The sequence below is a fragment of the Shinella sedimenti genome (assembly GCF_022601905.1).
Lineage (GTDB): Bacteria > Pseudomonadota > Alphaproteobacteria > Rhizobiales > Rhizobiaceae > Shinella > Shinella sedimenti.
In genome coordinates, this window is record NZ_JAKVIN010000006.1 from 337553 (window position 1) to 393959 (window position 56407).

The window sequence follows — 56407 nt, forward strand, 5'->3', positions numbered from 1 at the left end:
GCGAGCCGGGCGGTTCGCTTCTGGAATACGCGACCGACGGTCCGGGCATGACGGTGGATGAACCGCTTGAGACACTGGGCACGCAGCTGTTCGTGCCAAGGCATTTCCGCGCCGACCCGGAGGATGTCCGGGCACGGCTTCCGCAATTTTCACTGCCGGGAAAAGAAAGAATGCGTGAAAGAGACCTTCCCTTTGTCCACCGGGTTCATAATCCTGAAAACCCCGATGGCACCGCCGTCGTGCTGCTGCACGGCACCGGTGGGAACGAAACGAGCCTGTTGCCCTTCGGCGCGCGGCTTGCGCCGGGTGCCGTGCTGCTCAGCCCGCGCGGCCGCAGCGCCGATGAGGGCTATCCGCGGTTCTTCCGCCGCCTGACCGCTGTTACCTTCGACCAGAAGGACATCGTCCACGAGGCGGAAGCCTTCGCGGCCTTAATGGAGGGGGCGAATGCCGCCTATGGGCTCAACCCGGACAAGACGCTATTCGTAGGCTATTCGAATGGCGCCAACATGATCGGGGCCGTGATGCTCCTGCATCCGGGCCTCATCCGCAACGCGGTGCTGCTGCGTGGCATGAATGTCCTGGAAATCGTGCCGAAGGCCGATCTATCCGGTGCCAACGTCCTGATGATCACCGGCCAGTCGGATCCCTATGGCCGCTATGCGGGCGATCTCGAGGCGCATTTGAAGGCCGCCGGCGCTACGGTGGAAAACACGCTGCTTGGCGCCGGCCATGACATCGGCGCAGCCGATCTCGAACTGGCGAAGGCCTACAAGGAACGCGTCATCGGCTGATATCGAACGTCGGAACAGAAAGGGGCGTGTCGCAGGACACGCCCCTTTTCGATTCGGTGGAATGGAAACTTCAGCTTTTGTAATCGCGCACGAAGGCGGCGAAGCCCGCCACGAAATCACGCAGCTTCGTCTCGGTTGCTTCGTCGGCGATGGCGCCGTCCTGGATGACGGTGCCGGCGCGCGACACCATGAGCTTTGCGCCGAACCACGGCACCGTGCCGAGCGTGCGCATCACGGGCAGCCACGCTTCCTGCGACAGGAGCGTGCCGAAATTGCCGGGTGAGGCGCCGGTGATGGCAAAGGGCTTGCCGCCGAACACGCGCGGGATGTCGGAGGAGGGGCGGCTCAGCCAGTCGATGGCGTTCTTGAAGACGCCGGGAATGCCGTTGTTGTATTCGGGGGTGAACAGCAGGACGCCGTCGGCCTCGGCGATCTGGTCTTTGAGGCGAACGACGGCTTCGGGAATGCCGTCGGCGGCTTCCGCATCGCCGTCGTAGAGCGGGATGCCATGGATGGAGCCCGCCGTGATGGTGACACCCTCCGGCGCCATGCCGAGGGCGGCGCGCAGCAGCGCGGTGTTGAAGGATCCCTTGCGCAGGCTGCCGGAAATAGCGACCAGTTTTGTCATCTCGTGTCTCCGTTCATGGATAGAAAAACCCCGGCGGATTGTTCGTCGCGCCGGGGTCTGGGTCAAGTCAGGCGAGCGGCTTCAGCCGGGCCTCGATTTGCGCGCGGCGCGGTTCGAGGAAGGGCGGAAGCGAGAGGCTTTCGCCCAGGGTTTCCAGCGGTTCGTCCACGGCGAATCCGGGGCCGTCCGTCGCGATTTCGAACAGGATGCCGTTCGGCTCGCGGAAATAGAGCGAGCGGAAGTAGAAGCGCTCGACCTCGCCGCTGGAAGGCAGGCGGAAGCCGCGCAGGCGTTCCGTCCAGGCGTGCAGGGCCTCGACGTCAGGCGCACGGAATGCGACGTGATGTACAGCGCCTGCACCCTGATGGGCCGCCGGCAGGTTCGGTTCGACAGCGACATGCAGTTCGGCCGCCGGGCCGCCGTCACCCATCGAGAAGACATGAACATCGCCCTCGCCATCCGGGTTGGGATAGGTCGAGATTTCCGTCATGTTCATCACCTGCACGAGCACGGCCTGCGTATTGCGGATATCCGGTACGCTGAGCGTGATGGGGCCAAGACCCTTGATCTGGTGCTCGGCCGGGACCGTGCTCCTGTCCCAGGGATTGGACGGTGCGCCGGCATCATCGACGGTCAGGCGGAAGCGCTGGCCTTCGCCATCCTCGAAGTCGAGCGATGCACGACCCGCGACGTCACGTATGCCGCCGGCCTTGACCTTGTGTTCGGCAAGGCGGGCCTTCCACCATTCGAGCGACGTCAGGCTGGCGACGCGCAGGCCGGTGCGGGAGACGCTGTGCGTGCCACGCCGTTCATGGCCGACCGGCCAGTCGAAGAAGGTGAGGTCGGAGCCGGGCGAGGCGAGGCCGTCGGCGTAGAAAAGGTGATAGGCGCTTGTATCGTCCTGGTTGACCGTCTTCTTGACGAGGCGCAAGCCCAGAACCTGGGTATAGAATTGCAGGTTCTCGCGCGCATTCGCGGTGATGGCGGTCAGGTGATGGATGCCTGTAAGCTGCAAGGTCATGATGAACTCCTCTCCGGAACTTCGGCACATCTGGCGGCCTCGGGGCGAGACCTGTCGTTGACCCGAATATCGTGTCTGAAGGCCCCGCCCGGAAGCCCAGGCAGGGCGAACGGATTGTTCACTTTTATTGAACGGCGTTTCAGCCGTGTCACGGTGCCATGACAGCCCGGACTGCCGCATTTGTTTGAAAACGACGGGTTTTTCGGGCCGGCGCAAGATTGGTCCATCAAATTTTATCGTTTCGTAAACCAGCACATGCTTACGTTCATTTTTGCGAAATGAATTTCGTCTCTCCGGGCCGCTGGCGGCGGCATGTCCTGTTCCTTCCCTATGACGACCGATACGCTCATTTCAGGAGACGACTGATGCTGCCTAAAACCGCGACTGCCAGAAACATGCTCGCCATCGTGGCGGCCGGTGTTGCCACGACGGTGGCGACAGCTGGTGTCCTAGTCTGGCTTTCCCATCGGGCGGTGGAGGAGCGGTCGATTTCCGAAATGGTCAATGCCGCTGATGCCAGCGCCGGCAAGGTCGAGACCTATTTCGCGCAGGTCAAGGCGTTAAGCTGGAACATGCGCTCCGCACTCTACGCGATGAAGGCGACCGGCGAGCCCAGCCGCGAGACGATGAACCAGATATTTGAGCGGCTGATGGCGGACAATGCTTTCGCTCTCGGTGTCAGCACAGGCTGGGAACCGAATGCCTTCGACGGCAAGGACGATGCCTACAAAGGCAAGCCCGGCCATGACGCCACGGGCCGCTACGTTCCCTATTTTGTGCGCAACGAAGGCAAGGTCGGCGTGGAGGCGCTCGTTGACTATGACACGCCCGGAGCCGGCGACTACTACCAGGTGCCGAAGGCCACAGGTAAGGACTTCCTGACCGAGCCTTACAGCTACGCTGTCGGCGGCAAGAACGTGCTGATGACATCCTTCATGGTACCGCTGCTGTTCGACGGCAAGTTCATGGGAGAGACCGGCGTGGATATCGCACTGGATTCGCTGGCCGGCGACGTGATGCAACTAAAGCCTCTCGGCGCGGGTTACGTTGCCCTGCTCAGCCAGAACGGCGGCATCATCAGCCATCCGGATACGGCCCTGCTCGGCAAGTCGCTTGCCGATTCCGGGCTCGACGCCGCCGCTTGGCAGGATCTGATCGCCAATCCCAGGGCGGTGAAGGACATCGCCGATCCTGCCGGCGAGGCGCTGGCGGCCGTGGCCGTGCCGATCTCGCTGACGCCGGATACGACGTGGTTTGCCGTCGTCGCCGTTCCGAAATCGGTGCTCTTTGCCAGCGTGTCGGCGCTCGCCACCACGTCTATTGTCGTGATCGCCATTGCGGCAGGCTTCATGGCGGCGATCGGCTGGATTCTCGCCACGCGCTTCCGCAAGCGCCTCGCCAAGGTCATCGACGCGACGAGCGCGATCGCGGCGGGTCGGATGGACGCGGACCTTTCCGAATCGACGCGTCAGGATGAAATCGGCGAAATGGCCCGCTCGCTCGCCGTGTTGCGCGACGCCGCACTCGCCAAGGTGCGTCTGGAAGGGGAGGCGGAACAGAGCCGCGCCCTTTCCGAAGAAGAGCGCCGCCAGAGCGCGCAAGAGGCGGTCGAGCGCGAGCGCCAGACCCGCGTCGCGGTCGAGGCCCTTGCCGATGGCCTGCAGAAGCTGGCGAACGGTGACATGACCTACCGGATCGAAAAGAGCTTTGCCGGTTCGCTCGATCAGGTGCGCCATGATTTCAACGCGTCAGTCGAAAAGCTCCAGGCCGTCCTGCGTTCTGTCGGCAGCAATGCCAATGCCATCCAGGCCGGTTCCGCGGAAATCCGCACGGCTTCCAATGATCTTGCCCAGCGCACCGAACAGCAGGCTGCCTCCGTCGAGGAGACGGCGGCTGCGCTCGAGCAGATTACGACTTCGCTCAAGGATGCGACCAAGCGCGCGGAGGATGCCGGCCAGCTGGTCGAGCGCACGCGCTTCGGCGCGGAAAAGTCCGGTGACGTCGTTCGTCGGGCGGTGGGCGCGATGAGCGGTATCGAGACCTCGTCGCGGGAGATTTCCAATATCATCGGCGTGATTGACGAGATCGCCTTCCAGACGAACCTGCTGGCGCTCAATGCCGGTGTGGAGGCCGCGCGCGCCGGAGAGGCCGGCAAGGGCTTTGCCGTCGTGGCGCAGGAAGTTCGTGAGCTTGCCCAGCGCTCGGCCAATGCGGCCAAGGAGATCAAGGCGCTGATCACCAAGTCCGGAGAGCAGGTCAACCTCGGTGTGGCGCTCGTCGGCGAGACAGGCTCGGCGCTCGAGCAGATCGTCAACCAGGTGCAGGAGATCGACGAGAACGTTGCGGCCATCGTGCGTTCGGCCCGCGAGCAGTCGACCGGCCTTCACGAGATCAACGCCGCCGTCAACTCTATCGACCAGGGGACGCAGAAGAACGCGGCCATGGTAGAGGAGCAGACCGCCGCAAGCCACGCGTTGGCAAGCGAGGCCGCCGCACTCAACGAACTCGTCGCACAGTTCCGCCTCGGCGCCGGCGCCGTTGCCACGCGTCCGGCTATAGCATCCGCGAGCGAACACCGCCCCGTCGCATCCGGCGCCCGTGCGCTCGGCAACAAGCTCGTCGCGGCGTTGGGTGGCGGCCAGGCCGTCGCGCAGGACTGGGAAGAATTCTGAGATTGCATAAGGGGTGATGAGGGCGGCTCGACAGGCCGCCCTTTTTGTGGGTGCCAAAAGCGTGCACAAGTTTTGTGCGCTGCATGAAATTTGATCTGTTTTACTGCGGATACCAGGAGGGCCTACATTTTGGACTCTCCATTATGGTATTGAATATAAAAGATTTTTTCGCTTTCTCCGAAGCTGGCACGCTTCCTGCTTCTTAAATTGCAGGTCCAGAGGGGACCGAGATAGAAGCGTCCGAAAAACGGTGCTCCGATCAAGCCGCCGCGCAGCCTGAAGGGACCAGCAAGGTTCCAGGATTGCCGGCGGCTTTATTGTTTCAAGCGTCGGTGCGAAACGCCTCTTCCATTAATTTCCGGCGAACACGTTTCGCCGTTGGATTTTTCCGGACACTGCGTCAAAATTCGTGAGCGTGGAACGCGACGTCCAGTTGTGTCGTCGCTTGCCAGATTGTTCTTCTCGATATAATGAGGACCCACATTAAGTGGGTGTTCCGCAGTTGGAGATGATGATGACCCGATCCGGCAGGATGCTGTTGACGACGCTGGCGCTGTCTTTGGTCTGCCTGCCTGTCCGCGCAGATGGCCTGGCGCGTCCGGTTCATGTCGCACCCGTTCATTTCGAGGAGCGGGAGCAGACCGTCTCCATCACCGGAGAGGTCATCGCGCGGGTGGAAACCGATCTCTCCTTCCGCGTCGGCGGCCGTATCACAGGCTGGTTCGTGGATGTCGGCGATGCCGTTCGCGCCGGTCAGGTTCTAGCGCGGCTCGATCCCGAGGAGCAGAAGGCCGATGTCGAGGCGGCCGAGGCCGGCGTGCAGGCGGCGGAAGCACAGCTGAAGCTCGCCCGCGCCAATTTCGACCGTCAGAAGTCGCTGCTTGATGATGGCATCAGCACGCAGCGCGATTTCGACGATGCCGAGGCTGCGCTACGCAACGCCGAAAGCGCGCGCGAAACGGCCATTGCCCAGCGCGATACCGCCAAGGACGTGCTCTCTTATACCGAGCTTCGCGCGCCGGCCGACGGCATCGTGACAGCGCGTCTCGCCGAAGCGGGCCAGGTCGTTCAGGCGGCGCAGACCATGTTCTCCTTCGCCGACAACGGTCCGCGTGACGCGGTATTCAACGTCTACGAATCCCTGTTCTTCGAGCAACCCTCGAAGCATGCCGTGCAGGTTACGCTGCTCAGCGACGACAGGGTGCAGACGACCGGCAATGTCCGGGAAATCTCGCCGACCATCGATACGCAGACCGGTACGGTACGCGTGAAGGTCGCGATGGACCGCACACCGCCGGAAATGACACTCGGTGCGTCGGTCCTCGGTGTAGGCACGCTTGCGCCGCGCCGCGTCGTGGTGGTGCCGTGGCAGGCGCTCGCGGAATCGGGCGGCAAGCCGGCCCTCTGGATCGTCGACAAGGCGGAGAACACCGTAAACCTCCGCCCCGTTGAAATCTTCTCCTTCGAAACGGGTGTAGCGCTGGTTTCCGGCGGGGTCGAGGAAGGGGAGACCTACGTCACCGATGGAACAAAGCTGCTGAGGCCCGGCCAGACGATCACCGCGACCGAGGAGAAAGCCCAATGAGACGGTTCTTTGTCATGAGCGCGGTTCTCATCGCTGCGACGGCGCTTGCCGGTTGCAAGCAGGAAGAAGAAGCGGCCGCGCCGCCGCGGCCCGTGCTCTACACCGTGGCCACGCCGGTCGCGCTGCCGGGCACCCGCTTCGCAGGCACGGTGCAGGCGAAGGTTCAGGCCGCGCTCGGTTCGCGGGTCGCCGGCCGCCTTGTTTCGCGCAGCGTTCATGTCGGCGATCTCGTGGCGAAGGGCGACGAACTTGCCGTGCTCGACGCGACCGCCTATGAGCTGGCGGTTCGTTCGGCCCGGGCGGAGCTATCCAGCGCCGAAGCGACGCTGGCGAGCGCGGTGGCGGCCGATGAACGGCAGCGGACACTGCTTCAGTCCAACGCGGCCGCGAGGGCTGCCGTCGAAAGCGCCGAACAATCGCGCGCCGCAGCCGAGGCCGGCCTGACCAGGGCGCGCACGGCGCTCAAGAAGGCCGAGGAGCAACTTTCCTATACCCGCATCCAGGCCGAATTCGACGGCGTCGTCGTCGCCACGGGGGCGGAAGTCGGCCAGACCGTTTCGCCGGGCGAGGCCATCGTGACCATTGCCCGCCCTGATGAGCGCGATGCGGTGGTGGATATTCCCGAGACCGCCGTGGCGATTGCGGTGGGCAGCCGGTTCCGCGTTTCCCTCCAGATCAACCCTGCCATAACCGTCAACGGTGCCGTCCGCGAGGTCGCGCCGTCCGCCGATGCGGTCACCCGCACGCGGCGCGTCAAGATCGCTCTGGAAAACCCGCCGGACACGGTGCGGCTCGGTACGACCATCACGGCAGAGCTGGAGGGGCCCGACCTGACGGCGATCATGGTGCCGGAGACGGCCATCCTCCTGAAGGACGGCAAGCCGCATGTCTGGATCGTCGATATGCAAAAGGGCGAGGTGCGCCTTGCCCCCGTGGAGACAGGGGCCGGTGCCGGCCGGTATCTCTCCGTCTCAAGCGGGCTCAAAGAGGGCGACCGCGTGGTGACAGCCGGGGTGAACAGCCTTGAGGACGGCCAGAAAGTAAAGATCGAAGACGAGGCAAACCTATGAAGAAGTTCAACCTTTCGGACTGGGCGCTCGATCATGCGTCGCTCGTCTGGTATTTCATGATCGTCTTCGCGCTGCTCGGCTTCTTCACCTATCAGAATCTCGGCCGTGAGGAGGATCCGTCCTTCGTCATCAAGACCATGACGGTCAGCGCTGCCTGGCCCGGCGCCTCCGTGGAGGAGACGACACGACAGGTGACGGAGCGCATCGAGCGCAAGCTGGAGGAGCTGGAATCGCTCGATTTCACCCGCAGCGTGACGACGCCCGGCCAGACGCTCGTCTTCGTCAACCTGAAGCCGACGACGCGCGCCCGCGACGTGGCGCCGACCTGGCAGACCGTCCGCAATATGATCAACGATATCAGAGGAGAATTTCCCGCCGGTGTCGTCGGTCCCGCCTTCAACGACCGCTTCGGCGATGTCTTCGGCAATATCTATGCCTTCACCGCCGATGGCCTGACTCAGCGCCAGCTGCGCGATTACGTCGAGGATGCCCGCAGGCGCGTGCTGACGGTGCCGAATATCGGCAAGGTCGATCTCATCGGTGCGCAGGACGAAGTCATCTATCTCGAATTCTCCACGCGCCAGCTCGCCGCGCTCGGCATTTCCACCCAGCAGGTCGTCTCGACGCTACAGGCGCAGAACGCGATTGCCCCATCGGGCGTCGTGCAGGCAGGCGGGGAGCGCGTCAGCGTGCGCGTCGGCGGGCAGTTCAGTTCGGAGGAAAGCCTGCGCGAGGTCAATCTGCGCGTCAACAACCGCTTCTTCCGCCTGAGCGACATCGCCACCATCACCCGCGGCTACGAAGACCCGCCGTCGGCGCTGTTCCGGTTCAACGGCGAGCCGGCAATCGGCCTTGCCATCGGCATGAAGCAGGGCTCGAACCTGCTGGAATTTGGCGCAGCGGTTGAGAAGAAGATCGAGACGCTCTCGCAGGAGCTGCCCATTGGCGTCGATGTGCATCTGGTCTCCGACCAGCCGAAGGTGGTCGAGGAGGCGGTGTCGGGGTTCACGCGCGCGCTGTTCGAGGCAGTCGCTATCGTGCTCATCGTCAGTTTCGTGAGCCTTGGCCTGCGCGCTGGTCTCGTCGTGGCGCTCTCCATTCCGCTTACGCTCGGCATCACTTTCGTCTTCATGTATTACGACGGGATATCCCTGCAGCGCGTCTCGCTGGGCGCGCTGATCATCGCGCTCGGGCTTCTCGTCGACGATGCCATGATTGCGGTCGAGATGATGGTGGCACGGCTGGAGGCGGGGGACACGCTGCGCAAGGCGGCGACCTACGTCTACACATCCACCGCCTTCCCGATGCTGACCGGCACGCTGGTCACGGTGGCGGGTTTCATCCCGATCGGCCTCAACAACAGTGCCGCCGGCGAGTTCACCTTCTCGCTGTTCGTCGTCATCGCGATCTCGCTTGTCGTTTCATGGGTGGTGGCTGTGGTGTTCACGCCGTTGCTCGGTGTGACGATCCTGCCCAAGAGCATGAAGCAGCACCATGAGCAGAAGGGCTGGTTCGGACGCATCTTCGCCCGCATCCTCGATGTGTGCATGCGCTGGAAGTGGACGACGATCGTTGCGACCGTCGCGGTCTTCGCTGTCTCGGTCTTCGGCATGCGCTTCGTGCAGGAGCAGTTTTTCCCGTCGTCCGACCGTCCCGAGCTCGTCATCGACTGGGCGCTGCCGCAGAACGCCTCCATTGCCGAAACCAACGCGCAGATCGCCAGGCTGGAAGAGGAAAAGCTCAAGGGCAATCCCGATATCGAGCGCTGGTCGTCTTATGTGGGCGAGGGTGCGGTGCGCTTCCTCCTGTCCTTCGACGTGCAGCCGCCGTCGCCGGCCTTCGGCCAGACGGTCATCGTCAGCAAGGATCTTGAAGCGCGGGACAGGCTCAAGGCGGATCTCGATGCCTATCTGCGCACGACGCTTGTGGGCACGGACGCGCTCGTGAAGCTGCTCGACATCGGCCCGCCGGTCGGGCGTCCGATCCAGTACCGTGTCAGCGGTCCCGATATCCAGGAAGTGCGCAAGCAGGCGCTTGCTTTCGGCGAGCTTCTTGGCCGCAACGACCGGCTGGGCGATATCGTCTATGACTGGAATGAACCCGCGCGCGTCGTGAAGGTCGATGTCCTCCAGGACAAGGCCCGCCAGCTCGGCGTGACATCGCAGGATATCGCCTCGGCGCTCAACGGTGTCGTCGGCGGCACGACGGTCACGCAGATCCGTGATGATACCTACCTGATCGACGTCATCGGCCGGGCGCGGGCCGGCGAGCGGCAGTCCATCGAGACGCTGCGCCAGTTGCAGCTGCCGACGGCCAACGGAACCTCGGTGCCGCTCGCCGCCGTCGCCAACTTCCGCTACGAGATGGAGCAGCCGGTTGTGTGGCGCCGCTCACGCCAGCCCACCATCACGGTCAAGGCGAGCGTGACCGGCGGTGTGCAGCCGGCGACCATCGTCTCGCAGATGGAAAAGCAGGTCGATGCCTTCCGCGCCGAGCTGCCCTCCGGCTATGATATTGCTGTCGGCGGTGCGGTCGAGGAAAGCGCCAACAGCCAGGCGCCCATCGTGGCCGTCGTGCCGCTGATGCTCTTTGCCATGGCGACGATCCTGATGCTGCAGTTGCAGAGCTTCTCGCGGCTGTTCCTGGTCTTCGCGGTGGCGCCGCTGGCACTCATCGGCGTGGTCATCGCGCTGCTCGGCAGCGGGGCGCCTCTCGGCTTCGTCGCCATCCTGGGCGTGCTGGCGCTGATCGGCATCCTCATCCGCAACTCCGTCATCCTCGTGGTGCAGATTGAGCATCTGCGGGAGGAGGGCAAACATGCCTGGGATGCGGTTCGGGAGGCGACGGAGCATCGCATGCGGCCGATCATGCTGACGGCGGCGGCAGCGAGCCTTGCCCTCATCCCCATCTCGCGGGAAGTGTTCTGGGGCCCGATGGCCTATGCCATGATGGGCGGCATCATCGTCGGTACGGTGCTGACGCTGCTCTTCCTGCCAGCGCTCTATATCGCCTGGTTCCGCATCAAGCCGGAAGAGAAGGACGAGGCGACGCCCGGACCGGAGCCCGAACCCGTCACTGCCGCCTGATATCACCTGCAAATGACCTCGCCGGAAGCGAGGTCATTTCGTTTCGGGTGACAGGATGGCGTTCCAGCCGGCGCGAGCGGCGATGAAGTTCGGGTTGGCGAAGTCGCTGTCATCAGGCTGGTTGCGCTTGCCGTAGGTAAGCGGTTCGCCATCCAGCGTGCGCGTGCCGCCGCCGGCCGCGCGCAGCACCGCATCGCCCGCCGCCGTATCCCATTCCATGGTGCGGCTGAAACGCGGATAGACGTCTGCGATACCTTCTGCCACCAGACAGAACTTCAGCGAAGAGCCGATGGCCGTGCAGGCATCGATGCCGTGATCGTCGAGAAAACGGGCGGTCTGCGGCGTATCGTGCGAGCGGCTCGCGACTGCGGTAATAGCCGCGCCGTGCTTGCGACAGCCGATGGCCTGTCGTTCGGCGATGGTCCGGCCGTCCGCTACCGTGAACCGTTCCGCCCGGTTGTCCACCGCCACGAAACCGGACGACAGTGCCGGTGCGAAGACGATGCCGGCAATCGGCGCGCCATTGTCGATGAGGGCGATGTTGACCGTGAACTCGCTGCGGCCTGCCACGAACTCCTTGGTTCCGTCGAGCGGATCGACGAGGAAGAAACGGCCGCCTGAAATATCCGGCACGATACCGGCCGCGACGGCCTCCTCGGCGACGACGGGTATGGCAGGAAAATGCCGGCGCAGGGCCGCAAGGATCACCCGCTCGGCCTCTTCGTCCGCTTCCGTCACGGGGGAATTGTCCGACTTGTGCCGGATATGGGCGCCCGCATTGTGGATGAGCATGATGACGTGGCCGGCGGCGAGCGCCGCGGTCTCCAGCACCTGTTTCAGCTCTGCGAGGTCCGTTTGCATGATGGAATGGCTTAATCCCGGCGCGGTCCGAAAGCAAATGCCAAGACGTGGCCGGCCGTGGATGTGGAAAGATCATTGCTGAGGGCAGGGTGCGGCGATCTCCCGTCTTGCCGTTTGCGCGCCATGTGCGAAGGTGGCGCATCTCATCCGGGACATCGCATGCGTTACTCCGCCTTTTCGATCTTCAAGCAAGCCTTCGCCGGCAATCTCGGCTGGAAACCTGCATGGCGGGAGCCGGATCCGAAGCCGCATTATGACGTGATCATCGTGGGCGGCGGCGGCCACGGTCTTGCGACGGCCTATTACCTCGCCAAGGAATTCGGCCTGCGCAACGTCGCCGTCATCGAGAAGGGCTATCTCGGCTCGGGCAATGTCGGGCGCAACACGACGATCGTCCGCTCCAACTACATGCTTCCCGGCAACGAGCCGTTCTATGAATTCTCGCTGAAACTGTGGGAAGGGCTTGAGCAGGACCTCAACTACAATGTCATGTTCTCCCAGCGTGGCATTATCAACCTCTATCACAATGACGGCCAGCGCGAACAGTATATCCGCCGCGGCAATGCCATGATGATGGAAGGTGTGGCAGCCGAACTGATCGAGCGCGATACGCTGAAGAAGATGATGCCCTTCCTCAATTTCGATCATGCGCGCTTCCCCATCATGGGTGGTCTCCTTCAGCGGCGGGCCGGCACCGCGCGGCATGACGCGGTCGCCTGGGGCTTTGCCCGCGGGGCCGACCGGCATGGCGTCGACCTCATCCAGAACTGCGAGGTCACGGGTATCCGTCGAGAGAACGGCGTGGTCACGGGAGTCGAGACGACGAAGGGCTTCATCGGCTGCAACAAGCTGGCGCTTGCCGCAGCCGGCAACTCGTCGCGCGTCGCCGAGATGGCGGGGTTGAAACTGCCGCTGGAAAGCCATGTGCTTCAGGCCTTCGTGACCGAGGGGCTAAAGCCCTGCATCGATCATGTCATCACCTACGGCGCGGGGCATTTCTACATTTCGCAGTCCGACAAGGGCGGGCTGGTCTTCGGCGCGGAGATCGACGGCTACTCCTCCTATGCGCAACGCGGCAATCTCGCGACGGCGGAACATGTCATGGAGGAAGGCGTGACGATGATCCCCGGCCTTTCGCGCGTGCGGGTGTTGCGCTCCTGGGGCGGCGTCATGGATATGTCGATGGACGGCTCGCCGATCATCGACCGCACGCCCATCGACAATCTCTACCTCAACTGCGGCTGGTGCTATGGCGGCTTCAAGGCGACGCCGGCCTCCGGCTTCTGCTTCGCGCATCTGATCGCCAAGGGCGAGAGCCATTATGTGGCGCGTGCGTTGCGGCTCGATCGCTTCGAGCGCGGTTTCCCCATCGACGAGGCGGGTGCCGGCACCCAGCCCAACCTGCATTGAGCGCGTCATGGCCAGCCTGATTTCCTGTCCGCACTGCGGCACGCGCCCCAAGGAAGAGTTTATGATCAGAGGCGACGCCGCGCCGGTTCGCCCGTCGGCCATGGCTTCCGACGAGGCATGGCACGACTATGTGCATCTCAGGAGCAATCCGCGCGGTCGGGTGCGGGAACACTGGCAGCACGTCGCCGGATGCCGGCGCTGGCTGCTCGTGGAGCGCGACAATCTCACCCATGCCGTCTTTTCCGTGGCCGATGCCGCGGCGGAGGGCGGCCAATGACCGCTTATCGCCTTCCGGCCGGCGGCCTGATCGACCGCAGCCACACGCTCGCTTTTTCTTTCGACGGCAAAAACCTGGCTGGCCATGCGGGCGATACGCTCGCCTCGGCGCTTCTGGCCAACGACAGGCTGCTCGTCGGTCGCAGCTTCAAGTATCATCGTCCGCGCGGCATCGTGACGGCCGGCCCCTCCGAGCCGAATGCGCTGGTCACCGTGGGCAGCGGAGTGCGGCGTGACCCCAACACGAAGGCGACCGTTGCCGAGTTGTATGACGGCCTCGTCGCCACCAGTCAGAACCGATGGCCGAGCCTCGCCTTCGATATCGGCGCGGTCAACGGCTGGATGTCGCGCTTCCTGTCGGCGGGTTTCTACTACAAGACCTTCATGTGGCCGGCGGCCTTCTGGGAGAAGGTCTACGAGCCGCTCATCCGGCGCGCCGCCGGGCTTGGCCGTACCGATCTTTCGGCCGATCCCGATTCCTACGAAAAGAGCTGGGCGCATTGCGATCTGCTGGTGATCGGGTCCGGGCCGGCCGGTCTTGCGGCTGCGCTGGTCGCGGCGCGATCGGGCTTGCGTGTGATCCTTGCCGAGCAAGATTTCGCTCTCGGCGGCACGCTGCTTTCCGAGACGACGCGGATCGATGGGGAGGCGCCCTATATCTTCGCCCGGCGCGCGCTGGACGAATTGCAGAACAGCCCGAATGTGACCTTGCTGCCGCGCACGACGGTTTTCGGCTGGTACGACGACAATGTGTTCGGCGCGCTCGAGCGCGTGCAGAAACACGGCGTTACGACGGATGCGGCAAAACCCGTCGAACGCCTGTGGCGCATCGTGGCGAAGCGCGCCATCCTCGCGACGGGAGCGGAGGAGCGACCACTGGTCTTCGGCGGCAATGACCGGCCCGGCGTGATGACGGCAAGTGCGGCCGCCACTTATGCCAACCGCTTCGGCGTGGCCGCCGGCAAGGCCGTCACGATCTTCACCAACGGCTCCTCGGGGTACCGCACGGCGCAGGACCTGGCTGCGCAGGGCGTCGGGATCGCCGCCCTCATCGACAGCCGGACGGATGCCGCCGATGCGGCGCCGGCCGGCGTCCGGCTCATCCGCGGCGGCTCGATTGTCGATACGAGAGGCGCTGCGCGCCTTCGCGGCATTGTCGCGGATCGCGGCGGTTTTGAGGAGCTGATCGCCTGCGATGCCGTCGCGATGTCGGGCGGCTGGAGCCCAGTCATTCATCTTGCCTGCCAGCGCGGCGGCAAGCCTGTCTGGTCGGACGCTTTGCAGGCCTTTCTGGCGCCCGATGTCGGGACCGGCCTCGCGCCTGCCGGTGCGGCTGCCGGGCAATACGGCCTGTCTGCCTGTTTCGAGGATGGTGCACGCAAGGCTGCCGCCGTCGTCGAGGCGCTCGGGCGGCAAGCGTCCGGTTTCAAGGCGCCGGTGGTCGGAAAAGAAATCGATCCGTCCTTCACGGCGCTCTGGCATGTGCCTGGGGCGAAGTCGAAAGCCTTCGTTGATTTCCAGAACGACGTGCATCTCGGCGATCTCGGCCTTGCCGTGCGTGAGGGCTTCGGCCATGTCGAGCACGCCAAGCGCTACACGACGGGCGGCATGGCGACGGACCAGGGCAAGCTCGGCAACATCAACGCGATCGGCATTCTCGCTGCCATGCGCGGCGTAAGCCCCGCCGCGGTGGGCACCACGACATTCCGCCCGTTCTATACGCCGGTCTCCTTCGGCGCGCTTGCCGGTACGTCGGTCGGCGCGCATGCCATGCCCGCCCGCCGATCGCCGCTGCATGGCTGGGCGGCGCGCAACGGCGCCGCCTTCATCGAGGCCGGCCTCTGGTATCGCCCGTCGTGGTTTGCCAAGGGCGAGGAGAAGACGTGGCGGGAGAGCGTCGACCGGGAGGTGCGCGCCGTTCGCGAGAATGCGGGCCTCTGCGATGTCTCGACGCTCGGCAAGATCGAGGTGTTCGGGCCGGATGCGGCCGAATTCCTCAACCGGCTCTACTGCAATCCGCTCCTGAAACTGCCGGTCGGCAAGGCCCGCTATGGGCTGATGCTGCGCGAGGACGGCATAGTCTTCGACGACGGCACGGTCAGCCGGTTAGGTGAGGTGCATTTCCTGATCACGACCACCACCGCCATGGCGGCGGGCGTACTCTCGCATATGGAGTTTGCGGCACAGGTGCTGTGGCCGCAGTTGCGCGTACGTTTACTCTCCGTCTCCGACCAATGGGCGCAGATGTCGATTGCCGGGCCAAAGGCACGCGTCATCCTTCAGTCCATCGTGGAGGACGACCTGTCCCATGCGGCCTTCCCGTTCCTGGCCGCCCGTGAGGTCCGCCTCAAGGGCAATCTCAAGGGACGGCTCTTCCGCATCTCCTTTTCCGGCGAACTTGCCTACGAGCTTGCGGTGCCGGCCGGCTATGGCGAGGTGGTGGCCGATGCGCTGATGCGCGCAGGCGCCCCGCACGGCATATGTGCCTATGGCGTCGAAGCGCTCAATGTGTTGCGGATCGAGAAGGGCCACGTCACCCACGCTGAACTCGACGGCCGCGTGACACCCGACGACGCCGGGCTGGGCCACATGATGGCCGCGGGCAAGGCGGATTTTATCGGCAAGCGGCTCTCCAGCCGTTTCGGCCTGACGGCGGCAGACCGGGCACAGCTTGTCGGCCTCAGGGCGCTGGAGGCGGATCAAGAAATGCGGGCCGGCGCGCATCTGCTGAAGGACGGCGCCAAGCCCTCGACGATAAATGACCAGGGCTGGGTGAGCTCCGCCTGCTTCTCGCCGACGCTCGGCATGCCCATAGCGCTTGCCTTCCTCAAATCCGGCCGCGAGCGCTATGGCGAGAAGGTCGTGGTGTGGGACCGGCTGCGCGGGGTCGAGACCATTGCGGAAGTCTGCCATCCGGTTTTCGTCGATCCTGATAACAGCAAGCTCACGGCATAGGGGGGCAGGGATGGCTTACGACTATCAGGCGGTTCATGCTCTGGAAGGGACGATCGGCGCGATCGCCGAGCGGCGGGCCAACCATCTCGCCGTACACCGTGCGACGGCAATGGCCATGGTTCTGGCGTCGCCGGGCCGAGTGCCCGAGGCGGTCGGCATTCTCGTCGCGAACCGCGACTTCGAGGTGCGGTTTTCCGGTCCCGGCGAGTGGCTGGTGCTGTCGGAGGTCCATGCGCCCGAAACGCTTTCCGCCGAACTCGGTGTGCGGCTCGGCGATGCCGCTATCGTCATCGACCAGAGCCATGGCCGTGTCGCTCTGACCCTGTCAGGGCCGGATGCCGCGCGCATTCTCGCCAACGGCGTCGCGGTCGATCTTCACGTCGACAGCTTCCCCGTCGGCCGGGCGGCGAACGTTCTGTGCCATCAAATTTCGGTCAATCTGGCCCGCACCGGTGCGCAAAGCTTCGATCTTGTCGTCATGCGCAGCTTTGCCGAGGCGCTGGTGGACGACATCAAGATCATGGCGCGCAGCCACGATCTATCGGTCGATTTCGCGACGCGCTGACGGGGCCGCGCGCCGCCGCCCGACATTGGAAATCGATAAAGCGACATTAGGTTTCGCAACCCGGTCTTGCCGCGCCGGCGAGGGACAAAATAGGCTGCCTTCACGCACTGCCTCTCGTTCCTTCAACCGCCGTAAGCCGGAGTTTTTCATGAAGAGCCATGCCAGGGTCGTGGTCATCGGGGGCGGCGTCGTCGGCTGCTCCGTTCTCTATCATCTCACCAAGTTCGGCTGGACCGATGTCGTGCTCGTCGAGCGCTCCGAGCTGACCTCCGGCTCGACCTGGCACGCCGCCGGCGGCATGCACACGATCAACGGCGATCCGAACGTCGCCAAGCTCCAGAAGTACACGGTGGAACTCTACAAGGAGATCGAGGACTATTCCGGCCAGGATATCGGCCTGCACATGACGTCGGGCATGATGCTTGCGGCGACGAAGGACCGTTTCGACTGGATGAAGTCGATCCTCGCCAAGGGGCGCTATATGGGGCTGGAGGCGGAACTGCTGACGCCCAAAGAAGCGCATGACCTCATGCCGCTCATCGATCCCGACCAGTTCGTCGGTGCGGTGTTCGATCCGGTGGAAGGCCATCTCGATCCCTACGGCACCACCCACGCCTATGCGAAATCGGCTAAGAAGAACGGTGCGGAAATCTACCTGCACACCAAGGTCGAAGACCTCGCGCAGCGCGAGGACGGCAGCTGGCGCGTCCTCACCAACAAGGGCGAGATCATCGCTGAGCATGTCGTCAACTGCGGCGGCCTCTGGGCGCGTGAGGTGGGCCGCATGGTCGGGCTCGAACTGCCGGTTCTGGCCATGGAGCACATGTATCTCATCACCGAGGACATGCCCGAGGTCATCGAATTCAACCAGACGCGCGGCAAGGAGCTGATGCATTGCGTGGATTTCGACGGAGAAATCTATCTCCGCCAAGAACGCAACGGCATGCTGATGGGCACCTATGAGAAGGCGTGCCGTCCGTGGTCGCCGCTGACCACGCCGTGGGATTTCGGGCACGAGCTGCTGGAAGAGGATATCGAGCGCATCACGCCAGAATTGGAAGTGGGCTTTCGCCATTTTCCGGCTTTCAACAAGGCGGGCATCAAGAAGATCATCAACGGCCCCTTCACCTTTTCGCCCGACGGCAACCCCCTTGTGGGCCCCGTGCGCGGCATGACGAATTTCTGGTCGGCCTGCGCCGTCATGGCCGGTTTCAGCCAGGGCGGCGGCGTCGGGTTGGCGCTCGCCAACTGGATGATCCATGGCGATCCCGGTTTCGATGTCTTTGCCATGGATGTCGCGCGCTACGGCGACTTCGCGACCCTCGGCTATACCAACGCCAAGGTGCGTGAAAACTATTCACGCCGTTTCTCCATCCGCTATCCGAACGAGGAGCTGCCGGCCGGGCGCCCGCTTCTGACGACGCCGATTTATGACAGGCTGAAGGCAGCCGGTGCCGTCTTCGGCGCGTCCTACGGCCTGGAGCAGCCGCTGTGGTTCGCCCCCGCCGGTGTCGAGGATCACTTTTCCTGGCGGCGATCGACGGATTTCGAGACGGTCGGTGCGGAGGCCAAAGCCGTGCGCGAGAGCGTCGGCCTTATGGAGACCTCGGGCTTCGCCAAATATGCCGTGAAGGGGAGGGGTGCGGAAGCCTTTCTCGACCGGCTGCTTGCCTGCCGCATGCCTGCGACCGGCCGCATGACGCTCGCGCCCATGCTGAAGGCGGACGGCAAGCTGATCGGCGATTTCACGCTCGCCAAGCTGGGCGAGGGCGATTTCCTGCTCATAGGCTCCGGTATTGCCGAGGATTACCACATGCGCTGGTTCGAAGCGCATGTTCCGAAGGACGGGTCGGTCACGCTTGAGGCCCTCAATCTCGGTCTGGTCGGCCTCGCGATTGCCGGCCCGAACGCCCGTGAGGTCTTGGGCAAGCTCACGCATAAGGACCTGTCGACGCCCGCCTTTCCCTTTATGGCGGTGCGCCGCATGGACCTCGGCATGGCGCCGGCAATCGTGGGGCGCGTCAGCTATACCGGCGACCTCGGCTACGAAATCTGGATGAAACCGCAGTATCAGCGCTACCTCTATGACCTGATCCTCGACGCCGGCAAGGAATTCGGCATCCGCCTGTTCGGCCTTCGGGCGCTGAACGCGCTTCGCCTGGAAAAATCCTATGGCAGCTGGTCGCGGGAATATCGCCCGCTCTACGGCCCGATGGAAGCGCGGCTTGATCGCTTCGTCGCGCTGGACAAGGCGACGGACTTCATCGGCAAGGCCGCTGCCAGATCGGAGCGGGAGAGCGGCGGCACGTTGCGGCTTTGCACCTTCATCCTCAAGGCGACGGATGCCGACGTCATCGGCGACGAGCCGATCTCTCTCGACGGCGTCTTGCGCGGTTGGGTGACATCTGGGGGATACGCGCATGCGGCCGGCGTATCGGTCGCTATCGGGTATGTGCCGAAGGACCTCGCAGACGTGACGGAGGGGTGGTCGGTGGAGCTTCTGGGTGAGATGCTGCCCGCCCGCCTGCAGCGCGTGCCGCTTTTCGATCCCTCGGGAGCCAAGATGCGCAAGTAAGGCCTGCCGCGGCGTTGCGACGATGTTTCGTTATGAACCAATGTTTGCGTCGTCGCGGTGCATCGTTTTGCACCCAGGTCCCGCTTTTCTTGCCGCTTTTTTGGATATCGTGGCGTTAATTACGTCATTTGGCGCTTTCGCCCAAAGAAATTGTCGATCCGGGTTTTTTTGGCTTCCCTTTTGTATCGAAAGCGGTATGGAATTCATTTGTCTACACAAGCTCAAAAAATGAGCGCAAGAACAAGAGATGTGGCCAAAGCGGACTGCATCCGGGGGATTATATATGGAGTATTTCGTCCAGCAGCTCGTTAACGGGCTGACTCTTGGCTCGATTTATGGTCTGATAGCCATTGGCTACACCATGGTTTACGGCATCATCGGCATGATCAACTTCGCCCATGGCGATATCTTCATGCTCGGCGGATTTGCCGCTCTTATCACCTTTCTCGTCCTGACCAGCGTGTTTGTCGGCCTGCCGGTTGTCATTCTGCTTCTGGTCATGATGGTTGCAGCGATGCTGACGGCGTCGCTGTGGAACTGGACGATCGAGAAGATGGCGTATCGCCCGCTGCGCGGCTCTTTCCGCCTCGCGCCGCTGATCACGGCCATCGGCATGTCGATTGCGCTGTCGAACTTCATCCAGGTCACGCAGGGTCCGCGCAACAAGCCGATCCCGCCGCTGGTTTCGTCGGTCTACAATGTCTTCGGCATAGCGATCTCGCTCAAGCAGATCATCATCATGCTGCTGACGGCGATCCTGCTGACGACCTTCTGGTACATCGTTAACAAGACCTCGCTCGGCCGTGCCCAGCGCGCTACCGAACAGGACCGCAAGATGGCGGCACTGCTTGGCATCGACGTCGACCGCACGATCTCCGTGACCTTCATCATGGGCGCATCGCTGGCGGCTGTCGCCGGCACCATGTACCTGATGTATTACGGCGTGACCGTCTTTACCGACGGCTTCATTCCGGGCGTCAAGGCCTTCACGGCCGCGGTTCTCGGCGGCATCGGTTCGCTTCCGGGCGCGGTTCTCGGCGGCATGCTCATCGGTCTCATCGAGAGCCTGTGGTCCGCTTATTTCACCATCGACTACAAGGACGTCGCGACGTTCTCCATCCTCGCCATCGTCCTGATCTTCAAGCCGTCCGGTATTCTCGGACGACCGGAAGTCGAGAAGGTTTGATCCATGTCCAACATTTCCTACTCTCCTGAGAGCGCCGGCGGTAACCTGACGGCGCGGGCTCTGCGCGAGGGCATTTTTGCCGGTATCGTGGCACTCGGCCTGTTCGTCCTCTTCGTCGGTCTGGAGACCACGCAGAACATCCGCAACGAGCTGGTGCTGAACCAGCGCTGGGGCCTGCTTGCCATCTTCGTCGCCGTGGCCGCTGTCGGTCGCTTCCTAACGGTCGCCTATATCCGTCCGTGGATGGACGCCCGCAAGGCCGCCGCCAAGGCGCCGGTTGAGGCGGATGAAAGCTTCTTCAAGCGCAATTTCAGCAAGATCGCCATCGTCGCGCTCCTGATCTATCCGCCGCTGATGGTCATGCTGTTCGGCGTGCAGGGCTCGCTGAAATGGGTCGACAATTTCGGCATCCAGATTCTCATCTACGTGATGCTCGCCTGGGGCCTCAACATCGTGGTCGGCCTCGCCGGCCTGCTCGACCTCGGCTACGTCGCCTTCTATGCGGTGGGCGCGTACTCCTATGCGCTGCTGTCGCAGTACTTTGGTCTCTCCTTCTGGGTCCTGCTGCCACTCGCCGGCATTCTGGCCGCCTTCTGGGGCATGATCCTCGGCTTTCCGGTGCTGCGTCTGAAGGGCGACTATCTTGCCATCGTGACGCTCGCCTTCGGTGAGATCATCCGCCTCGTGCTGATCAACTGGACGGAAGTGACGCGCGGCACGTTCGGCGTCTCGGGCATTCCCAAGGCTTCCGTCTTCGGCATCTGGTCGTTTGACGTTGGTGCGCCGAACAACTTCGCCAAGGTTTTCGAACTGCCGATGTCCTCGGCCTACTACAAGATCTTCCTGTTCTATCTCATCCTGGCGCTGGCCCTGCTTACCGCCTACGTGACGATCCGCCTGCGCCGCATGCCGATCGGCCGCGCGTGGGAAGCGCTGCGTGAGGACGAGATCGCCTGCCGCTCGCTGGGTATCAACACGGTCACGACCAAGCTGACAGCTTTTTCCATCGGCGCGATGTTCGGTGGCTTTGCGGGTTCCTTCTTCGCCGTGCGTCAGGGCTTCGTCTCGCCGGAAAGCTTCGTCTTCCTGGAATCGGCGATCATTCTCGCCATCGTGGTTCTCGGCGGCATGGGCTCGCTCGTCGGCATTGCCGTTGCCGCGGTCGTCATGGTCGGCGGCACGGAGCTGCTGCGCGAGATGACGTTCCTTAAGGCCATTTTCGGTCCCGACTTCACGCCGGAACTGTACCGCATGCTGATCTTCGGCCTCGCCATGGTCATCGTGATGGTCTGGAAACCGCGTGGCTTCGTCGGCAGCCGTGAACCGACTGCCTTCCTGAAGGAACGCAAGGCGGTCTCCGGCAGCTTCACCAAGGAAGGACACGGCTGATGGTGTCCGAAACAATGACAACGAACACGATGACGGCTGATCCCATTCTCAAGGTCGAGCATCTCTCGATGCGCTTTGGCGGCCTCATGGCCATCAACGACTTCTCCTTCGAGGCGCAGCGCGGCGAGATCACCGCTCTGATCGGCCCCAACGGCGCCGGCAAGACCACGGTCTTCAACTGCGTGACCGGCTTCTACAAGCCGACCATGGGCATGATCACCATGCGCCAGAAGGGCGGCCGGGAGTTCCTGCTTGAGCGGCTGAACGACTTCGAGATCACGCGCGATGCCAAGGTGGCCCGCACCTTCCAGAACATCCGGCTCTTCTCGGGCCTCACCGTTCTGGAAAACCTGCTCGTCGCCCAGCACAACACGCTGATGAAGGCCTCCGGCTACACGGTCCTCGGGCTTTTGGGCCTGCCGGGATACAAGAAGGCCGCGGCCGAATCCATCGAGGTGGCCCGGCACTGGCTGGAAAAGGCCGATCTCATCGAGCGTGCCGACGACCCGGCAGGCGATCTACCCTACGGCGCCCAGCGGCGTCTCGAAATCGCCCGCGCCATGTGCACGGGACCGGAGGTCCTGTGCCTCGACGAGCCGGCGGCGGGCCTCAACCCGCGTGAATCGCTTGCCCTCAACGAACTCCTCCGCTCCATCCGCAAGGAAAGCGGCACGTCGATCCTGCTCATCGAGCACGACATGTCTGTCGTCATGGAGATTTCAGACCATGTGGTCGTGCTCGAATATGGGCAGAAGATTTCCGACGGCACGCCGGACCATGTGAAGAACGATCCGAAGGTTATCGCGGCCTATCTCGGTGTCGAAGATGATGAGGTCGAAGAGGTGATCGAAGAAATCGAGGAGATCGAGGGCACTGTGGGAGGTACGCACTGATGAGCGATACGCTTCTCAGCGTCCAGGGCGTTGAAACCTATTACGGCAACATCCGCGCCCTTGCCGGCGTCGATGTTCAAGTGCAGAAGGGCGAGATCGTCAGCCTCATCGGCGCCAACGGCGCCGGCAAGTCGACCCTGATGATGACGATCTGCGGCAGCCCCCAGGCGCGCAATGGCACCATCACGTTCGACGGCGAGGACATCACCCGCCTGCCGACGCATCTCATCGCGCGCCGTCGCATCGCACAGTCGCCGGAGGGACGTCGCATCTTCCCGCGCATGACCGTCTACGAAAACCTTCAGATGGGTGCGAGCCTCGACAACCTGAAGTATTTCGACGAGGACGTGGAGAAGATCTTCACGCTCTTCCCGCGCCTCAAGGAGCGCCAGTCGCAGCGCGGCGGCACGCTTTCGGGCGGCGAACAGCAGATGCTGTCCATCGGTCGCGCGCTGATGGCGCGTCCCAAGCTCCTGCTTCTCGACGAGCCGTCGCTGGGTCTGGCGCCGCTGATCGTGAAGGGCATCTTCGACGCCATCAAGGTGCTGAACAAGGAAGAGGGGCTGACCGTGTTCCTCGTGGAGCAGAACGCCTTTGCCGCACTCAAGCTGTCGGACCGCGCTTATGTGATGGTCAACGGCAAGGTGACGATGAGCGGCTCGGGCAAGGAGCTTCTGGCCAATCCGGAAGTGCGCGCGGCCTATCTCGAAGGCGGCAGGCACTAGGACAAGGAGACGGACAATGCAGGGAATTCTCTACGAGGAACCGTCTTTCTGGCAGTTCCTGTTCATCACCGTCATCATGGGCGGCTGGACCGCATGGCGCACCGGCAAGAGCGTCGCCGAGGGCTGGCAGCCCTACCGGACGCTCGTCATCTACATCCTTCTCCTGGGTGTGGCGATCCGCTTCATCCACCACGCGCTGTTCAACGGCACGATGCTCACCGCCCAGTACTATGTCGTGGACACTGCCGTTCTTTTGTTGTTTGCTACGCTCGGCTACCGCTACTACCGGACGCGGCAGATGACCAATAATTACTACTGGCTTTATGAGAAGGTCTCGCCCTTTTCCTGGAAGTCGAAATAATCAAGGGAACACCCGTCCGCCTGGACGGGGCAAAACGATACCGGCGCAATGAATGCGGGTGTTGCGCCCGGTTGAAACCAGCCCGCTATAAATCTGGGAGTAACCAAATGAAGAAGTCTCTCATGTCGGCTGTTGCTTTGGCTGCAATGGTCGCTTTCAGCGGCAGCGCTTGGGCCGACATCCTGGTCGGCGTCGGCGGCCCGCTGACCGGTCCGAACGCCGCTTTCGGCGCGCAGATCCAGAAGGGCGTCGAGCAGGCCGCTGCCGACATCAATGCGGCCGGTGGCATCAACGGCGAGCAGATCAAGATCGTTCTGGGCGACGACGTTTCCGACCCGAAGCAGGGCGTTTCCGTCGCCAACAAGTTCGTCGCCGATGGCGTGAAGTTCGTTGTCGGTCACTTCAACTCGGGCGTTTCCATCCCGACGTCGGAAATCTACGCCGAAAACGGCATCCTGCAGGTTTCGCCGGCGTCCACGAACCCGACCTACACCGAGCGCGGCCTGTGGAACACGTTCCGTACCTGCGGCCGTGACGACCAGCAGGGCGCTGTAGCCGGTGCCTTCATCGCGGCCAACTTCAAGGATGCGAAGGTCGCCGTTCTCCACGACAAGAGCCCGTATGGCCAGGGCCTCGCCGACGAAACCAGGAAGGCGGCAAACGAAGCCGGCGTCAAGGAAGTCATCTACGAAGGCGTCAACGTCGGCGACAAGGACTTCTCGGCCCTCATCGCGAAGATGAAGGAAGCCGGCGTCTCCGTCGTCTACTGGGGCGGCCTGCACACCGAGTTCGGCCTGATGGAACGTCAGGCTGCCGACCAGGGCCTGAAGGCAACCTTCATTTCGGGCGACGGCATCGTTTCCAACGAACTGGCTTCGATCGCCGGCGACGCCGTTGACGGCACGCTGATGACCTTCGCGCCCGATCCGCGCAAGAACCCTGCTGCCAAGGAACTCGTCGAGAAGTTCCGCGCTGCCGGTTTCGAGCCGGAAGCCTACACGCTCTACTCCTACGCCGCTCTTCAGGTCATCGCTGAAGCTGCCAAGGCTGCCGGCGGTAACGACGCGCAGGCCGTTGCAGAAGCTATAAAGGCCAAGGGCCCGTTCAACACGGCTATCGGCGAACTGTCCTTCGACGAGAAGGGCGACATCACCCGTCCGGACTACGTCATGTACACCTGGAAGAAGGGTGAAGACGGCAAGTACACCTACTTCCAAAACGAGTAATCGTTTCATGGAACGGGCGGCGCATGCACGCCGCCCGGCCGTGTCCACTTCGAGCCCGGCCTTTGCGCCGGGCTTTTTCTTGAAGGCCTGTTCAGACCCACTGGCGAGGTCACGATGAGAGGAATGGCAGCATGGACGTAGCGCTTGTGCGGGATGAGGCAGTCGGCCGCCAGCAGCGGGCGCGAGGCGTCGGACGCCTGGTTGCGAAGCGGTCGGCGCAGAGCACACGGCTCGACGTGTTTTACCAGGAAGGCTGCGCCAAGATACGGCTGCCCGAAACGTTTGATGGTACGATGGAGGCCGTCCTTATCAACACCGCGGGTGGTCTGACGGGCGGCGATCATGTGGAATGGGCGCTTGCAGCCGGCGCCGAAACGCGCCTGACCGTGACCACGCAAGCCTGCGAGCGGATCTATAAGGCGAGCGCCTCGACCGCTAGGCTGGAAACACGCATCACCGTTGCGGACGGTGCGCGTGTCGACTGGCTGCCACAGGAGACGATCCTGTTCGACCGGTCGTCGCTGAACCGCCGGCTGGAGGTGGATCTGGCCGCCGATGCCGTCTTCCTCGCTGTGGAGGCGGTGATTCTCGGCCGCAAGGCGATGGGCGAGACGGTGAAGACGGGTTTCTTTCATGACCGCTGGCGTGTGCGCCGGGCGGGCAAGCTCATCCATGCCGAGGAAACGCGTCTCGATGGCGATGTTGCCGGCCTCACGGGCGAACTGGCGACGCTCGGCGGTGCGCGCGCCTTTGCAACCGTGCTGTTGTGTGGCCCCGATGCAGAAGGGCATGTCGAACCGTTGCGCCGGCTGATCGGTGCGGGCGCGGCTGGCGCCAGCCAGTGGCAGGACAAGCTCGTTGCGCGCGTCGTGGCGGATGATGGCTTCTCCTTGCGAAAAATGCTGATCCCGATCATTTCGCACTTGCGCAAGGGCGCGAGCGTGCCGAAACTCTGGTCACTCTGAAACCGGCTGGCCCGGCCCGATCCGTGGTCGCCTGCCGCTTCCTGTTTTGCGTATATCGCGCGCGCAAACAGCCGCCTATTGTCGCGCGACGGAACCAGCGACGGACCACTCATGAACCTGACCCCCCGCGAAAAAGACAAACTGCTGATCGCCATGGCCGCGATCGTGGCGCGCAAGCGTCTGGAGCGCGGAGTGAAGCTCAACCATCCCGAGGCGATCGCGCTCATCACCGATTTCGTGGTGGAGGGGGCGCGCGACGGTCGTGCCGTCGCCGATCTGATGGAGGCTGGCGCGCATGTTCTCACCCGAGCGCAGGTGATGGATGGCATCCCCGAGATGATCCACGACATCCAGGTGGAGGCAACCTTTCCTGACGGCACAAAGCTCGTGACCGTGCACGAACCCATCCGGTAGACTCATGCTGGAACTCAGGCCCAATTGCGAATGCTGCGACCGCGACCTGCCGCCGGAAAGCGGCGAGGCGATGATTTGCACGTTCGAATGCACCTTCTGTGCGCAGTGCGTGCGCACGGTTCTGCACGGCGCGTGCCCGAATTGCGGCGGCGGGTTCATGCATCGTCCGGTGCGGCCGGCTGCCATGCTCGAAAAATATCCGGCATCGACAAAACGTATCCTGAAAGCCGAGGGCTGCGGCCCGGCGCAAGCTGCGAGAGGAACTCCATGATCCCGGGCGAAATCATCGCTGCCGATGGCGATATCGAACTCAATGTCGGACTGCCGGTTACCGTGCTGGATGTCTCCAATACCGGCGACCGCCCAATCCAGGTCGGCAGCCACTATCATTTCTACGAAACCAATCCCAGCCTGTCGTTCGAGCGCGAGCAGACAAGGGGGCTCAGGCTCGATATCCCCGCCGGCACCGCCGTGCGTTTCGAGCCGGGCCAGACGCGCACCGTCCGCCTCGTGCCGTTTGCCGGCAAGCGGGAGATTTACGGGTTCCGCCAGGCCGTGATGGGAAAGCTCTGACATGACATTGCGACATTCTCTTCTTCTCGCCACCGCCTCGCTGATCGTTTCAGCCACGGTCGCCATGGCGCAGGAGCCCGAGGTCGACTGCGATAATGCGCAGACGCAAATGGACATGAACATCTGCGCCGGTCGCGACTACAAGACGGCCGACAACGAGTTGAATGCCGTCTACAAGAAGGCCTTGGAGGCCGCCAAGGAGACCGATGAAGGCTTCAAGGACATGGGCGAGCAGTATGTCGGTGCGGTCGATGCGCTGAAACGTGCCCAACGCTCCTGGATCGGCTATCGCGACGGGCAGTGCGAGCTTGCCGGCTTCGAGGCACGCGGCGGCTCCATGGAGCCCTTGCTGGTTTCCAGCTGCCTTGCGGATCTCACACGCAAGCGGACGGCGGAGCTCAAGGCTTTCTACGAGCAGGAAAACTGAGGAGCGGCGGTGTCACGCAGGATCGTCATCGTCGGCAATGGCGCCATCCCGCAGGGGCTGGCTGCGACGATCGACGCGGCTGACATCGTGATCCGTTTCAACGGCTGCCGGTCGGCGGGCGCCGGCGGTATGAAGACCGATATCATCGCTGTGTGCAACACCGGCCGGCCGGCGCTCGACATGCTGGGTGGCGGTCGCTGGAAGGACAGCGCGACCGTGCGGCAGGCCGGCGAAATCTGGTGTGTGCGATCCCCCGAGGTTTTTGCGGCCATGCGCGCGCCGCTGGCCCTCAGCCACCCCGATCTCGACGATTTTTGCGACGACTACACGGCTGGCTTCGAGGCTTTCGCGGCGGCAACCGGGCGTCGGCTGCGCGTCATCCCCGCCGCCTTGCATAACGCCGTCGACGCCGGGCTGGCCGCCTTCGATGCCGCGCCTTACGTCGTGCCGAGCTCGGGTCTTGTCGCGATTGCGCACGCCCTTGAAAATCTCGCCGAAGACGGCGACCGCGTGTCGATTGCCGGTTTCAGCCACGAAGGCTGGCAATGGCATCCTTTCGCCGCCGAGCGGCGCTGGGTCGATGCGCTTGTCACCGCCGGCCGCCTCGACCGTCTCGATCATCCTCCCGCCTCCCGGAGAAGCTGACCCATGTCCTACACCATGTCCCGCGCCGCCTATGCCCGCATGTTCGGCCCCACCACCGGCGACAAGGTTCGCCTTGCCGATACCGAACTCTTCGCCGAGGTGGAGCGGGACTTCACGAGCTACGGCGACGAGGTGAAATTCGGCGGCGGCAAGGTCATTCGCGACGGCATGGGCCAGAGCCAGGCGACACGCGGCGAGGGCGCCGTCGATACCGTCATCACCAATGCGCTGGTCATCGACCACAGCGGCATCTTCAAGGCGGATATCGGCCTCAGCAACGGCCGCATCGCCGGCATCGGCAAGGCGGGCAATCCCGATACGCAGCCTGGCGTGACCATCATTGTCGGTCCCTCGACGGAGGTGATCGCGGGTGAGGGCAAGATCCTCACCGCCGGGACGATGGATGCGCATATCCACTACATCTGCCCGCAGCAGATCGAGCACGCGCTGGCGAGCGGTGTCACGACGATGTTGGGCGGCGGCACGGGGCCTGCCCACGGCACGCTTGCCACCACCTGCACGGGCGCCTGGCACATCGAGCGCATGATCGAGAGCTTCGATGCCTTTCCGATGAACCTCGCGCTGGCAGGCAAGGGCAATGCCTCGGTGGCCGCGCCCATCGAGGAGATGATCCGCGCGGGCGCTTCGGCGCTCAAGCTGCACGAGGACTGGGGTACGACGCCGGCGGCCATCGACTGCTGCCTTTCCGTGGCCGACGAGTACGATGTGCAGGTGATGATCCACACCGACACGCTTAATGAAAGCGGTTTCGTGGAGGATACGGTCGCAGCGATCGGCGGGCGAACCATTCACGCGTTCCACACGGAAGGGGCCGGCGGCGGCCATGCCCCCGACATCATCAAGGTCTGCGGCCACGCCAACGTCATTCCGTCCTCGACCAATCCCACCCGGCCCTACACCGTCAACACCATTTCCGAGCATCTCGACATGCTGATGGTCTGCCATCATCTGTCGCCGTCGATCCCCGAGGACATTGCGTTTGCCGAAAGCCGTATCCGCAAGGAGACCATCGCGGCGGAGGACATCCTTCACGATATCGGCGCCTTCTCCGTCATCTCTTCCGACAGTCAGGCAATGGGCCGTGTCGGCGAGGTCGCCATCCGCACCTGGCAGACGGCGGACAAGATGAAGCGCCAGCGCGGCCGCCTCGCCGGCGAGACCGGTGACAACGACAACCTGCGCATCCGCCGCTACATCGCCAAATACACGATCAATCCGGCCATCGCGCAGGGCTTGAGCCATGAAATCGGCTCGATCGAAGTGGGCAAGCGTGCCGACCTCGTGCTGTGGAACCCGGCCTTCTTCGGCGTGAAGCCCGATATGGTCCTTCTCGGCGGCGTCATCGCCATGGCGCCGATGGGAGATCCGAACGCGTCGATCCCGACGCCCCAGCCGGTGCATTACCGTCCGATGTTCGGCGCCTATGGCAAGATGCGCACGAATTCCTCCGTCACCTTCGTCTCGCAGGCGTCCATCGATCTCGGCCTTCGCGAGCGCCTCGGCGTTGCCAAGCAACTTCTGCCGGTTCGCAACACCCGCAACATCTCCAAGGCGTCGATGATCCTCAACGACCTGACGCCGCATATCGAGGTCGATCCGGAAACCTACGAGGTGCGTGCAGACGGCGAACTGCTGACCTGCGAACCCGCAACCGTGCTGCCGATGGCGCAGCGCTATTTCCTGTTTTGACACCTTCTTCTGCCCGAAAGTTTCATATGCCCTACCGCTCCATCCACATACTGCCGCAGGGGACTGCCGTCGACCAAGCACCCATCGATGTCGTCATTCTCCCGCACGACCAGCGTCATATTCGCCGCAAGCTCCTGCACATGCAGCACGATGACGTCGTGATGGTCGATCTGCGCGAACCGGTCCAGCTTTCCCATGGCGACCTGCTTTGGACGGAAAGCGGCGAAACGATCGAGGTGGTTGCGGCTGAGGAGCTTCTCTACGCGGTTACGCCGAAGGGGCCGCTTCACCTCGTCGAGCTCGCCTGGCATCTCGGCAATCGCCATCTGCCGGCGCAGATCGAGGAGACACGCATTCTTATCCTGCGCGACCATGTGATCCGCGACATGCTGATCGGGCTTGGCGCGACGGTTGAGGAGGTCTCGGAGCCGTTTCACCCGCTGCGCGGTGCCTATCACGGTTCCGGCCACGGGCATCACCACCACGGCCATGACTGACGCCGCAGCACTCGTCCGGCTGATGACCTGGCTGTCGCCGGCCTTCCCCGTCGGCGCCTTTTCCTATTCCGGCGGCCTTGAGCAAGTGGTGAGCGATGGCGATGTGCGTGACGCCGCGACGCTTCGGGACTGGCTGTCTAGCCTGCTTACCCACGGCAATCTCTGGAATGATGCCGTGCTGTTTGCCGAGGCGCATCGCAGCTTCGACGCGGAAGCAGACTTGAAGGCGGTCGCCGTGCTTTCCGAGGCGCTTGCGGGCTCAGCCGAGCGGCACAGGGAAACAATGCTGCAGGGCGGTGCATTCCTGGCCGCAGCATCGGGCTGGCCGCATCCCGTTCTGGATGTGCTGGGCGAGGAGGAAGCTTATCCGGTCGCTGTGGGCGCGGTTGCTGGCGGACATGGCATTGGGGCGGAGGCCGCACTGGCTGCCTTTCTCCACGCGGTTGCCTCCAACCTCGTTTCGGTGGCGATCCGTTGCGGCGTTATCGGACAGCGCGACGGCGTGGCTGTTCTTGCCTGGCTGGAGCCGAGTGTGATCGCACTTGCCGGACGTGCGGCGGGCTCGACGCTCGACGATCTCGGTTCCGCCACCATCCGCGCGGAGATTGCCAGCCTGCGGCATGAAACACTGACGACGCGGCTGTTCCGCTCATGAGCGGGCTGGCCGCCAAGCCCTGCCGGGCACAGATAGACAAGGGCGGATCGACGGCGCTACCGTCTGTCTGCCGGAAAACTCTCGGAGATTGACGATGACATCGAAGAACGGTCCCCTGCGCGTCGGCATCGGCGGTCCCGTCGGTTCGGGCAAGACGGCGCTGACCGAGAAGCTCTGCAAGGCCATGAGCGGGCACTATTCCGTGGCCGTCGTGACCAACGACATCTACACCAAGGAGGATGCGGAAGCGCTGGTGCGCATGCAGGCGCTGCCGTCCGACCGCATTGTGGGCGTGGAGACGGGCGGCTGCCCGCATACCGCCATCCGCGAGGATGCCTCGATCAATCTGCAGGCCATTGCCGATCTCAACCGGCGGTTTCCCGATCTCGACGTTGTCTTCATCGAGTCAGGCGGCGACAACCTCGCGGCGACCTTCTCACCCGATCTCGCGGACCTGACGATCTATGTCATCTCCGTCTGCCAGGGCGAGGAAATTCCGCGCAAGGGGGGGCCGGGCATCACACGCTCGGACCTTCTCGTCATCAACAAGAAGGACCTCGCACCTTATGTCGGGGCGGATCTGGATGTGATGGAGGCGGATGCGGGGCGCATGCGCGCGGCGCGGCCCTTCGTGTTCTCCGACATGAAGCGTGGCGAGGGGATCGACAGCATCGTCGATTTCCTGCGCGTGCAGGGCGGGCTCTAGAGCATTGCGGTGAACACGGGTTCACCGGAAGCTCAATCTTTTGTCTTGCCGCACTGTCCGACGCAGAAGCGATCCCGCTTCGGCTGGGAATGCTCTGGATTAAACCCTCTTCAGCGCCTCGGGATCACCGATATGGACGAGCCGGCCACGAACATTGACGCCGTGATTGCGCAGAAGCGAGAAGGCGCGTGATAGCGCCTCAGGCGCGAGCCCGAGTTTCCCGGCGAGCAGGCTCTTCTGGTAAGGCAGGCGGAAGCTCGTCGCCTTGCCGTCTGCGGGGCAATGATCGAGCAAATAACGCGACACGCGCTGGGGTGCGGTGTGCAGCCGGTCATCGGCGAGACTGGTAAAGCTTGTGGCTAGTTGCGCGGAGACGATGTTGACCAGTGCGAGCGCGAGATCCGGGCGGCGGCTTGCGATGTCGCGCACGCGCCTCAAATCGAAGCGGGCGAGCAATGCCGGCTCGGCTGCCTGCGCCGTCGCGGCATAGCGGCCGCCGTCGAGCACCACGCTCGCGCCGATCAGGTCGCCCGGGCCATAAAGGCTGACATCGGCTTCGCGGCCATCAGGGTCGAGCTTGTAGAGGCGGATATAGCCGGAGAGAACGCAATGCAGCATGTCGGCGGGCTCGCCTTCCCGGAACAGCATCTGGCGGGCGGGCAGGCTGCCGATAACAGCGATTTCCATCATCGCCGCGACGCTCTCCACGCCGAGCGAAGCCAGAAAACCTGAATTGAGAAGCGTTTCCCGTTCCCGTGCGCCGGGCTTCATCAGCCTGTTCATCGATCTCACTCCATGCTCCCGCAGGCCTCGTTCCTTCTTCCAGCTGAAACGATAGTCCAGGGCGGGAATACGCGTCTTGATTTCGATCAAACAACGTAAAACGGCCGGCGCGACAAATGCCGCACCGGCCGTTCATCTGTGAGCCCGGCGATTTATTCTGCCGCGAGCGTGGAGTGGTGCACCACAGTGAAGGGCTTTCGTTCTCCGTTCTTCTTTTCGAGCGTCTCGATGCGCTTTTCCAGCTCCGTGACGGTGCGCGCCGTCTGGTCGGCGAGATGCGTCAGGGCCTGCGGCTCCATGGCCAGCAGCTCGTCATCCTTCTTGCCGACGAAGCGGCCGAAGAGCCAGCCCAGGAAGCGCGAGACGTCGTCCATGATCAGGAAGAACGACGGCACGACGACCAGCGACAGCACGGTCGAGACGATGATACCGCCGATCACCGCAATTGCCATGGGCGAGCGGAAGGCGCCACCTTCGCCGACGCCGAGCGCGGATGGCAGCATTCCGGCCGACATGGCGATGGAGGTCATGACGATCGGACGCGCGCGCTTGCGACCGGCCTCGATCATGGCCTCAACGCGCTCCATGCCGGCATGGCGCATCTCGATGGCAAAATCGACCAGCAGGATGGCGTTCTTGGTCACGATGCCCATCAGCATGAGAATGCCGATGAGGACGGGCATGGAGAGCGCGTTCTGCGTGAGGATGAGACCGGCCGCCACGCCGCCGATGGCGAGCGGCAGCGACAGAAGGATGGTGAACGGCTGAATAACATCCTTGAACAGCAGGATCAGCACCATCAGCACGAGCAGCAGGCCGAGCAGCATGGCATTGCCGAACGACTGCTGCATCTCGGCCTGAATTTCCGCGTCACCGCTTTCGGCGAACTGCACTGTCGACGGCATGTCGATGCCGGAGGCGATTTCCTTGAAGCGGGCGGTTGCCGTGTCGAGCGCCACGCCCTGCTGGAGATCGGAGCCGATCGAGACGACGCGGTTGCGGTTGTGCCGCTTCACGGCGCTCGGGCCTTCCGAGTACTCGATGTCGGCGACGCTGGAGAGCGGCACGAACTGGCCGCCGGCCGTCTGGATCTTCAGATTGCGAATGGCGGCGAGATCGGCGCGGAAGGCGCGGTCCACCTGCACACGGATGGGGATGAGGCGGTTGTCGAGCGAGACCTTGCTGAGTTGCGAGTCGATATCGCCGATGGTCGCGACGCGCACGACTTCCGATATCTGCGCTGTCGTGATGCCGAAGCGGGCCATCTGGTCGTCGCGCGGGCGTATCTGCAGTTCCGGTCGCGGCAGCGAGCCTTCGGAGCTTACATTGGCCAGCAGCGGGTCGGCACGCAGCTTGGCTTCCAGCACCGCGACCGTGTCGTTCAGGTCCGCCTCGTTATTGGAGAGCAGGTTGAAGGCAAGGTCACGCTCGCCGCGATCGTTGAGCTTGATGATGCGCACGTCGGGGATATCGCGAAGCTTGGCGAAGATTTCCTTCTCGATATCCCATTGCGGCCGCAGGCGGCCATGCGCTTCCATCTTCGGCAGGTAGGGGCCGATCACGGGAATGCCGCCGAGAACGTCATTCACCAGCCGGTAGGCGAGGGAATGCTCCAGCCTGTCGAGGATAACAGTCACAGAGGCACGGCGCAGCTCCAGATCACCCTTCGGCGAGGAACCGCCGAGCACGAAGACGCTTGAGACGCCGTCGATATCCTTCACCTTGTCATAGACCTGCGTGGTCGTGCGGTCGGTATCGTCGAGCATCGCATCCGGCGGCAGTTCGACGGACAACACCACGCGGGATGCGTCTTCCGGCGGCATGAAGCTGCCCGGCACCGTGAAGAGCAGCATGACGGATGCGATCAGGAAGGCGAAGGCGCCCAGCAGGGTGGCATAGCGGGCATACCATGTGCCTGTCGTCTTGCTGACGAGCCAGGTATAGCCGCGCATGAAGCGGCCTTCCTTTTCCTCGCCATGACCATCGGCATCGCTGGAGCGCATCAGATAGGCCGCCATGACCGGTGTGATCAGGCGGGCCACCGCAAGCGAGAAGAACACGGCAACAGCGACGGTCAGGCCGAACTGGATGAAGTACTGGCCCGGGATACCCGGCATGAACGATACCGGCACGAACACCGCGATGATGGTGAAGGTGGTCGCAATGACCGCAAGCCCGATCTCGTCGGCCGCCTCGATGGCGGCGCGATAGGGCGACTTGCCCATGCGGATGTGGCGCGCGATGTTCTCGACCTCCACGATGGCATCGTCCACCAGGATCCCCGTTGCGAGCGTCAGCGCCAGAAACGACACGAGGTTCAGCGAGAAGCCCAGCATGTCCATAACGAAGAATGTCGGGATTGCCGAGAGCGGCAGCGCGACCGCGGAAATCAGCGTCGCGCGCCAGTTGCGCAGGAAGAGCAGCACCACGGCGACGGCAAGCAATGCGCCCTCAATCAGCGTGTGAAGTGCTGCCTCGTAGTTGCCGTAAGTGAAGTAGACGGCGTCATCGACCATCTCGATCGAAACGTCGGGATTCTGCGCGCGGACCGCGCCCAGCGCTTTCTCGACGGAGCCGGCGACGGTCACCTCGCTCGCTCCCTTGGAACGGAAGACCGCGAAGGTCACGACCGGATTGCCGTTGAAGCGCGAGAAGGAGCGCGGCTCCTCGTAGGTGTCGGAAACCTTGCCGAGTTCGGAGAGCCGCACGAAGCGACCGTTCGGCAGTGCGATCATCGTGTTGGTCAGCTTCTCGACGGAGCGTGCGTCGCCAAGCGTGCGGATGGCCTGTTCGGCGCCGGCGATCTGGCCGCGGCCGGAGCCGGCATCGGCGTTCATGCTGCGGATCTGGCGGTTCACGTCGGCCGCGGAAATGCCGTAGGAATCGAGCTTGTCCTGATTGAGGTCGACGCGCACCTCGCGGTCGGCGCCGCCGAAGCGGTCGATCTTGCCGATACCCGGCTGGCCCTGAAGGGCGCGCTTGACCTTGTCGTCGACGAACCACGACAGCTCTTCCAGCGTCATGTTGGGCGAGGAGACGGCGAAGGTCTGGATCGCCTGACCCTCCACGTCGATCTTGCTGACGACGGGTTCCTCGATGGAGGCCGGCAGGTCGCTCCGAATGCGGTCGATCGCATCCTTGACGTCCTGAAGCGCCTGGTTGGTCGGCTTTTCGATCTTGAAGAGAACGGAAGTGACGGAGCTGCCGTCCGTGACGGTCGACACGATGTCGTCGACGCCCTCGATGCCGGCGACGGCGTCCTCGATCTCCTTGGTGACCTGCACCTCAAGCTCCGCCGGAGCCGCCCCGCTCTGGGTCACCGAGATAGCGATAACAGGCACGTCGATATTGGGAAAACGTGTGATCGGCAGCGAATAGAAGGACTGGATACCGACGTAGAGCAGCAGCGCGAAGGCGAGCAGCGGCGCAATCGGATTGCGGATGGACCAAGCTGAAAAGTTCATGTCCCCAAAGTCCTCGATAAGAGACCAGACGCTTCCGGGAGGGGTTCCGACCCTGTTGCCCGCTGTTCAAGGCTCCGCCTGTGGCAGAGCCCTCACGTCATTTCGTGGCCGAAGCCTGCTCGCCCTTGACCGGATTGATCCGGTCACCGTCGCGAACATAGGCACCGGCCTTGGCGACGACCTCGTCGCCGGCCGAAAGCCCGCTGACGATCTCGATCCCCTGTCCGTCCTGAATACCGGTCTCGACCGGCACCAGCCTGACGACGCCGTTTTCCACCTTACGGGCCACCGTCTTGCCGTCCGCTGTCGTGATGGCGGAGAGGGGAAGGACAATGCCCTGCTTTTCCTCGACGACGATGTCGGCGCTCGCAAACATGCCGGCGCGCGCCTTGTCCGGCTCGTCGAAGCCGATATAGACGCGGCCGAGGCGGCTTTGCGGGTCGAGCGTCGGTTCGACGAGGCGGATCGTGCCGGTAAGTGTCGCCGCTCCGCCCGCAAGCGAGACCTTGGCCTTGAGGCCGGGCTTGAGCTTGAGGATCGTGTCTTCCGATACGTCGGCCTTCAGTTCGATGGCGCCGTCGCGGATGACGGTGAACAGCGGCGAGGCCGAGCCGCTGGCGATGGCGCCGATCTTGGCCGTGCGGGCGGAAATGACGCCGGCCACCGGCGACTTGACGGCGGTGCGGGCAAGTCTCAGGTCGATATCGTCGATCTGGGACTGCGCGACATTGATGTCGGCCTCGGCAACGGCAACGGCCTGCTCGGCGGAATTGACGCGGGCAAGCGCTGCATCAGCCGCCGCGATCGCCTGATCCGCATTGGCCTGCGACTGGGAGCCGGACTTCACGAGCCGCTGCGCGCGGTCGCGGACCCGGACGGCTTCGTCGGCGTTGGCCTTGGCTTCCACAAGCTGCGCCTTGATCTGTTCCAGGCCGGCGCGCGCCTTGGCGAGCGAAGCCTCGGTCTGGCTTTTCTGCAGGAGGAGCGCATCGTCGTTCAGCGTGGCGAGCGTGCCTTCCGCCGCAACACGATCGCCGACATCGGCTTCAAGCGTACGGATCGAAAGCCCCTCGACGAGCGGTGTCACATAGACTTCCTCGACAGCCTGGATCGTGCCCGTGGCGATTACGCGATCGACGAGGTTGCGCTGTTCGGCGGCGGTGACGACAATGGCGGGCAGATTCTGTGCCTGTTGGGCCCCGTCGGCATCGCCGGTTGCCGCATCAGCTGCAAAGACGGGCGACTGCGCAAGCGCCATCATGACCGCAGCAGAAACGAAGCGCATTTTCCCGTGTCCAAAAGCCATAGGCAGAGCTATCCCAAAAAGCATGACTGCGTGTTTCGTGTCCGGGCGCGTCTCTAGGTTTATCGCCGGATCTGTTCCTGCCAGTGTGGAGGGCACGAATGGCGCGCTGGCCTCTCCAGTTCCGACTATGCGGTTTATGTAATCGGCGCCGGCCAACCATACAAGAGGCAACGGAATGGTGCCTCATTATTCTAGGTGTTTGGCCTTTCCAAGGCAATGGCGGCGTGTTGCCGCGCCCGGCCTGCTGCTCAAAAAAGTGCGGGGCCCTAAGGCCCCGCAGGTCGTTCGTTCAGCTGGGCGGTTACTTCAGCGCTTCGTCCGTCACGGCATGGGTCCAGGCGCCTTCCGGCTCCTTGGAAATGACCGGATCGGAACCGCCGCCGAGCAGGGTCGCGACGGTGCGCTTGTAGTCTGCCTCGTCGAGCGCGCCGTTGGAGCCGGCGGTCAGCTTGGCGACTTCGCCCATCATGCGCTTCTGGTGCGCTTCGGTCTGGGCCCCGGTCGAGTCGTTTTCCAGCACGATGTCTGCGGCTTCGTCCGGATGTTCCTCGGCATATTTCCAGCCCTTCATGGAGGCGCGGACGAACTTGACCATCTTTTCCTTGAAGGCCGGGTCGGCGAGCTTGTCTTCCAGAACGTAGAGACCGTCTTCCAGCGTGGCGACGCCCTGGTCCTCGTATTTGAAGGTCACAAGGTCCTCTGGCTTGATGCCGGCATCCAGCACCTGGCCATATTCGTTATAGGTCATGGTCGAGATGCAGGCAGCCTGCTTCTGGATGAGCGGATCGACGTTGAAGCCCTGCTTCAGCACGGTCACGCCATCCGGTCCGCCTTCGGTCGGGATCTTCAGATGCGCCATCCAGGAGAGGAAGGGGTATTCGTTGCCGAAGAACCAGACGCCGAGCGTCTTGCCCTTGAAGTCCTCGGGCGTTTTCACGCCGGATTCCTTCAGACAGGTGAGCATCATGCCTGATGATTTGAACGGCTGCGCGATGTTGACGAGCGCTACGCCCTTTTCGCGGGTTGCAAGGGCAGACGGCATCCAGTCCACGATGACATCGGCACCGCCGCCGGCGATGACCTGTGCGGGAGCGATGTCCGGTCCACCAGGCTTGATTTCGACGTCGAGGCCTTCCTCTTCGTAGAAGCCCTTGTCCTTGGCGACGTAGTAGCCGCCGAACTGGGCCTGGGTGACCCATTTCAGCTGCAGCGTCACCTTGTCGGCGGCCTGCGTCTGGAACGCGGCAAGCGAGAAGGCGCTTGCCAGCAGGAGCGATGCGATCTTCGTTTTCATGTCAGTTCCCTCTTTCTTCTTTATTTTACGTCTGCCCACCACGGACAGACGGATGCCAGAACGTGACGACCCGCTCGATGAGCGCGACGATCCCGTAGAAGACCGAGCCCGCCACCGCGGCGACCGCGATTTCGGCCCAGACCATGTCGACATTCATGCGGCCCACTTCCGTGGAGATGCGGAAACCCATGCCGACGATGGGCGTTCCGAAGAATTCGGCAACGATGGCGCCGATCAGCGCCAGCGTGGAGTTGATCTTCAGCGCATTGAAGATGAAGGGCCAGGCGGCGGGCAGGCGCAGCTTGACGAGCGTCTGGAACCACTCGGCGGCGTAGGTCCGCATCAGGTCACGCTCCATGTGGCTGGTAGCGGCGAGGCCCGAGACGGTGTTCACCAGCATGGGGAAGAACGTCATGATGACGACGACCGCGACCTTCGACTGCCAGTCGAAGCCGAACCACATGACCATGATTGGCGCCACGCCGATGACCGGCAGGGCGGAGACGAAATTGCCGAGCGGCAGCAGACCCTTCTGCAGGAAGGGCGACCGGTCGATGAGGATGGCGACGAGGAAGCCGAGGCCACAGCCCAGCGCATAACCGACAAGAACGGATTTCAGGAACGTCTGTCGGAAGTCTGCCCAAAGCGTCGGCACCGAACTGATGAGCCGGGCCCAGATCATGCTGGGCGGCGGCAAGAGCACGGAGGGCACGTTGAAGCCTCTCACGATGCCTTCCCACAGCACGAGGATGGTCATGCCGAAGATGAGCGGCACCGCGAGGCGCGCGGCCCGGTCGGCCGCGCCCGTGAGTTTGCGCCGCACCAGCCACTCGTTGAACGCCCATGCGGCAAGCCAGAAGACGATGGCGGCAATCAGGATGGAAATGTTCATACCCGGGCCCCCATGCGTTTGAGGACCAGACTGTGCGCAAAGCCGACGATGATGACGAGCAGCGCCGCAACGGCCGCCGCCATGAACAGCGCCGCCCAGATCTGCACCGTCTGACCATAGTACGAGCCGGCGAGCAGGCGGGCGCCTAGGCCCGCGACGGCGCCGGTCGGTAGTTCGCCCACGATGGCACCGACCAGCGAGATGGCTATCGCGACTTTCAGGGATGTGAAGAGGTAGGGCATCGAGCAGGGCCAGCGCAGCTTCCAGAATGTCTGGGACGCCGAGGCATTGTAGGTGTGCATCAGGTCGAGCTGGATCTGTTCGGGGCTGCGAAGGCCCTTCACCATGCCGACGACGACCGGGAAGAAGGATAGGTAGGTCGAGATCAGCGCCTTCGGCATCAGCCCGGAAATCCCTACGGCGTTCAACACCACGATGATCATCGGCGCGATGGCGAGGATGGGGATCGTCTGGCTGGCAATGACCCAGGGCATCAGGGAGCGGTCCATCGCCCGATTGTGCACGATGGCGACGGCAAGCAGGATGCCGAGGACGGCGCCCATGCCGAAGCCCATCAGCGTGGCGGAAAGCGTGACCCAGGCATGATAGACGAGACTGCGCTTGGAGGTGATCGCCTTGTTGACGGTCGTATCCCACAATTCGGCGAGAACCTGGTGCGGCGCCGGCAGGACCGGCCGTTCCTGCGCCATCGTTCTCGGCAGGAGTTCCGAAAAGCTTATGGTCGTTCCGGCGCGCGCTGCCGTATCCCGCTCGAAGGGCGTGTTCAGCACCAACACGAAGACATACCAGAGCACGATAAGGGCCAGCACGACGGTGCCGATGGGAAGCAGGCGATCCTTGAAGAAGCTGGCCTGTTCCATTGTCAGCTCCGTGCCGGCGAGGGCAGGAGCATCAGCCCCATGGCAAGGATGCCGAGGCCGACGCCGGCGATCTGTGTGTTGCTCAGCCGTTCGCCGAAGAACAGGAAGGCGATGACATTGACGAGCAGTAACTGGGTGATGGCGGAGAGCGAGATGGCGAGACCGAGCCCGCCTTCTCGCATGAGCCTCAGCATCATCAGGTTGCCGACGATGTAGAGTGCCAGGGACAGCAGGAGATAGAGAATGTTCGTGGTGCCGATATAGGCGCGCGATGCGGTCGCTGCGCCGATAAAGACGGTGGTGGCGCCAAACAGCCAGAGCACGAAGGGCAGCTTCATCAGGCGTGCTCCTCGTAGCTGTGGCCGGCACGCAGGCCCTCGCGGACGCGATGGGCGACGGCAAGGAATTCGGGCGTCTCGCGGATGTCGAGCGGGCGCTCCTTCGGCAGGGGCGACTCGATGATATCGGTGACGCGGCCGGGCCGCGGGCTCATGACGACGATCTTCGTCGAGAGATAGACGGCCTCCGGTATTGAATGGGTGACGAAGCAGATGGTCTTTTGGGTGGCGGCCCAGAGTTTCAGAAGCTGCTCGTTGAGGTGGTCGCGGACGATCTCGTCCAGCGCACCGAAGGGCTCGTCCATCAGCAACAGGTCCGCATCGAAGGCGAGTGCGCGGGCGATGGACGCGCGCTGCTGCATGCCGCCCGACAGCTGCCAGGGATACTTCTTGCCGAAACCAGAAAGATTGACGAGATCCAGCGTGCGGTCGATGCGGGCCTTCTGGTCCTGCCTGGAATAGCCCATGATTTCGAGCGGCAGCGCGATATTCTTCTCGATGGTGCGCCAGGGATAGAGCGCCGCCGCCTGGAAGACGTAGCCGTAGGCGCGTTGCCGGCGTGCTTCCTCTGGCGTCATGCCATTGACGGTAATCGTGCCGGAGGTCGGCTTCTCAAGATCGGCGATGACGCGCAGAAACGTGGTCTTGCCGCAGCCCGACGGGCCGATGAAGGAGACGAAGTCCCCCTTTTCGACATTGAGATTGACGCCCGTCAGCGCCGTGACGGGGCCGTCGGCCGTCTGGAAGGTGAGGCCGAGATCGCTTGCGGAGACGACGGTATTCGCTGGGGCCATGCTCAACATCTTTCGGCGCCTCGCAGGGCGCGGTTTCCGGCAGACTGCATGTCCCTTTCCGGCATTGCAATCGGCATTGTCTGCGGTATCAATCTGCGCACGGAATTCTTTCGGGGGAGAAAGACATGACGCTTGAAGGAAAGCCTACGTGCCACGTCGTGCGCCCGGGCAGCACCTATGACGGAAGGCAGGGGTTCAGCTATTTCGAGGGCATCGCCCGCGAGAGCGTTGGCGCCACCGGCATCTGCATGCATCTTCTGACGATCCCGCCGGGCGGGCGCGCAAAGGCGCATATGCACGAGCGCCACGAGACGGCGATCTACATGCTCTCCGGCGAGGCGCATACCTGGTACGGCGAGCGGCTGGAAAACCATGTCATCGTCAGAGCGGGGGAGATGTTCTACATTCCCGCCGGCGTGCCGCATCTGCCTGCCAATCTCTCCGACCAACCGGCTTCGGCCGTTATCGCGCGGACAGATCCCCACGAGCAGGAGAGCGTTGTGCTTCTGCCGCATCTCGAAGCGCTCGTCCCGGCGTAAGAGCCTGTATGCGGGGTGCCTGACCTTCATTTCCTGCATCGTGCCAGCGGCCCCCAGCGTGTGCCGTCGGGAAAGCTGACCGTGTAGCCGCCATCGTCCGGCGTCAGCGTCAGCTCATAGGGTGTCGGTTCCTCGGAGCCCTCATCGCTGCATTCGGCTGCCACGACCGTCGCGCCGCCGACTTTCCTGGCCTCGCCCTTGAATTCACAATAGGAGGCCGCGGTCGTCACGCCCTCCTTGTTCAGAAGAAAGAAGACGTCTGTACCGGAGGATTCCCCGGTTTCTGAATACAAGCAGCCCTCCTTATTGCCATAGCTGCCGTCGACAATATCGGCCGCCGCCAACGCCTGGCCGGAAACGGCGAAGCCCGCGGCGAGAGGAAGGAAGAAGCGGCGCGCGCGCATTACACGCCGCTCGCCGGGATGCCGCTGCGCTCCACCTTGCGCGGCGCGGTGATTTCCTTCCAGGTCGACAGCGCAGTGTTGACGGCGGCGAAGGGCTCGCGCTTCACGAACTGGCCGTGGCCCTCGCGGGTTCTGACGGTCGATTCCTCGATGGCCACGACACCGCGCGTCAGCGTGTAGCGCGGCAGGCCGACGATCTCCTTGCCTTCGAAGACGTTGTAATCGATGGAGGATTGCTGGCTCTGCGCCGAAATCGTCTTCGACCGCTTCGGATCCCACACCACGATATCGGCATCCGCGCCCACAAGGATCGCGCCCTTTCGCGGATAGACGTTGAGAATCTTGGCGATGTTGGTGGAGGTGACGGCGACGAATTCGTTCATCGTCAGGCGGCCGGTGTTGACGCCATAGGTCCAGAGCATCGGCATGCGGTCCTCAAGACCACCGGTGCCGTTGGGGATCTTGCGGAAATCGCCCACCCCGGTGCGCTTCTGGTCGGTGGTAAAGGCGCAATGATCGGTCGCCACCACCTGCAGCGAACCCGCCGCAAGGCCGGCCCAGAGCGAATCCTGGTGCTGCTTGTTGCGGAAGGGCGGGCTCATGACGCGGCGCGCCGAGTGGTCCCAGTCCTTGTTGAAATATTCGCTCTCATCGAGGGTCAGGTGCTGGATCAGCGGCTCGCCATAGACGCGCATGCCGTTCTGCCGGGCGCGGCGGATGGCCTCGTGCGCCTGTTCACACGAGGTGTGCACGACATAGAGCGGTGCGCCCGCCATGTCGGCGATGATGATGGCCCGATTCGTTGCCTCGCCTTCGACCGATGGCGGGCGCGAATAGGCGTGGCCCTCCGGCCCGTCGTTGCCTTCATCGATCAGCTTGGCCTGCATGGCCGCGACCACGTCGCCGTTTTCCGCGTGCACGAGGGGTAGGGCGCCCAAGGCCGCACAGCGCTGGAACGAGGCGAACATTTCGTCGTCGTTCACCATCAGCGCGCCCTTGTAGGCCATGAAGTGCTTGAAGGTGTTGATGCCCTTTTCCTCGACGATCGCCTTCATCTCGTCGAACACCTGCTCGCCCCACCAGGTCACGGACATGTGGAAGGAATAGTCGCAGTTGGCGCGAGTGGATTTGTTGTCCCAGCGCTTCAGGGCGTCCAGCAGCGACTGACCGGGATCGGGCAGGCAGAAATCGACCACCATGGTCGTGCCACCGGCAAGGCCCGCACGCGTGCCGCTTTCGAAATCATCCGCCGAATAGGTGCCCATGAAGGGCATTTCGAGATGCACATGCGGATCGATGCCGCCTGGCATGACATAACAGCCAGCCGCATCCAGCACCTCATCGCCCGAGAGGTTCGGTCCGATCTCGACGATCTTCCCACCCTCGATCTTGACGTCCGCCTTGTAGGTGAGGTCGGCGGTGACAACGGTTCCGTCCTTGATGACTGTGCTCATTCTTCCGTCCCTTCATCGTCTTCAAAGCTGCTCGGAAACACACAGATTTCGAGAGAGAAATTCAGGTCTGCCAATAGTCGAATGATGGCGGTGTTGAAGCCTGGGCATATTGCAGCGACCCGCTCTGCATCGAAGTAGATCGCGAGGCTGATCTCGCGGGATGTCCCGATCTGCGCGGCGGCCTCGAACACTACACGATGACGGTCGATGGCATTCTGCAGGTAATCGCCGGCATCGCCACCCACACCATCCTTTTCGTGCGGATAAAGGAAGATGACGTCAGGACCTGTCTTAATTCTCCAGCCGTCGATGCCGGCAGCAAAGTGGTCGATGTCGGACTGCGAAACGCCTTTTAAGCGCATGACGAAGGAGTATTCGATCGTGGCCTTACCGCTTTCATCCGTCACTTTATCATCGTGGGAGACAGGGTGCTTCACTCCGCAATCCCCGCCGTCTCGATCACAGCATGCAGCAGCACGTCCGCACCCGCAGCGGCCCATTCCCTGGAAATCTCCTCCGCCTCGTTGTGCGAGAGGCCGCCGACGCAGGGGCACATGATCATGGTGGCGGGGGCAACCTTGGCGGCCCAGCAGGCATCGTGGCCGGCGCCGGAGATTATGTTCATGTGGCTGTAGCCAAGGTCTTCGGCGGCCTTACGCACACTGGCGACCAATGTCGGATCGAAGGTGACGGGATCGAAATGGCCGACGGCCTCGACCGAACAGCCGACGCCGAGCGCCTCGCAGATCTCTGGTGCTTCCGCCTCGATGCGCGCGCGCATGCCGTCGAGTTTCGCCTGGTCGGGAGAGCGGATGTCGACGGTGAAGACCACCTTGCCCGGCAGCACGTTGCGGGAGTTGGGCGAGAAGAACACCTGGCCAACGCCTCCGACGGCGCCCGGCTGGTTTTCCATGGCCACGGTCTGCACCATTTCGAGGATGCGCGACATGGCAAGGCCGGCATTGACGCGCAGGTTCATCGGCGTCGAGCCGGTATGCGCCTCACGGCCGGTCAGTGTGAATTCGAGCCACCACAGGCCCTGGCAATGGGTGACGACGCCGATCTGCTTTTCCTCGGCTTCAAGGATCGGGCCCTGCTCGATGTGATATTCGAAATAGGCGTGCATCTTTCGCGCGCCGACCTCTTCATCGCCGACCCAGCCGATGCGCTTCAGTTCCTCGCCGAAGGTCTTGCCTTCAGGATCCTTGCGGGCATAGGCATAATCCTGCGTGTGAATGCCAGCGAAGACGCCTGAGGCAAGCATGGCTGGCGCGAAGCGCGCGCCTTCCTCGTTCGTCCAGTTGGTAACGACGATCGGATGCTTTGTTCTGATGCCGAGATCGTTCAGCGAGCGAACGACTTCCAGCCCAGCCAGCACGCCGAGCACGCCATCATATTTGCCGCCTGTCGGCTGGGTATCCAGATGCGAGCCGATATAGACGGGCAGCGCATCGGGGTCGGTGCCCTCGCGCGTCATGAACATGTTGCCCATGGTGTCGACGCCCATCGAAAGGCCCGCAGCTTCGCACCAGGCCTGGAAGAGGCGCCGGCCTTCGGCGTCGGCGTCGGTCAATGTCTGGCGATTGTTGCCGCCAGCAATGCCGGGGCCAATCTTCGCCATGTCCATGAGGGTGTCCCACAGGCGGTCCGCGTTGACACGCATGTTCTCGCCGGGTGCGGCCATGTCGTATGCTCCCACGTCTTCGGGCTTTGAAAGCCTCAATTTTGTTCCCGCCGGCCGGCAGCGCTCTTGTTTGTTTTGCGCCTACCGTTCAGTTTCGTCGTCTTTACTTGACAACGGCCTGATAATTTGACCGGTTGGTAAACATTACAGCTTCCGGGGCGGCACTCAAGCCGAAAAACCAAAAACCTTGAAGCTTCGCCCAAGAAAATGGCGGCGACTTAAACTGGTGAATTTTGCGGCACTTTTCTATCGGAGAAGAGGCCGGGAGGCACGATGGCATTACCGAGGGCGGCAAGGACACAACGGCGCACGCGCATCCAGGAGGCCAAGGAGGAGCAGATCCTCGAGGCCGCTCTTGAGGTGTTTTCATTGCACGGTTTCCGCGGGGCAACGGTCGATCAGATCGCCGAGGTCGCCGGCATGTCCAAGCCCAACCTGCTCTATTATTTTCGCACGAAGGAGGCGATGCACCGCGCGCTGATCACACGCGTTCTCGACACCTGGCTCGATCCGCTGCGCGAGTTTGATGCCGGCGGGAATCCCGTCTCGGAAATCCGCTCCTATATTCGCCGCAAGCTGGAAATGGCGCGTGATTTTCCGCGCGAAAGCCGGCTTTTCGCCAACGAAATCCTCCAGGGCGCACCGAACATCGAGGACGAGCTGAAAGGGCCGCTGAAGGCACTGGTCGACGAAAAGGCCGAGGTCATCCGAACCTGGGCCAAGGCAGGCAAGATCGCCAAATGCGATCCGTATCACCTGATCTTTTCGATCTGGTCCACCACCCAGCACTATGCGGATTTCGATGTGCAGGTGCGCGCTGTTCTCGGCCAGGACCAATCCGGTGACGGACGGTTCGAGGATGCGGCGCGCTTCCTCGAACAGCTTTTCCTCAACGGCCTTCACATCAACGAGCAGCCGACCTAGGCTTGCTGCGCGCCGGCTCTGTCTTTGGCTGGCCAAAGAGGTTTGCGGCGATCTGATCGCGCTCGCGCCACAGTGCGGGCAGGGCGAGCAAACCGATGCAGATCACGGCAATCGTCGTCTTGGTGAGTTGGGAAAGCGCCGGGGTGCGCCCGTCGGCGTAATAGACGGCATAAACGATGGCCACGTGCCAGACATAGACCTGCAATGAATGCCGCCCGAGAAGGCGCAGGAAGCGGAGCGTGAAGACGGCCGTGACGATGCCCGCGAGCCTGCGGATCCATAGATTGTGGTGCTTGGGCCCGGCGATCAGCAGCCAGGCGAGACCGATCGCGACGGCTGCGAAATTCAGCAGATAAACGGGGCCAAAATCGGCGCGGATCTCCATCGTCGCGAACTTGTCGAGCACGGCCGGCGGCAGCAGATCCCACGCGGTGACGATGCGCAGCGGAAGGAAGAACAGGCACACGGCAAGTGCGACCTTGGGCAGCATCGTCTTTTCCGGCGAGAAGATGCGTGTCCACTCGATCCTGTTCTGCGCCGTGAGCACGCCGATGACCATGGCCGAGAAGAACACGATCTGCCAGCCCAGCATGTTGAAGCTGGCGCGGATACCCTGATCGTCGGGGCCTATGACGAGCGCGTTCAGCGGTTCTGTGAGGAAGCGCTGCAGGCCAAGCTGCGCGGCCATCCAGACGATCAGCGAGCCGGCGAGCACATGGACCCACTTGCCGCGAAGGCAGAGCCAGACGAGCGGCGGGGCAAACAGCATGTAGACGATATATTGCGGCAGGATGTCCATGAAGGTCGGCTGGAAGAGGAAGGTGGCGATGGCCGCCAGCCGCAGCGGCTCGTCGAAATTCGTCGTGCCGAGCCAGTTGTACCAGAGCCTTTGGGCATCGGGCAGGATCATCTGGACAACGAGCACCGCCATCACCGTGCCCATGGCGTAGCGGTAGAGTTCGGAGGCGCGGTCAAACAAGAGCTGCCGGCCCTTCTCATAACCATTCTTGAGCATCTTTCGGGCATAGACCATGCCGATGAGCAGGCCGGACAGGAAGACAAATCCCTGTGCGTCCTCGACAAAGGCGAACTGACGATGGTTGACTTCCATCATCCAGTAACCGCCAACGAAGATCAGGTGATTGATGAGCATGAAGACGAGAAAATAGCCTCGCATGCCGTCGATGATCTCAAATCGCTTCAAAATCCGCGCTCCGCTGAAAACAAGATGCGCCCCTATGGGGGCCGGAACGCGCGGCGCGTATGATCGTTCCCGATAAATTTACCGGCAGCGGGGTTTTCGGACGCCCATTGTGATCATGGATGGAGATGAGGGCCACGTTTCGTCAACGAAATCGCCCTATCGTTCACTCTTGCGATGGCACTGATGACGTCGAAAAGTGTCATGCCGCGCGACGGCACAGGAAAGCCGCAATAACCACTTAGCCAGTGCCACGGAAAAGGAGAAGCAATGACGACAGCGATCGGTTTCAAGGACACGGACCGCAAGACGAGCGAACTGCTCGAGGATATCCTGCATTCCATCAGGGGCGAGCACATCACCCTGCGCGATCTTCTCGCGATGATGGGCGAAAGCGGGCTGCTTTTGCTCTGTGCCTTCCTGTCGCTGCCCTTTCTGTTTCCCGTCTCCATTCCGGGTGTTTCCACCGTCTTCGGTGCCGGTATAGTGCTGATCAGCGCCGCGATCACCGTCAATCGCCTGCCATGGTTGCCGCAGAAGGTCGCCGACCGACGGCTTGAGAGCGGCAAGCTGCGCCCGGTGCTTCAGCGGGGCGTGACGTTCCTGCGGCGCATCGACCGCTTCTTCAAGCCGCGGTTCTCAGGCTTGACGAGCGGTGCGGCCATGAACCGTTTCAACGGTCTCGTGCTGATGGGTGCGGGCCTGCTGCTGATGGCGCCGCTCGGCCTCATTCCCTTTTCCAACACCCTGCCGGGGGTGGCGATCCTGTTGATGGCGGCCGGCATTTCGCAGCGTGACGGGCTCGTTGTGCTGGGCGGCTATGTCATGGTCGTGCTGACCATCGTCTATTTCTCCGCCATCGCCCTCTTGGCCTACAGCGCAGGCCGCAGCTTCAACCTTTTCGGCTGACGGGCAGTCACGCCGTCCGCCGGTTCCACGGCATCCGCGCAAGCAGCAAGGCCATGCCGCACCAGCCGGTGACACCGGCCAGGGCCAGCATGGCGCCTATAATGCCCGCCAGCGCGAAAGCGGCTGTCAGGCCGGAGAAACCCATGAGGATGAGACCTGCGATCAAAAGTCCGATCGTGATCTGCACCTGCCGAAACATAGGCACTACCGGCTGCCCCTTATTGCCGACGACAGGCAAGCCGGCCGCTTTCCAGGCATCGATCCCGCCTTCGAGATTGTAGATCATGTGCCCGGTGCCGGCTTGTTCCGCTGCAAGGCAGGCGGTTTCGGCGCGGCCACCTTTCAGGCATTGGAAGATCACCTTGCGGCTGGCAGGTATCTGCATGACGGCAAACGTTGTGCCGACCGAGGCGAGGGGGACCGAGGCGGCGCAGGCGATGTGTTCTGCGCTGAACTCGTCAGGCTCGCGCACATCAAGCAGCATGGCTTCACCGGAGGCAAGCCAGCTTGCCGCCTCTCGCGGGGAAATGGTCTTGGTCATGTGCGGTCCTTTCCGCAGAAATGGGTGTAAAGCACAGCCATGATCTCCATCACGGCCGGATGGTCGATGGCGTAGAAAAGCGTGCGGTGATCGCGCCTGTACCGCACGATTCCCTCGTCCTTCAGCTTGGCGAGGTGCTGCGACATCGAGGTCTGCGCTATGCCGGTCTCTTCGATGATCTCCCCTACGCTACGTTCGCCATTCGCAAGTGCGCAGAGAATGAGCAGGCGATGGGAATTGGCCAGCCCCTTCAGGAAGTCTGCGACCGACTCCGCTTTTGCCGGCATCTCCTCGGTGATTGTCATGACAGCCTCTTTACGATTCGTATTTTTATGATATCAAGAAAATATGAAATGTAAAGCACAGGAGCGAACGGTGACGAAGGATTACAAGGCAATCACGCGCGATATCGCGGCCTATACGGGCGAATTGCGCAAACTGGCGCCGGAAGCGATGCAGGGCTTTCATGCGCTTGCGAAAGGGGCGGGCGCCGACGGGACGTTGGACAAGAAGACGAAGGAACTGATCGCGCTTGCGATTGGCGTGACGCAACGTTGCGACGGCTGTATCGGCTTTCACGCGAAAGCGCTGCACGAGCTCGGAGCCACACGGCAGGAGGTCGGGGAAGTTATGGCTATGTGCGTCTATATGGGCGGGGGCCCGGCTCTCATGTATGCGGCAGACGCATTGCGCGCTTACGACCAGTTTGCCGGGGCCTGAGCGGCCCCGGCTGCGTGTCCCTACTCGGCGGCCTGGCGGGCTGCCGGGTTGTTCGGATGCGTCGTCCAGTTGGCGTAGTTCGGATCCACAACCTTGCCGGTGCGCTGGTCCAGCGTGCCGGGCTCCAGCCCGACCATGGTGATGCAGTTTTCAACGGGGCAGACGTTTACGCACAGATTGCAGCCGACGCACTCGTCTTCCATCACCTCGAAATGCCTGACGCCATCCACGAACTGCGTGATCGCCTGGTGCGAGGTGTCCTCGCAGGCGATGTGGCAGCGGCCGCACTTGATGCAGGCATCCTGGTCGATATGTGCCTTGGCGATGTAGTTGAGGTTGAGATACTGCCAGTCGGTGACATTGGGCACGGCACGGCCGCAGATATCGTCGAGCGAGCGGTGGCCCTTGGCGTCCATCCAGTCCGACAGGCCGGATATCATCTCCTGCACGATCTTGAAGCCGTAGGTCATGGCCGCGGTACACACCTGCACGTTGCCGGCACCGAGCGCCAGGAACTCAGCGGCATCGCGCCATGTCGTGATGCCGCCAATGCCGGAGATCGGCATGCCGTAGGTTTCCGGGTCGCGGGCGATTTCCGCGACCATGTTGAGCGCGATGGGCTTGACCGCCGGGCCGCAATAGCCGCCATGCGTGCCCTTGCCACCGACCGTCGGGTTCGGGGCGAAGTTGTCGAGGTCTACGGAGACGATCGAGTTGATCGTGTTGATCAGCGACACGGCATCGGTGCCGCCGGCCTTGGCCGCGCGGGTGGGCTTGCGGATGTCGGTGATATTCGGCGTGAGTTTGGTGATGACGGGCATGCGGGTGTATTGCTTGCACCAGCGCACGACCATTTCGATATATTCCGGTACCTGGCCGACGGCGGCACCCATGCCGCGCTCAGACATGCCGTGCGGACAGCCGAAGTTCAGCTCGATGCCGTCGGCGCCGGTTTCCTCCACCAGCGGCAGGATCGCCTTCCAGCTTTCCTCCTCGCAGGGCACCATGATCGAGGCGATGAGCGCGCGGTCCGGCCAGTTCATCTTCACCTGCTTCATCTCGCGCAGGTTGGTGTAAAGGTCGCGGTCGGTGATCAGTTCGATATTGTTCAGGCCGAGCAGGCGGCGGTCAGCACCCCAGATCGCGCCGTAGCGCGGGCCATTGACATTGACCACCGGCGGGCCTTCCTCGCCCAGCGTTTTCCAGACCACGCCGCCCCAGCCGGCCTTGAAGGCGCGCTCGACATTGTAGGCTTTGTCGGTGGGCGGTGCGGAGGCGAGCCAGAACGGGTTTGGCGACTTGATGCCGACGAAATTGTTGCGAAGATCAGCCATGTCTCATCTCCCTCAAGCGACGGCAATCGATGGCTGCGCACCGGCAGCCAGCATGCGGTTGATCGAATCGGCGGCATCGCGGCCCTGCGCGACGGAGGTGACGGTCAGGTCTTCGCCGGCCTTCACGCAGTCCCCGCCCGCCCAGACATTGGCGACGGAGGTACGGCCCTCTGCATCGATGGCGATGCGCCCGCTGGCCATGGCGAGCGAACCGAGGCCGGCCGGCTCGAAGGTCTGGCCGATGGCCTTGAAGATCTGGTCGGCGGCAAGCACGCCGGTCTCTCCGGTGCCTGTGAGCTTGCCGTCGCGTATCTCGGTATATTCGACCTCGATGCCGGCGACATGGCCGTCGCGCGCGATGACCCGCTTGGGCTGGAGCCAGTGGCGGATCATCACGCCCTTGGATGCTGCAAGATCCTGCTCGAATTCCGAAGCGTTCATCTGTTCCTTGCCGCGGCGGTAGCAGATGGTCACCTCTTCGGCGCCGAGCAGCTTGGCCTGTACGGCTGCGTCGATGGCGGTCATGCCGCCGCCGATCACCACGACACGCCGGCCGACCGGAACGGTCGCCTTGTCCGTGGACTGGCGCAGCTCGGCGATGAAGTCGACGGCATCCACGACGCCGGGAAGGTTCTCGCCTTCCGCCCCGAGTGCGTTGACACCAGACAGACCCATGCCAAGGAAGACGGCATCGAAATTGGCTGTGAGGTCGGAGAGCGTGAAGTCCCGGCCGAGCTTCAGGCCGTTCTTCACCTCGATGCCGCCGATAGACAGCACGTAGTCCACTTCGGCCTGCGCGAAGTCATCGACCGCCTTGTAGGTGGCGATGCCGTATTCGTTGAGACCGCCCGCCTTCTCGCGCGCTTCGAAGACTACCACGTCATGGCCTGCCACGGCGAGGCGATGGGCGCAGGCGAGGCCGGCGGGGCCTGCACCGACCACGGCGATGGCCTTGCCGGTGCGCGCGGCGCGCTCATAGAAGTGCGTGTTGGTGGCGATTGCGACGTCGGTCGCATAGCGCTGCAGGCGGCCGATCTCCACGGGGCGATGCTCGGCGGTGTTGCGCACGCAAACCTGTTCGCAGAGCGTCTCTGTGGGACAGACGCGGGCGCACATGCCGCCCAGAATGTTCTGGTCGAAGATCGTCTTGGCCGAGCCGATCGGATTGCCGGTCGAGATCTGGCGGATGAACAGCGGAATGTCGATGGAGGTGGGACAGGCCGTCATGCACGGCGCGTCGTAACAGAAGTAGCAGCGATCGGCTGCGACCAGCGCCTCGTGATCGTCAAGGCGCGGGTGGAGGTCGGAAAAGTTCGTTTCGTATTCGGCAGGCGCAAGACGCCCCCGATGTATCCCAGACTGCGTCGTTCCCATTGTTATCTCCCATTCGCGTGGGCTTTTTGAATAGGAGAACGGTAACCCAGCTTTATTTTTTTATCAAACGGTAAAACTTCAAAAGAAATGCTGGTTTTTCAATGCCTGCCGCAAAAATAAACATGAGTTTTATGGTATTCTTTATGGGTCGTCAGTAACGGCGGCCATGCTTGCTTGCCGTGTCTGCGCCGGCACATGACGTTTGACAGAATGGCCGAAAAGATGCAGCAAATCGCGTGAAACGATCGGGGTGAACGATGGCAAAGCGGACGGAAACAGTCGGACGGCTGGACGATGCGGCAAGAGCCGGATGGCTCTATTATGTGGCCGGCCGCACGCAGGATGAAATCGCGTCCGCCATGGGCATCTCCCGCCAGTCGGCGCAGCGCCTCGTGTCGCTGGCGGTGGCGGAACGCCTGATCAAGGTGCGCCTCGACCATCCCATTGCCGAATGCCTGGAACTGGGTGAGGCGATGCGCAGCAAGTTCGGCCTTACGCATGTCGATATCGTGCCGAGCGATCCGGGCTCTTCCTCCACGACGATCGGCATTGCCGAGGCGGGGGCCGCCGAAATCGAGCGCTGGCTCAAGAAGGCAGATCCTATCGTGCTGGCGGTTGGAACCGGGCGTACGCTCAAGGCGGCCATCGACCAGCTGCCGGCCATGGAGTGCCCCCAGCACCGTATCATGTCGCTGACCGGCAATATCGGTCCCGACGGTTCGGCCGCTTATTACAACGTCATCTTCTCCATGGCCGATGCCGTGAAGGCGCGGCATTATCCCATGCCTTTGCCTGTCCTTGTTTCTTCCAGCGAGGAGCGAGACCTGTTGCATCGGCAAAGCCTTGTCCAGTCGACGCTCAAGCTCGGCCGGGAGGCGGATGTCGCCTTCGTCGGTATCGGCGAACTCGGCGTAGACGCCCCTCTGTGCCTGGATGGCTTTCTCGATCCGGACGAAATGATGCGGCTGATGGAGGAAGGGGCGACCGGCGAGATTTGCGGCTGGATGTATGACGGTGACGGTCGTCTCCTGGAAGGCAGCATCAACGAGCGCGTCGCGTCCGTGCCGCTGCCGTCGCGCGAGACCACCACCGTCATCGGCCTTGCCAAGGGCAAGCGCAAATACGCCGCCCTGCTTGCAGCCCTTCGTGGCCACATGATCAACGGCGTCATCACCGATGAGGCGACGGCCCGCTATCTGCTTGCGGCCTGACCGGGCTTTTCCGCGCCCAACGCTTCATAGCTTTCATAGAAAAATCCCATGAAATTCAACGGGTGTCTGCCCGCATTGTGCGGCGCAGCAACGAATGCCCGTTGACTTTCTTCGCCAGTTTGTGAGTAATTGCCCATGAGCGAAGCAAATGCTCATAAGCTTTCTGGGAGGAAGATGATGAATTTGAGAACCCTTCTGCTGGGCGTTAGCTCGGCTGCTCTCCTGTGCGGTTTCGCCAATGCCGAAACCCTGACCATCGCCACCGTCAACAACGGCGACATGATCCGCATGCAGGGTCTGACGGACGATTTTGCCGCGAAGAATCCGGACATCCAGCTCGAGTGGGTCACGCTCGAGGAAAACGTGCTGCGTGAGCGCGTCACGACTGACATCGCGACGAAGGGCGGCCAGTACGACATCGTCACGATCGGCAACTACGAAGTTCCGATCTGGGCCAAGCAGGGCTGGCTCGTCGCCCTCGACGGCCTCGGCGACGACTACGACGTCGACGACCTGTTGCCGGCCATCCGTGGTGGTCTTTCGGTCGACGGCAAGCTCTACGCCGCGCCGTTCTACGGCGAATCCGCCATGATCATGTACCGCAAGGACCTGTTCGAGAAGGCCGGCCTCACCATGCCCGATTCCCCGACCTGGGAATTCATCGGTGAAGCAGCCCGCAAGATCACGGACCGCAGCGCCGACATCAGCGGTATGTGCCTTCGTGGCAAGGCCGGCTGGGGCGAGAACATGGCGTTCCTGACTGCGCTCAACAACTCGTTCGGCGGTCGCTGGTTCGACGAGAAGTGGCAGCCGCAGTTCGATCAGCCGGAGTGGAAGACATCCCTCCAGTTCTACGTCGACCTGATGAAGGATGCCGGCCCGCAGGGCGCCTCTTCCAACGGCTTCAACGAAAACCTGACGCTCTTCCAGCAGGGCAAGTGCGGCATGTGGATCGACGCGACCGTGGCTGCGTCCTTCGTGTCCAACCCGAAGGACTCGACGGTTGCCGACAAGGTCGGCTACGCGATCTTCCCGGACACGGGCAACGGCAACCATGGTCACTGGCTGTGGTCCTGGAACCTCGCCGTTCCCGCAAGCTCGACCAAGGCGGAAGCCGCGCAGAAGTTCATCGCCTGGGCAACCAGCAAGGGTTACACCGAGCTCGTCGCCAGCAAGGAAGGCTGGGCAAACGTTCCTCCGGGCACGCGCACCTCGCTCTACAAGAACGCCGACTACGAGAAGGCAGCACCCTTCGCAGCGCCGACGCTTGCTGCCATGGACGCGGCCGATATCACCAAGCCGTCGGTCAAGCCGGTGCCCTATACGGGCGGCCAGTTTGTCGCCATTCCTGAATTCCAGGGTCTCGGCACGACGGTCGGCCAGCTCTTCTCGGCGGTGCTTGCCGGCCAGTCTTCCGTGGACGACGCGCTCGCACAGGCCCAGACGGCGGCCGTGCGCGAAATGACCCGCGCCGGCTACATCAAGTAAAATCCTCCTCCCCAAGGACAGGTTGCCCGGAATGCGTTCCGGGCAGCCTCTGGAAGGGCAGTCTCTTCCGGCGCGGGACGCTTGCCGCAGCTCGCGCCGGCTCAATAAAAAACAAGTGACAAGAACATTTGGGTTCCACCCAATGCGGGGAAGCGAAACCTGTCCGGCGTTTTGGCGCGCCGGCAAACCGGGAGGTCACGATCATGGCGACGGAGAATACGCGCGGTCTTGCGCGTCTAATGTTGGCACCCTCTGTGGGCCTGCTTCTGATCTGGATGATCGTGCCGCTGGCCATGACATTGTGGTTCTCGTTCCAGAACTACAATCTTCTGAACCCGGCGAATGTCAGCTGGACAGGTCTTTTCAATTATAAGTTCTTCTACACGGATCCGGCCTTCTTCCAGTCTATCTGGAACACGCTGCTGATCGTCGGCGGCGTGCTGCTGATCACAGTCATCGGCGGCATCGGCATCGCGCTCCTGCTCGACCAGCCGATGTGGGGCCAGGGGATCGTGCGCATCATGATCATCTCGCCCTTCTTCGTCATGCCACCGGTGGCCGCGCTGGTGTGGAAGAACATGATCATGCATCCCGGCTACGGGGTGCTCGCGGATATCAACCGCGCCTTGGGCTTCCAGCCGATCGACTGGTTCGCACAGTTCCCGCTGCTCTCGATCATCATCATCGTCGCCTGGCAATGGTTGCCGTTCGCCACCCTCATTCTGCTCACGGCGCTCCAGTCGCTCGATGGTGAGCAGAAGGAAGCGGCGGAAATGGATGGCGCGGGCTTCGTGAGCCGCTTCGTCTATCTGACGCTGCCGCATCTGTCGCGTGCCATCACGGTCGTCATCCTGATCCAGACGATCTTCCTGCTTGGCGTCTATGCGGAAATCCTCGTCACCACCAATGGCGGGCCGGGCTATGCCTCCACCAACCTTGCCTTCCTGATCTACCGCACCGCGCTTCTGGGCTACGACGTCGGCGGCGCATCGGCGGGCGGCA

53 protein-coding genes (2 of these 53 cut by a window edge) are annotated in these 56407 nt (G+C 63.0%); 33 read left to right on the top strand and 20 right to left on the bottom strand.

The window, feature by feature from the left end:
* Nucleotides 1–794, top strand: the 3' portion of a protein-coding gene (locus MKI86_RS15920; protein WP_241602252.1) for a VOC family protein. 763 nt of this gene lie to the left of the window's left edge; 794 of the gene's 1557 nt are visible here — the last part of the coding sequence; its start codon lies off the left edge, out of view; the stop codon is at nucleotides 792–794.
* Between the two features lie 70 nt (nucleotides 795–864).
* Here MKI86_RS15920 and MKI86_RS15925 read toward each other — a convergent pair whose 3' ends face one another.
* Together MKI86_RS15925 and MKI86_RS15930 are read right to left on the bottom strand one after the other, a co-directional pair.
* The gene (locus MKI86_RS15925) at nucleotides 865–1422 is read right to left on the bottom strand and encodes an NADPH-dependent FMN reductase (protein ID WP_241602256.1); all 558 of its coding nucleotides are present in this window, start codon (nucleotides 1420–1422) and stop codon (nucleotides 865–867) included.
* A 67-nt stretch (nucleotides 1423–1489) separates the two neighbouring features.
* Nucleotides 1490–2443: a ring-cleaving dioxygenase gene (locus tag MKI86_RS15930; protein WP_241602259.1), complete on the bottom strand. Its 954-nt coding sequence runs from the start codon at nucleotides 2441–2443 to the stop codon at nucleotides 1490–1492.
* A gap of 365 nt (nucleotides 2444–2808) precedes the next feature.
* Here MKI86_RS15930 and MKI86_RS15935 point away from each other — a divergent pair, with 365 nt between their 5' ends.
* The 4 genes from MKI86_RS15935 to MKI86_RS15950 all read left to right on the top strand — a co-directional run bounded on the left by MKI86_RS15935 (nucleotide 2809) and on the right by MKI86_RS15950 (nucleotide 10856).
* Nucleotides 2809–5115 (top strand): methyl-accepting chemotaxis protein, encoded by a 2307-nt coding sequence (locus MKI86_RS15935; RefSeq protein ID WP_241602262.1) that lies wholly within the window; start codon nucleotides 2809–2811, stop codon nucleotides 5113–5115.
* A 514-nt stretch (nucleotides 5116–5629) separates the two neighbouring features.
* Entirely contained in the window at nucleotides 5630–6700 is a 1071-nt protein-coding gene (locus tag MKI86_RS15940; RefSeq protein WP_241602265.1) for an efflux RND transporter periplasmic adaptor subunit, read from the top strand.
* Nucleotides 6697–7770: an efflux RND transporter periplasmic adaptor subunit gene (locus MKI86_RS15945; RefSeq protein ID WP_241602267.1), complete on the top strand. Its 1074-nt coding sequence runs from the start codon at nucleotides 6697–6699 to the stop codon at nucleotides 7768–7770. Before MKI86_RS15940 ends, MKI86_RS15945 begins: the two co-directional genes overlap by 4 nt.
* Nucleotides 7767–10856: an efflux RND transporter permease subunit gene (locus tag MKI86_RS15950; RefSeq protein WP_241602268.1), complete on the top strand. Its 3090-nt coding sequence runs from the start codon at nucleotides 7767–7769 to the stop codon at nucleotides 10854–10856. Before MKI86_RS15945 ends, MKI86_RS15950 begins: the two co-directional genes overlap by 4 nt.
* 33 nt (nucleotides 10857–10889) lie before the next feature.
* Here the strand turns inward: MKI86_RS15950 and cysQ are convergent, their stop codons facing one another.
* The gene (gene cysQ / locus MKI86_RS15955) at nucleotides 10890–11717 is read right to left on the bottom strand and encodes a 3'(2'),5'-bisphosphate nucleotidase CysQ (protein WP_370879989.1); all 828 of its coding nucleotides are present in this window, start codon (nucleotides 11715–11717) and stop codon (nucleotides 10890–10892) included.
* A gap of 159 nt (nucleotides 11718–11876) precedes the next feature.
* Between cysQ and MKI86_RS15960 the strand changes: the two genes are divergently transcribed.
* From MKI86_RS15960 to ureG, 21 genes are all read left to right on the top strand, one after another.
* Nucleotides 11877–13127, top strand: coding sequence for a sarcosine oxidase subunit beta family protein (locus tag MKI86_RS15960; RefSeq protein ID WP_241602270.1), 1251 nt, complete (start codon nucleotides 11877–11879; stop codon nucleotides 13125–13127).
* 7 nt (nucleotides 13128–13134) lie between these two features.
* Complete coding sequence (locus MKI86_RS15965) at nucleotides 13135–13404, top strand: sarcosine oxidase subunit delta (protein ID WP_241602273.1); 270 nt, start codon at nucleotides 13135–13137, stop codon at nucleotides 13402–13404.
* On the top strand, nucleotides 13401–16358 hold the full coding sequence (locus tag MKI86_RS15970) for a sarcosine oxidase subunit alpha family protein (RefSeq protein WP_241602276.1): 2958 nt from the start codon (nucleotides 13401–13403) through the stop codon (nucleotides 16356–16358). Before MKI86_RS15965 ends, MKI86_RS15970 begins: the two co-directional genes overlap by 4 nt.
* Nucleotides 16359–16368: 10 nt before the next feature.
* Nucleotides 16369–16923, top strand: coding sequence for a sarcosine oxidase subunit gamma (locus MKI86_RS15975; protein ID WP_241602279.1), 555 nt, complete (start codon nucleotides 16369–16371; stop codon nucleotides 16921–16923).
* 148 nt (nucleotides 16924–17071) lie between these two features.
* Nucleotides 17072–19498, top strand: coding sequence for a GcvT family protein (locus MKI86_RS15980; protein WP_241602281.1), 2427 nt, complete (start codon nucleotides 17072–17074; stop codon nucleotides 19496–19498).
* Nucleotides 19499–19781: 283 nt separating this feature from the next.
* Nucleotides 19782–20684, top strand: coding sequence for a branched-chain amino acid ABC transporter permease (locus MKI86_RS15985; RefSeq protein WP_241602282.1), 903 nt, complete (start codon nucleotides 19782–19784; stop codon nucleotides 20682–20684).
* A 3-nt stretch (nucleotides 20685–20687) separates the two neighbouring features.
* A complete protein-coding gene (livM, locus tag MKI86_RS15990) occupies nucleotides 20688–22073 on the top strand; it encodes a high-affinity branched-chain amino acid ABC transporter permease LivM (protein ID WP_241602284.1) in 1386 nt (461 codons plus the stop codon).
* Nucleotides 22073–22966, top strand: coding sequence for an ABC transporter ATP-binding protein (locus tag MKI86_RS15995; protein ID WP_241602287.1), 894 nt, complete (start codon nucleotides 22073–22075; stop codon nucleotides 22964–22966). The genes livM and MKI86_RS15995 overlap by 1 nt, the downstream gene beginning before the upstream one ends.
* A complete protein-coding gene (locus MKI86_RS16000) occupies nucleotides 22966–23691 on the top strand; it encodes an ABC transporter ATP-binding protein (protein ID WP_370879990.1) in 726 nt (241 codons plus the stop codon). The genes MKI86_RS15995 and MKI86_RS16000 overlap by 1 nt, the downstream gene beginning before the upstream one ends.
* Nucleotides 23692–23707: 16 nt before the next feature.
* Nucleotides 23708–24052 carry a DUF6867 family protein gene (locus MKI86_RS16005; protein ID WP_241602289.1) on the top strand — a complete coding sequence of 115 codons (345 nt, stop codon included), beginning with the start codon at nucleotides 23708–23710 and terminating at the stop codon, nucleotides 24050–24052.
* Between the two features lie 107 nt (nucleotides 24053–24159).
* Entirely contained in the window at nucleotides 24160–25278 is a 1119-nt protein-coding gene (locus MKI86_RS16010) for a branched-chain amino acid ABC transporter substrate-binding protein (RefSeq protein WP_241602291.1), read from the top strand.
* Between the two features lie 131 nt (nucleotides 25279–25409).
* On the top strand, nucleotides 25410–26243 hold the full coding sequence (locus MKI86_RS16015) for an urease accessory protein UreD (RefSeq protein WP_241602294.1): 834 nt from the start codon (nucleotides 25410–25412) through the stop codon (nucleotides 26241–26243).
* A 111-nt stretch (nucleotides 26244–26354) separates the two neighbouring features.
* Complete coding sequence (locus tag MKI86_RS16020) at nucleotides 26355–26657, top strand: urease subunit gamma (protein ID WP_241602297.1); 303 nt, start codon at nucleotides 26355–26357, stop codon at nucleotides 26655–26657.
* A gap of 4 nt (nucleotides 26658–26661) precedes the next feature.
* Nucleotides 26662–26928: a DUF1272 domain-containing protein gene (locus MKI86_RS16025; protein ID WP_241602300.1), complete on the top strand. Its 267-nt coding sequence runs from the start codon at nucleotides 26662–26664 to the stop codon at nucleotides 26926–26928.
* Entirely contained in the window at nucleotides 26925–27230 is a 306-nt protein-coding gene (locus MKI86_RS16030; protein WP_241602324.1) for an urease subunit beta, read from the top strand. The genes MKI86_RS16025 and MKI86_RS16030 overlap by 4 nt, the downstream gene beginning before the upstream one ends.
* Before the next feature lies 1 nt (nucleotide 27231).
* Nucleotides 27232–27657 carry a lysozyme inhibitor LprI family protein gene (locus tag MKI86_RS16035; protein ID WP_241602327.1) on the top strand — a complete coding sequence of 142 codons (426 nt, stop codon included), beginning with the start codon at nucleotides 27232–27234 and terminating at the stop codon, nucleotides 27655–27657.
* A 9-nt stretch (nucleotides 27658–27666) separates the two neighbouring features.
* On the top strand, nucleotides 27667–28302 hold the full coding sequence (locus MKI86_RS16040; RefSeq protein ID WP_241602330.1) for a glycosyltransferase family 29 protein: 636 nt from the start codon (nucleotides 27667–27669) through the stop codon (nucleotides 28300–28302).
* Between the two features lie 3 nt (nucleotides 28303–28305).
* Complete coding sequence (gene ureC, locus MKI86_RS16045) at nucleotides 28306–30012, top strand: urease subunit alpha (protein ID WP_241602333.1); 1707 nt, start codon at nucleotides 28306–28308, stop codon at nucleotides 30010–30012.
* Between the two features lie 26 nt (nucleotides 30013–30038).
* Nucleotides 30039–30509, top strand: coding sequence for an urease accessory protein UreE (gene ureE, locus MKI86_RS16050; RefSeq protein ID WP_241602336.1), 471 nt, complete (start codon nucleotides 30039–30041; stop codon nucleotides 30507–30509).
* Nucleotides 30502–31164 (top strand): urease accessory protein UreF, encoded by a 663-nt coding sequence (locus tag MKI86_RS16055; RefSeq protein WP_241602339.1) that lies wholly within the window; start codon nucleotides 30502–30504, stop codon nucleotides 31162–31164. Before ureE ends, MKI86_RS16055 begins: the two co-directional genes overlap by 8 nt.
* 94 nt (nucleotides 31165–31258) lie before the next feature.
* Nucleotides 31259–31870 (top strand): urease accessory protein UreG, encoded by a 612-nt coding sequence (gene ureG, locus MKI86_RS16060; protein ID WP_241602355.1) that lies wholly within the window; start codon nucleotides 31259–31261, stop codon nucleotides 31868–31870.
* 99 nt (nucleotides 31871–31969) lie between these two features.
* Here ureG and MKI86_RS16065 read toward each other — a convergent pair whose 3' ends face one another.
* The 8 genes from MKI86_RS16065 to MKI86_RS16100 all read right to left on the bottom strand — a co-directional run bounded on the left by MKI86_RS16065 (nucleotide 31970) and on the right by MKI86_RS16100 (nucleotide 41631).
* Complete coding sequence (locus MKI86_RS16065) at nucleotides 31970–32653, bottom strand: Crp/Fnr family transcriptional regulator (protein WP_241602358.1); 684 nt, start codon at nucleotides 32651–32653, stop codon at nucleotides 31970–31972.
* 152 nt (nucleotides 32654–32805) lie between these two features.
* Nucleotides 32806–36117, bottom strand: coding sequence for an efflux RND transporter permease subunit (locus MKI86_RS16070; protein WP_241602361.1), 3312 nt, complete (start codon nucleotides 36115–36117; stop codon nucleotides 32806–32808).
* A 97-nt stretch (nucleotides 36118–36214) separates the two neighbouring features.
* Nucleotides 36215–37378, bottom strand: a complete 1164-nt coding sequence (locus MKI86_RS16075) for an efflux RND transporter periplasmic adaptor subunit (protein ID WP_370879996.1) — start codon at nucleotides 37376–37378, stop codon at nucleotides 36215–36217.
* 346 nt (nucleotides 37379–37724) lie between these two features.
* Nucleotides 37725–38717: an ABC transporter substrate-binding protein gene (locus tag MKI86_RS16080; protein WP_241602366.1), complete on the bottom strand. Its 993-nt coding sequence runs from the start codon at nucleotides 38715–38717 to the stop codon at nucleotides 37725–37727.
* Between the two features lie 25 nt (nucleotides 38718–38742).
* Nucleotides 38743–39609, bottom strand: coding sequence for an ABC transporter permease (locus MKI86_RS16085; RefSeq protein WP_241602369.1), 867 nt, complete (start codon nucleotides 39607–39609; stop codon nucleotides 38743–38745).
* Nucleotides 39606–40490, bottom strand: coding sequence for an ABC transporter permease (locus MKI86_RS16090; protein ID WP_241602372.1), 885 nt, complete (start codon nucleotides 40488–40490; stop codon nucleotides 39606–39608). Before MKI86_RS16090 ends, MKI86_RS16085 begins: the two co-directional genes overlap by 4 nt.
* Before the next feature lie 2 nt (nucleotides 40491–40492).
* Nucleotides 40493–40828: a hypothetical protein gene (locus MKI86_RS16095; RefSeq protein WP_241602376.1), complete on the bottom strand. Its 336-nt coding sequence runs from the start codon at nucleotides 40826–40828 to the stop codon at nucleotides 40493–40495.
* Nucleotides 40828–41631, bottom strand: coding sequence for an ABC transporter ATP-binding protein (locus MKI86_RS16100; protein ID WP_241602377.1), 804 nt, complete (start codon nucleotides 41629–41631; stop codon nucleotides 40828–40830). The genes MKI86_RS16095 and MKI86_RS16100 overlap by 1 nt, the downstream gene beginning before the upstream one ends.
* Before the next feature lie 116 nt (nucleotides 41632–41747).
* Between MKI86_RS16100 and MKI86_RS16105 the strand changes: the two genes are divergently transcribed.
* Entirely contained in the window at nucleotides 41748–42161 is a 414-nt protein-coding gene (locus tag MKI86_RS16105; protein WP_241602380.1) for a cupin domain-containing protein, read from the top strand.
* Nucleotides 42162–42187: 26 nt separating this feature from the next.
* Here the strand turns inward: MKI86_RS16105 and MKI86_RS16110 are convergent, their stop codons facing one another.
* Genes MKI86_RS16110 through MKI86_RS16125 form a run of 4 tightly spaced genes read right to left on the bottom strand, consistent with a single transcriptional unit; the run spans nucleotide 42188 to nucleotide 45703 of the window.
* The gene (locus MKI86_RS16110; protein WP_241602383.1) at nucleotides 42188–42565 is read right to left on the bottom strand and encodes a hypothetical protein; all 378 of its coding nucleotides are present in this window, start codon (nucleotides 42563–42565) and stop codon (nucleotides 42188–42190) included.
* Nucleotides 42565–44019, bottom strand: a complete 1455-nt coding sequence (gene hydA / locus MKI86_RS16115) for a dihydropyrimidinase (protein WP_241602386.1) — start codon at nucleotides 44017–44019, stop codon at nucleotides 42565–42567. Before hydA ends, MKI86_RS16110 begins: the two co-directional genes overlap by 1 nt.
* Nucleotides 44016–44456 (bottom strand): hypothetical protein, encoded by a 441-nt coding sequence (locus MKI86_RS16120; RefSeq protein WP_241602387.1) that lies wholly within the window; start codon nucleotides 44454–44456, stop codon nucleotides 44016–44018. The genes hydA and MKI86_RS16120 overlap by 4 nt, the downstream gene beginning before the upstream one ends.
* Nucleotides 44453–45703: a Zn-dependent hydrolase gene (locus tag MKI86_RS16125; RefSeq protein ID WP_241602389.1), complete on the bottom strand. Its 1251-nt coding sequence runs from the start codon at nucleotides 45701–45703 to the stop codon at nucleotides 44453–44455. Before MKI86_RS16125 ends, MKI86_RS16120 begins: the two co-directional genes overlap by 4 nt.
* A 273-nt stretch (nucleotides 45704–45976) precedes the next feature.
* Between MKI86_RS16125 and MKI86_RS16130 the strand changes: the two genes are divergently transcribed.
* Complete coding sequence (locus tag MKI86_RS16130) at nucleotides 45977–46627, top strand: TetR family transcriptional regulator C-terminal domain-containing protein (protein WP_241602391.1); 651 nt, start codon at nucleotides 45977–45979, stop codon at nucleotides 46625–46627.
* On the opposite strand, the gene MKI86_RS16135 is transcribed toward MKI86_RS16130, so the two are convergent.
* Complete coding sequence (locus MKI86_RS16135; protein WP_241602418.1) at nucleotides 46608–47831, bottom strand: OpgC family protein; 1224 nt, start codon at nucleotides 47829–47831, stop codon at nucleotides 46608–46610. The two genes, MKI86_RS16130 and MKI86_RS16135, sit on opposite strands and share 20 nt — an antisense overlap.
* A gap of 267 nt (nucleotides 47832–48098) precedes the next feature.
* Here MKI86_RS16135 and MKI86_RS16140 point away from each other — a divergent pair, with 267 nt between their 5' ends.
* The gene (locus MKI86_RS16140) at nucleotides 48099–48737 is read left to right on the top strand and encodes an exopolysaccharide biosynthesis protein (protein ID WP_241602420.1); all 639 of its coding nucleotides are present in this window, start codon (nucleotides 48099–48101) and stop codon (nucleotides 48735–48737) included.
* A 7-nt stretch (nucleotides 48738–48744) separates the two neighbouring features.
* Here the strand turns inward: MKI86_RS16140 and MKI86_RS16145 are convergent, their stop codons facing one another.
* Nucleotides 48745–49278, bottom strand: a complete 534-nt coding sequence (locus MKI86_RS16145; protein WP_241602422.1) for a rhodanese-like domain-containing protein — start codon at nucleotides 49276–49278, stop codon at nucleotides 48745–48747.
* On the bottom strand, nucleotides 49275–49583 hold the full coding sequence (locus MKI86_RS16150) for an ArsR/SmtB family transcription factor (protein ID WP_241602424.1): 309 nt from the start codon (nucleotides 49581–49583) through the stop codon (nucleotides 49275–49277). Before MKI86_RS16150 ends, MKI86_RS16145 begins: the two co-directional genes overlap by 4 nt.
* 70 nt (nucleotides 49584–49653) lie before the next feature.
* Between MKI86_RS16150 and MKI86_RS16155 the strand changes: the two genes are divergently transcribed.
* Nucleotides 49654–49998: a carboxymuconolactone decarboxylase family protein gene (locus MKI86_RS16155; RefSeq protein WP_241602426.1), complete on the top strand. Its 345-nt coding sequence runs from the start codon at nucleotides 49654–49656 to the stop codon at nucleotides 49996–49998.
* A 20-nt stretch (nucleotides 49999–50018) separates the two neighbouring features.
* Here MKI86_RS16155 and preA read toward each other — a convergent pair whose 3' ends face one another.
* Together preA and MKI86_RS16165 are read right to left on the bottom strand one after the other, a co-directional pair.
* Nucleotides 50019–51332: an NAD-dependent dihydropyrimidine dehydrogenase subunit PreA gene (gene preA, locus MKI86_RS16160; RefSeq protein WP_241602429.1), complete on the bottom strand. Its 1314-nt coding sequence runs from the start codon at nucleotides 51330–51332 to the stop codon at nucleotides 50019–50021.
* A 12-nt stretch (nucleotides 51333–51344) separates the two neighbouring features.
* On the bottom strand, nucleotides 51345–52706 hold the full coding sequence (locus MKI86_RS16165; RefSeq protein WP_241602432.1) for an NAD(P)-dependent oxidoreductase: 1362 nt from the start codon (nucleotides 52704–52706) through the stop codon (nucleotides 51345–51347).
* Nucleotides 52707–52963: 257 nt separating this feature from the next.
* Between MKI86_RS16165 and MKI86_RS16170 the strand changes: the two genes are divergently transcribed.
* The 3 genes from MKI86_RS16170 to MKI86_RS16180 all read left to right on the top strand — a co-directional run.
* Nucleotides 52964–53917: a sugar-binding transcriptional regulator gene (locus MKI86_RS16170; protein ID WP_241602436.1), complete on the top strand. Its 954-nt coding sequence runs from the start codon at nucleotides 52964–52966 to the stop codon at nucleotides 53915–53917.
* Between the two features lie 177 nt (nucleotides 53918–54094).
* Nucleotides 54095–55405, top strand: a complete 1311-nt coding sequence (locus MKI86_RS16175) for an ABC transporter substrate-binding protein (RefSeq protein ID WP_241602439.1) — start codon at nucleotides 54095–54097, stop codon at nucleotides 55403–55405.
* Nucleotides 55406–55608: 203 nt separating this feature from the next.
* On the top strand, nucleotides 55609–56407 hold the 5' portion of the coding sequence (locus MKI86_RS16180) for a carbohydrate ABC transporter permease (RefSeq protein WP_241602442.1). It continues 74 nt past the right edge of the window; 799 of the gene's 873 nt are visible here — the first part of the coding sequence; its start codon is at nucleotides 55609–55611; its stop codon lies beyond the right edge, outside the window.

Excerpts from the sequence above, each read along its gene's own strand:
- MKI86_RS16005 (WP_241602289.1), top strand. The coding sequence starts at position 23,708 with ATGCAGGGAATTCTCTACGAGGAACCGTCTTTCTGGCAGTTCCTGTTC.
- MKI86_RS16070 (WP_241602361.1), bottom strand. The coding sequence starts at position 36,117 with ATGAACTTTTCAGCTTGGTCCATCCGCAATCCGATTGCGCCGCTGCTC.
- MKI86_RS16085 (WP_241602369.1), bottom strand. The coding sequence starts at position 39,609 with ATGAACATTTCCATCCTGATTGCCGCCATCGTCTTCTGGCTTGCCGCA.
- MKI86_RS15935 (WP_241602262.1), top strand. The coding sequence starts at position 2,809 with ATGCTGCCTAAAACCGCGACTGCCAGAAACATGCTCGCCATCGTGGCG.
- MKI86_RS15970 (WP_241602276.1), top strand. The coding sequence starts at position 13,401 with ATGACCGCTTATCGCCTTCCGGCCGGCGGCCTGATCGACCGCAGCCAC.
- MKI86_RS16090 (WP_241602372.1), bottom strand. The coding sequence starts at position 40,490 with ATGGAACAGGCCAGCTTCTTCAAGGATCGCCTGCTTCCCATCGGCACC.
- preA (WP_241602429.1), bottom strand. The coding sequence starts at position 51,332 with ATGGCTGATCTTCGCAACAATTTCGTCGGCATCAAGTCGCCAAACCCG.
- hydA (WP_241602386.1), bottom strand. The coding sequence starts at position 44,019 with ATGAGCACAGTCATCAAGGACGGAACCGTTGTCACCGCCGACCTCACC.
- MKI86_RS16170 (WP_241602436.1), top strand. The coding sequence starts at position 52,964 with ATGGCAAAGCGGACGGAAACAGTCGGACGGCTGGACGATGCGGCAAGA.
- MKI86_RS15925 (WP_241602256.1), bottom strand. The coding sequence starts at position 1,422 with ATGACAAAACTGGTCGCTATTTCCGGCAGCCTGCGCAAGGGATCCTTC.
- MKI86_RS15950 (WP_241602268.1), top strand. The coding sequence starts at position 7,767 with ATGAAGAAGTTCAACCTTTCGGACTGGGCGCTCGATCATGCGTCGCTC.
- MKI86_RS16105 (WP_241602380.1), top strand. The coding sequence starts at position 41,748 with ATGACGCTTGAAGGAAAGCCTACGTGCCACGTCGTGCGCCCGGGCAGC.
- MKI86_RS16000 (WP_370879990.1), top strand. The coding sequence starts at position 22,966 with ATGAGCGATACGCTTCTCAGCGTCCAGGGCGTTGAAACCTATTACGGC.
- MKI86_RS16025 (WP_241602300.1), top strand. The coding sequence starts at position 26,662 with ATGCTGGAACTCAGGCCCAATTGCGAATGCTGCGACCGCGACCTGCCG.
- MKI86_RS16010 (WP_241602291.1), top strand. The coding sequence starts at position 24,160 with ATGAAGAAGTCTCTCATGTCGGCTGTTGCTTTGGCTGCAATGGTCGCT.
- MKI86_RS15975 (WP_241602279.1), top strand. The coding sequence starts at position 16,369 with ATGGCTTACGACTATCAGGCGGTTCATGCTCTGGAAGGGACGATCGGC.
- MKI86_RS15995 (WP_241602287.1), top strand. The coding sequence starts at position 22,073 with ATGGTGTCCGAAACAATGACAACGAACACGATGACGGCTGATCCCATT.
- MKI86_RS16075 (WP_370879996.1), bottom strand. The coding sequence starts at position 37,378 with ATGATGGCGCTTGCGCAGTCGCCCGTCTTTGCAGCTGATGCGGCAACC.
- MKI86_RS15960 (WP_241602270.1), top strand. The coding sequence starts at position 11,877 with ATGCGTTACTCCGCCTTTTCGATCTTCAAGCAAGCCTTCGCCGGCAAT.
- MKI86_RS16015 (WP_241602294.1), top strand. The coding sequence starts at position 25,410 with ATGGACGTAGCGCTTGTGCGGGATGAGGCAGTCGGCCGCCAGCAGCGG.
- ureE (WP_241602336.1), top strand. The coding sequence starts at position 30,039 with ATGCCCTACCGCTCCATCCACATACTGCCGCAGGGGACTGCCGTCGAC.
- MKI86_RS16100 (WP_241602377.1), bottom strand. The coding sequence starts at position 41,631 with ATGTTGAGCATGGCCCCAGCGAATACCGTCGTCTCCGCAAGCGATCTC.
- MKI86_RS16145 (WP_241602422.1), bottom strand. The coding sequence starts at position 49,278 with ATGACCAAGACCATTTCCCCGCGAGAGGCGGCAAGCTGGCTTGCCTCC.
- ureC (WP_241602333.1), top strand. The coding sequence starts at position 28,306 with ATGTCCTACACCATGTCCCGCGCCGCCTATGCCCGCATGTTCGGCCCC.
- MKI86_RS15965 (WP_241602273.1), top strand. The coding sequence starts at position 13,135 with ATGGCCAGCCTGATTTCCTGTCCGCACTGCGGCACGCGCCCCAAGGAA.
- MKI86_RS15940 (WP_241602265.1), top strand. The coding sequence starts at position 5,630 with ATGACCCGATCCGGCAGGATGCTGTTGACGACGCTGGCGCTGTCTTTG.
- MKI86_RS16065 (WP_241602358.1), bottom strand. The coding sequence starts at position 32,653 with ATGAACAGGCTGATGAAGCCCGGCGCACGGGAACGGGAAACGCTTCTC.
- MKI86_RS15985 (WP_241602282.1), top strand. The coding sequence starts at position 19,782 with ATGGAGTATTTCGTCCAGCAGCTCGTTAACGGGCTGACTCTTGGCTCG.
- MKI86_RS16030 (WP_241602324.1), top strand. The coding sequence starts at position 26,925 with ATGATCCCGGGCGAAATCATCGCTGCCGATGGCGATATCGAACTCAAT.
- cysQ (WP_370879989.1), bottom strand. The coding sequence starts at position 11,717 with ATGCAAACGGACCTCGCAGAGCTGAAACAGGTGCTGGAGACCGCGGCG.
- MKI86_RS16150 (WP_241602424.1), bottom strand. The coding sequence starts at position 49,583 with ATGACAATCACCGAGGAGATGCCGGCAAAAGCGGAGTCGGTCGCAGAC.
- MKI86_RS15945 (WP_241602267.1), top strand. The coding sequence starts at position 6,697 with ATGAGACGGTTCTTTGTCATGAGCGCGGTTCTCATCGCTGCGACGGCG.
- ureG (WP_241602355.1), top strand. The coding sequence starts at position 31,259 with ATGACATCGAAGAACGGTCCCCTGCGCGTCGGCATCGGCGGTCCCGTC.
- MKI86_RS16130 (WP_241602391.1), top strand. The coding sequence starts at position 45,977 with ATGGCATTACCGAGGGCGGCAAGGACACAACGGCGCACGCGCATCCAG.
- MKI86_RS16110 (WP_241602383.1), bottom strand. The coding sequence starts at position 42,565 with ATGCGCGCGCGCCGCTTCTTCCTTCCTCTCGCCGCGGGCTTCGCCGTT.
- MKI86_RS15930 (WP_241602259.1), bottom strand. The coding sequence starts at position 2,443 with ATGACCTTGCAGCTTACAGGCATCCATCACCTGACCGCCATCACCGCG.
- MKI86_RS16165 (WP_241602432.1), bottom strand. The coding sequence starts at position 52,706 with ATGGGAACGACGCAGTCTGGGATACATCGGGGGCGTCTTGCGCCTGCC.
- livM (WP_241602284.1), top strand. The coding sequence starts at position 20,688 with ATGTCCAACATTTCCTACTCTCCTGAGAGCGCCGGCGGTAACCTGACG.
- MKI86_RS16055 (WP_241602339.1), top strand. The coding sequence starts at position 30,502 with ATGACTGACGCCGCAGCACTCGTCCGGCTGATGACCTGGCTGTCGCCG.
- MKI86_RS16020 (WP_241602297.1), top strand. The coding sequence starts at position 26,355 with ATGAACCTGACCCCCCGCGAAAAAGACAAACTGCTGATCGCCATGGCC.
- MKI86_RS15980 (WP_241602281.1), top strand. The coding sequence starts at position 17,072 with ATGAAGAGCCATGCCAGGGTCGTGGTCATCGGGGGCGGCGTCGTCGGC.
- MKI86_RS16095 (WP_241602376.1), bottom strand. The coding sequence starts at position 40,828 with ATGAAGCTGCCCTTCGTGCTCTGGCTGTTTGGCGCCACCACCGTCTTT.
- MKI86_RS16035 (WP_241602327.1), top strand. The coding sequence starts at position 27,232 with ATGACATTGCGACATTCTCTTCTTCTCGCCACCGCCTCGCTGATCGTT.
- MKI86_RS16125 (WP_241602389.1), bottom strand. The coding sequence starts at position 45,703 with ATGGCCGCACCCGGCGAGAACATGCGTGTCAACGCGGACCGCCTGTGG.
- MKI86_RS16175 (WP_241602439.1), top strand. The coding sequence starts at position 54,095 with ATGAATTTGAGAACCCTTCTGCTGGGCGTTAGCTCGGCTGCTCTCCTG.
- MKI86_RS16080 (WP_241602366.1), bottom strand. The coding sequence starts at position 38,717 with ATGAAAACGAAGATCGCATCGCTCCTGCTGGCAAGCGCCTTCTCGCTT.
- MKI86_RS16140 (WP_241602420.1), top strand. The coding sequence starts at position 48,099 with ATGACGACAGCGATCGGTTTCAAGGACACGGACCGCAAGACGAGCGAA.